General features: G+C 71.8%; 57 protein-coding genes (1 of these 57 running past the window's edge). 30 read left to right on the top strand and 27 right to left on the bottom strand.

The annotated features are described in order from the left end of the window. The 4 genes from ACFFIC_RS00285 to ACFFIC_RS00270 all read right to left on the bottom strand — a co-directional run. A protein-coding gene (locus ACFFIC_RS00285) for a RibD family protein (protein ID WP_377047996.1) crosses the window boundary here: on the bottom strand, positions 1–394 show its start. It extends 416 nt beyond the left edge of the window; only the first 394 of its 810 coding nucleotides appear in the window; its start codon is at positions 392–394; the stop codon falls past the left edge of the window. Between the two features lie 70 nt (positions 395–464). After that, on the bottom strand, positions 465–911 hold the full coding sequence (locus ACFFIC_RS00280) for a hypothetical protein (RefSeq protein WP_377047995.1): 447 nt from the start codon (positions 909–911) through the stop codon (positions 465–467). Continuing rightward, positions 908–1234, bottom strand: a complete 327-nt coding sequence (locus ACFFIC_RS00275; RefSeq protein ID WP_377047994.1) for a rod-binding protein — start codon at positions 1232–1234, stop codon at positions 908–910. The genes ACFFIC_RS00280 and ACFFIC_RS00275 overlap by 4 nt, the downstream gene beginning before the upstream one ends. Then, entirely contained in the window at positions 1234–2346 is a 1113-nt protein-coding gene (locus tag ACFFIC_RS00270; protein ID WP_377047993.1) for a flagellar basal body P-ring protein FlgI, read from the bottom strand. Before ACFFIC_RS00270 ends, ACFFIC_RS00275 begins: the two co-directional genes overlap by 1 nt. Positions 2347–2580: 234 nt before the next feature. Between ACFFIC_RS00270 and ACFFIC_RS00265 the strand changes: the two genes are divergently transcribed. Continuing rightward, a complete protein-coding gene (locus ACFFIC_RS00265) occupies positions 2581–2976 on the top strand; it encodes a flagellar assembly protein FliX (RefSeq protein ID WP_377047991.1) in 396 nt (131 codons plus the stop codon). Between the two features lie 208 nt (positions 2977–3184). Then, entirely contained in the window at positions 3185–3601 is a 417-nt protein-coding gene (gene dksA, locus ACFFIC_RS00260) for an RNA polymerase-binding protein DksA (protein WP_377047990.1), read from the top strand. Positions 3602–3630: 29 nt separating this feature from the next. Here the strand turns inward: dksA and ACFFIC_RS00255 are convergent, their stop codons facing one another. Both ACFFIC_RS00255 and ACFFIC_RS00250 read right to left on the bottom strand, forming a co-directional pair. Then, positions 3631–4821, bottom strand: coding sequence for a DUF1501 domain-containing protein (locus ACFFIC_RS00255; protein WP_377047989.1), 1191 nt, complete (start codon positions 4819–4821; stop codon positions 3631–3633). After that, on the bottom strand, positions 4818–6128 hold the full coding sequence (locus tag ACFFIC_RS00250) for a DUF1800 domain-containing protein (RefSeq protein ID WP_377047988.1): 1311 nt from the start codon (positions 6126–6128) through the stop codon (positions 4818–4820). The genes ACFFIC_RS00255 and ACFFIC_RS00250 overlap by 4 nt, the downstream gene beginning before the upstream one ends. Positions 6129–6640: 512 nt before the next feature. On the opposite strand from ACFFIC_RS00250, the gene fusA reads away from it, so the two are divergent. After that, complete coding sequence (gene fusA / locus ACFFIC_RS00245; RefSeq protein ID WP_377047987.1) at positions 6641–8728, top strand: elongation factor G; 2088 nt, start codon at positions 6641–6643, stop codon at positions 8726–8728. A 111-nt stretch (positions 8729–8839) separates the two neighbouring features. Here the strand turns inward: fusA and ACFFIC_RS00240 are convergent, their stop codons facing one another. After that, entirely contained in the window at positions 8840–9289 is a 450-nt protein-coding gene (locus ACFFIC_RS00240; protein WP_377047986.1) for a MaoC/PaaZ C-terminal domain-containing protein, read from the bottom strand. Positions 9290–9353: 64 nt separating this feature from the next. On the opposite strand from ACFFIC_RS00240, the gene ACFFIC_RS00235 reads away from it, so the two are divergent. The 3 genes from ACFFIC_RS00235 (at position 9354) to ACFFIC_RS00225 (ending at position 11438) form a co-directional block, all read left to right on the top strand. After that, positions 9354–9659: a hypothetical protein gene (locus tag ACFFIC_RS00235; RefSeq protein WP_377047985.1), complete on the top strand. Its 306-nt coding sequence runs from the start codon at positions 9354–9356 to the stop codon at positions 9657–9659. Between the two features lie 13 nt (positions 9660–9672). Further along, complete coding sequence (locus tag ACFFIC_RS00230) at positions 9673–10014, top strand: hypothetical protein (RefSeq protein ID WP_377047984.1); 342 nt, start codon at positions 9673–9675, stop codon at positions 10012–10014. A 74-nt stretch (positions 10015–10088) separates the two neighbouring features. After that, entirely contained in the window at positions 10089–11438 is a 1350-nt protein-coding gene (locus ACFFIC_RS00225) for a GDSL-type esterase/lipase family protein (RefSeq protein ID WP_377047983.1), read from the top strand. A gap of 14 nt (positions 11439–11452) precedes the next feature. Here ACFFIC_RS00225 and ACFFIC_RS00220 read toward each other — a convergent pair whose 3' ends face one another. After that, positions 11453–12397, bottom strand: a complete 945-nt coding sequence (locus ACFFIC_RS00220) for a dihydrodipicolinate synthase family protein (RefSeq protein WP_377047982.1) — start codon at positions 12395–12397, stop codon at positions 11453–11455. Positions 12398–12402: 5 nt separating this feature from the next. After that, entirely contained in the window at positions 12403–13107 is a 705-nt protein-coding gene (locus ACFFIC_RS00215; protein WP_377047981.1) for a ribonuclease activity regulator RraA, read from the bottom strand. A 144-nt stretch (positions 13108–13251) separates the two neighbouring features. Between ACFFIC_RS00215 and ACFFIC_RS00210 the strand changes: the two genes are divergently transcribed. Beyond that, complete coding sequence (locus tag ACFFIC_RS00210) at positions 13252–13653, top strand: hypothetical protein (RefSeq protein ID WP_377047980.1); 402 nt, start codon at positions 13252–13254, stop codon at positions 13651–13653. 63 nt (positions 13654–13716) lie between these two features. On the opposite strand, the gene ACFFIC_RS00205 is transcribed toward ACFFIC_RS00210, so the two are convergent. The 6 genes from ACFFIC_RS00205 to ACFFIC_RS00180 all read right to left on the bottom strand — a co-directional run bounded on the left by ACFFIC_RS00205 (position 13717) and on the right by ACFFIC_RS00180 (position 18709). Continuing rightward, on the bottom strand, positions 13717–14655 hold the full coding sequence (locus tag ACFFIC_RS00205) for a protein-methionine-sulfoxide reductase heme-binding subunit MsrQ (protein WP_377047979.1): 939 nt from the start codon (positions 14653–14655) through the stop codon (positions 13717–13719). A 51-nt stretch (positions 14656–14706) separates the two neighbouring features. Further along, the gene (locus tag ACFFIC_RS00200) at positions 14707–15315 is read right to left on the bottom strand and encodes a hypothetical protein (RefSeq protein WP_377047978.1); all 609 of its coding nucleotides are present in this window, start codon (positions 15313–15315) and stop codon (positions 14707–14709) included. A 350-nt stretch (positions 15316–15665) separates the two neighbouring features. Continuing rightward, positions 15666–16652: a Bug family tripartite tricarboxylate transporter substrate binding protein gene (locus ACFFIC_RS00195; protein ID WP_377047977.1), complete on the bottom strand. Its 987-nt coding sequence runs from the start codon at positions 16650–16652 to the stop codon at positions 15666–15668. A gap of 8 nt (positions 16653–16660) precedes the next feature. Beyond that, positions 16661–17536: an HpcH/HpaI aldolase/citrate lyase family protein gene (locus ACFFIC_RS00190; RefSeq protein WP_377048269.1), complete on the bottom strand. Its 876-nt coding sequence runs from the start codon at positions 17534–17536 to the stop codon at positions 16661–16663. Between the two features lie 210 nt (positions 17537–17746). Beyond that, positions 17747–18196: a DUF421 domain-containing protein gene (locus ACFFIC_RS00185; protein ID WP_377047976.1), complete on the bottom strand. Its 450-nt coding sequence runs from the start codon at positions 18194–18196 to the stop codon at positions 17747–17749. A gap of 6 nt (positions 18197–18202) precedes the next feature. Next, positions 18203–18709 (bottom strand): hypothetical protein, encoded by a 507-nt coding sequence (locus ACFFIC_RS00180; protein ID WP_377047974.1) that lies wholly within the window; start codon positions 18707–18709, stop codon positions 18203–18205. A 77-nt stretch (positions 18710–18786) separates the two neighbouring features. Here ACFFIC_RS00180 and ACFFIC_RS00175 point away from each other — a divergent pair, with 77 nt between their 5' ends. Together ACFFIC_RS00175 and ACFFIC_RS00170 are read left to right on the top strand one after the other, a co-directional pair. Beyond that, the gene (locus ACFFIC_RS00175) at positions 18787–19779 is read left to right on the top strand and encodes a D-2-hydroxyacid dehydrogenase (protein WP_377047973.1); all 993 of its coding nucleotides are present in this window, start codon (positions 18787–18789) and stop codon (positions 19777–19779) included. A 364-nt stretch (positions 19780–20143) separates the two neighbouring features. Next, complete coding sequence (locus ACFFIC_RS00170) at positions 20144–20941, top strand: MBL fold metallo-hydrolase (protein ID WP_377047972.1); 798 nt, start codon at positions 20144–20146, stop codon at positions 20939–20941. A 1-nt stretch (position 20942) separates the two neighbouring features. Here the strand turns inward: ACFFIC_RS00170 and ACFFIC_RS00165 are convergent, their stop codons facing one another. The 3 genes from ACFFIC_RS00165 to tkt are packed head-to-tail and all read right to left on the bottom strand — an operon-like array spanning position 20943 to position 25240. Then, positions 20943–22145, bottom strand: a complete 1203-nt coding sequence (locus ACFFIC_RS00165) for a phosphoglycerate kinase (protein ID WP_377047970.1) — start codon at positions 22143–22145, stop codon at positions 20943–20945. A 52-nt stretch (positions 22146–22197) separates the two neighbouring features. Next, positions 22198–23244, bottom strand: coding sequence for a type I glyceraldehyde-3-phosphate dehydrogenase (gap, locus tag ACFFIC_RS00160; protein ID WP_377047969.1), 1047 nt, complete (start codon positions 23242–23244; stop codon positions 22198–22200). Between the two features lie 40 nt (positions 23245–23284). After that, positions 23285–25240 (bottom strand): transketolase, encoded by a 1956-nt coding sequence (gene tkt, locus ACFFIC_RS00155; RefSeq protein ID WP_377048268.1) that lies wholly within the window; start codon positions 25238–25240, stop codon positions 23285–23287. A gap of 355 nt (positions 25241–25595) precedes the next feature. Here tkt and ACFFIC_RS00150 point away from each other — a divergent pair, with 355 nt between their 5' ends. Continuing rightward, a complete protein-coding gene (locus tag ACFFIC_RS00150) occupies positions 25596–27779 on the top strand; it encodes a putative bifunctional diguanylate cyclase/phosphodiesterase (protein WP_377047967.1) in 2184 nt (727 codons plus the stop codon). Positions 27780–27838: 59 nt separating this feature from the next. Here the strand turns inward: ACFFIC_RS00150 and ACFFIC_RS00145 are convergent, their stop codons facing one another. Further along, on the bottom strand, positions 27839–29083 hold the full coding sequence (locus tag ACFFIC_RS00145; RefSeq protein ID WP_377047966.1) for a Zn-dependent hydrolase: 1245 nt from the start codon (positions 29081–29083) through the stop codon (positions 27839–27841). Between the two features lie 72 nt (positions 29084–29155). Beyond that, the gene (locus ACFFIC_RS00140) at positions 29156–29734 is read right to left on the bottom strand and encodes a TetR family transcriptional regulator (protein WP_377047965.1); all 579 of its coding nucleotides are present in this window, start codon (positions 29732–29734) and stop codon (positions 29156–29158) included. A 137-nt stretch (positions 29735–29871) separates the two neighbouring features. On the opposite strand from ACFFIC_RS00140, the gene ACFFIC_RS00135 reads away from it, so the two are divergent. The 6 genes from ACFFIC_RS00135 to ACFFIC_RS00110 all read left to right on the top strand — a co-directional run bounded on the left by ACFFIC_RS00135 (position 29872) and on the right by ACFFIC_RS00110 (position 36291). After that, positions 29872–31161 carry an MFS transporter gene (locus tag ACFFIC_RS00135; RefSeq protein WP_377047964.1) on the top strand — a complete coding sequence of 430 codons (1290 nt, stop codon included), beginning with the start codon at positions 29872–29874 and terminating at the stop codon, positions 31159–31161. Positions 31162–31341: 180 nt separating this feature from the next. After that, a complete protein-coding gene (locus ACFFIC_RS00130; RefSeq protein WP_377047963.1) occupies positions 31342–32124 on the top strand; it encodes an aldolase in 783 nt (260 codons plus the stop codon). Positions 32125–32161: 37 nt separating this feature from the next. Next, positions 32162–33043, top strand: coding sequence for a DMT family transporter (locus tag ACFFIC_RS00125; RefSeq protein ID WP_377047962.1), 882 nt, complete (start codon positions 32162–32164; stop codon positions 33041–33043). Between the two features lie 57 nt (positions 33044–33100). Beyond that, the gene (locus tag ACFFIC_RS00120) at positions 33101–33577 is read left to right on the top strand and encodes a MarR family winged helix-turn-helix transcriptional regulator (protein ID WP_377047961.1); all 477 of its coding nucleotides are present in this window, start codon (positions 33101–33103) and stop codon (positions 33575–33577) included. Next, positions 33574–35187, top strand: a complete 1614-nt coding sequence (locus ACFFIC_RS00115) for an MFS transporter (protein ID WP_377047959.1) — start codon at positions 33574–33576, stop codon at positions 35185–35187. Before ACFFIC_RS00120 ends, ACFFIC_RS00115 begins: the two co-directional genes overlap by 4 nt. A gap of 18 nt (positions 35188–35205) precedes the next feature. Further along, positions 35206–36291: an HlyD family secretion protein gene (locus ACFFIC_RS00110; protein ID WP_377047957.1), complete on the top strand. Its 1086-nt coding sequence runs from the start codon at positions 35206–35208 to the stop codon at positions 36289–36291. A 12-nt stretch (positions 36292–36303) separates the two neighbouring features. Here the strand turns inward: ACFFIC_RS00110 and ACFFIC_RS00105 are convergent, their stop codons facing one another. From ACFFIC_RS00105 to ACFFIC_RS00090, 4 genes are all read right to left on the bottom strand, one after another. Beyond that, a complete protein-coding gene (locus ACFFIC_RS00105; protein WP_377047956.1) occupies positions 36304–37392 on the bottom strand; it encodes a sensor histidine kinase in 1089 nt (362 codons plus the stop codon). 150 nt (positions 37393–37542) lie between these two features. Continuing rightward, entirely contained in the window at positions 37543–38538 is a 996-nt protein-coding gene (locus ACFFIC_RS00100) for a patatin-like phospholipase family protein (RefSeq protein ID WP_377047955.1), read from the bottom strand. Positions 38539–38681: 143 nt separating this feature from the next. Next, entirely contained in the window at positions 38682–39473 is a 792-nt protein-coding gene (locus ACFFIC_RS00095; protein ID WP_377047954.1) for a 3-hydroxybutyrate dehydrogenase, read from the bottom strand. A gap of 36 nt (positions 39474–39509) precedes the next feature. Further along, positions 39510–40832 (bottom strand): FAD-dependent oxidoreductase, encoded by a 1323-nt coding sequence (locus ACFFIC_RS00090; protein ID WP_377047953.1) that lies wholly within the window; start codon positions 40830–40832, stop codon positions 39510–39512. 302 nt (positions 40833–41134) lie between these two features. On the opposite strand from ACFFIC_RS00090, the gene rpmH reads away from it, so the two are divergent. From rpmH to argB, 6 genes are all read left to right on the top strand, one after another. After that, complete coding sequence (gene rpmH / locus ACFFIC_RS00085) at positions 41135–41269, top strand: 50S ribosomal protein L34 (RefSeq protein ID WP_377047952.1); 135 nt, start codon at positions 41135–41137, stop codon at positions 41267–41269. 53 nt (positions 41270–41322) lie between these two features. Continuing rightward, positions 41323–41658 carry a ribonuclease P protein component gene (gene rnpA, locus ACFFIC_RS00080; RefSeq protein WP_377047951.1) on the top strand — a complete coding sequence of 112 codons (336 nt, stop codon included), beginning with the start codon at positions 41323–41325 and terminating at the stop codon, positions 41656–41658. 20 nt (positions 41659–41678) lie between these two features. Next, positions 41679–41903, top strand: coding sequence for a membrane protein insertion efficiency factor YidD (yidD, locus tag ACFFIC_RS00075; RefSeq protein ID WP_377048267.1), 225 nt, complete (start codon positions 41679–41681; stop codon positions 41901–41903). A gap of 13 nt (positions 41904–41916) precedes the next feature. Further along, the gene (gene yidC, locus ACFFIC_RS00070) at positions 41917–43677 is read left to right on the top strand and encodes a membrane protein insertase YidC (protein ID WP_377047950.1); all 1761 of its coding nucleotides are present in this window, start codon (positions 41917–41919) and stop codon (positions 43675–43677) included. 50 nt (positions 43678–43727) lie between these two features. Then, positions 43728–44384 (top strand): ribosome biogenesis GTP-binding protein YihA/YsxC, encoded by a 657-nt coding sequence (gene yihA / locus ACFFIC_RS00065; RefSeq protein WP_377048266.1) that lies wholly within the window; start codon positions 43728–43730, stop codon positions 44382–44384. 117 nt (positions 44385–44501) lie between these two features. After that, entirely contained in the window at positions 44502–45386 is an 885-nt protein-coding gene (gene argB / locus ACFFIC_RS00060; protein ID WP_377047949.1) for an acetylglutamate kinase, read from the top strand. Between the two features lie 8 nt (positions 45387–45394). Here argB and ACFFIC_RS00055 read toward each other — a convergent pair whose 3' ends face one another. Continuing rightward, positions 45395–46555: a DUF2336 domain-containing protein gene (locus tag ACFFIC_RS00055; RefSeq protein WP_377047948.1), complete on the bottom strand. Its 1161-nt coding sequence runs from the start codon at positions 46553–46555 to the stop codon at positions 45395–45397. 175 nt (positions 46556–46730) lie between these two features. On the opposite strand from ACFFIC_RS00055, the gene dapD reads away from it, so the two are divergent. Genes dapD through ACFFIC_RS00040 form a run of 3 tightly spaced genes read left to right on the top strand, consistent with a single transcriptional unit; the run spans position 46731 to position 49254 of the window. Further along, complete coding sequence (gene dapD / locus ACFFIC_RS00050; protein WP_377047947.1) at positions 46731–47567, top strand: 2,3,4,5-tetrahydropyridine-2,6-dicarboxylate N-succinyltransferase; 837 nt, start codon at positions 46731–46733, stop codon at positions 47565–47567. Continuing rightward, positions 47567–48694, top strand: coding sequence for a succinyl-diaminopimelate desuccinylase (gene dapE / locus ACFFIC_RS00045; protein WP_377047945.1), 1128 nt, complete (start codon positions 47567–47569; stop codon positions 48692–48694). The genes dapD and dapE overlap by 1 nt, the downstream gene beginning before the upstream one ends. A gap of 29 nt (positions 48695–48723) precedes the next feature. Further along, entirely contained in the window at positions 48724–49254 is a 531-nt protein-coding gene (locus tag ACFFIC_RS00040; RefSeq protein ID WP_377047944.1) for a hypothetical protein, read from the top strand. A gap of 4 nt (positions 49255–49258) precedes the next feature. Here ACFFIC_RS00040 and ACFFIC_RS00035 read toward each other — a convergent pair whose 3' ends face one another. Then, positions 49259–50551 (bottom strand): DNA polymerase IV, encoded by a 1293-nt coding sequence (locus ACFFIC_RS00035; RefSeq protein ID WP_377047943.1) that lies wholly within the window; start codon positions 50549–50551, stop codon positions 49259–49261. A gap of 43 nt (positions 50552–50594) precedes the next feature. Next, positions 50595–51491 carry an ROK family protein gene (locus ACFFIC_RS00030; protein ID WP_377047942.1) on the bottom strand — a complete coding sequence of 299 codons (897 nt, stop codon included), beginning with the start codon at positions 51489–51491 and terminating at the stop codon, positions 50595–50597. Between the two features lie 134 nt (positions 51492–51625). On the opposite strand from ACFFIC_RS00030, the gene ACFFIC_RS00025 reads away from it, so the two are divergent. The 5 genes from ACFFIC_RS00025 to ACFFIC_RS00005 form a co-directional block, all read left to right on the top strand. Next, positions 51626–51937: a sulfurtransferase TusA family protein gene (locus tag ACFFIC_RS00025; protein ID WP_377047941.1), complete on the top strand. Its 312-nt coding sequence runs from the start codon at positions 51626–51628 to the stop codon at positions 51935–51937. Next, on the top strand, positions 51937–52860 hold the full coding sequence (locus tag ACFFIC_RS00020; RefSeq protein WP_377047940.1) for a histone deacetylase family protein: 924 nt from the start codon (positions 51937–51939) through the stop codon (positions 52858–52860). The genes ACFFIC_RS00025 and ACFFIC_RS00020 overlap by 1 nt, the downstream gene beginning before the upstream one ends. A gap of 15 nt (positions 52861–52875) precedes the next feature. After that, a complete protein-coding gene (xseB, locus tag ACFFIC_RS00015; protein WP_377047939.1) occupies positions 52876–53115 on the top strand; it encodes an exodeoxyribonuclease VII small subunit in 240 nt (79 codons plus the stop codon). Continuing rightward, the gene (locus ACFFIC_RS00010; protein ID WP_377047938.1) at positions 53112–54041 is read left to right on the top strand and encodes a polyprenyl synthetase family protein; all 930 of its coding nucleotides are present in this window, start codon (positions 53112–53114) and stop codon (positions 54039–54041) included. The genes xseB and ACFFIC_RS00010 overlap by 4 nt, the downstream gene beginning before the upstream one ends. A 21-nt stretch (positions 54042–54062) precedes the next feature. Continuing rightward, a partial coding sequence (locus ACFFIC_RS00005; RefSeq protein WP_377047937.1) for a 1-deoxy-D-xylulose-5-phosphate synthase N-terminal domain-containing protein occupies positions 54063–54755 on the top strand: 693 nt, incomplete at its 3' end.

Genomic DNA, 54755 nt, shown 5'->3' with positions numbered 1-54755 from the left:
CGGCCGGCAAGCGGCGCGCGGGGTCGAGCACCACGCGCAAGGGGCTCGCGCCGGGCACCTCGCGGGTCGTGAGGCGCGGATCGTCGTGCTCCACCGTGCCCGCGCCGACCACCACCGCGTCGCACAGCGCGCGCAGGCGGTGGGTGTGCAGGATGTCGCCGCGCCCGCCGATCCACTGGCTGGAACCGCCCAGCGTGGCGATGCGCCCGTCCAGCGTCTGCGCCAGCCGTCCGATGACCAGGCAGCCATCCGCCGCCGCGCCGCGGGCGAGCACGGGGTCGAAGAGGCGCGACAGCGGGCCGTAGGCGGTGCCGGTCGGTGCCGCGCGCCGCGCGAGGAGTTCGGCCCAGGTCTCGTCCGTCGTGCGGCTTTCGGCGGCAAGCGCTGCGGTCATGAAACGGAGCTATGCCCCAGCGCGCCCGTCCGCGCCAGGGCGCGTGTCACGCGGGGCGAAGGATGCCCGTTCACGCCCGGGCGCTGACCGCCAGCGCGGGCGCCTGCCGGGCCATCGCGCGCTCGCCGACGCCGCCATACGTGGTGGGGCGGCTGGCCGGGATGGCGGCGCCGGCGATGGTCTCGATGACGCGGGACTGCAGCCCGATCGCGCGCTCCAGCAACCGCCGGTTTTCCTCCGACAGGTCACGCAGGCGCGTGGCCAGCTTCTCGGCGGCACCGCGCAACTCGCCTTGCGCGCTGCCACCGGTCTTCATGGCGGTGCCGAAGGCGGCGGAGAAGCAGTCCGAGGCCTGCAGCTTGGCCGTCGCCAGCCTCGACGCGCTCGAAAGGTCCAGGCGCGCCAGCGCCTCGTTCTCCTCGCGCAGTGCCTCGGCCAGGCGGAGGCCGGCGTTCAGCAGGGCCTCGATCATCGGCGCATGGCTGGTGGCGAAGGGCTTTGCAGGGGTCTGGCTCATGGGCGTGTTCCTTGTGGAGGGAGGTGCTGGCTCGTGGTGGGACGGGCAGGGAAGGAGGGGGCGGCGCCCTGCTGCGCGGCCTGCGCGCGCAGCAGTTCGGAATAAACGGCCGGGGCGATGCCGATGCCGCCGCGGCCGGCCCAGGCGCGGGCGTGCTGCTCCACCAGCATGGGCCGCCATTGCTGCTCCGCCGTGCCGCCGGAAAGCAGCCCCTTGGGAGCCTCTCCGAAGACGGGCTTGAGCAGGGCGCCGAGCGCCTGCGCCTCGAATCGGCGCGCCACCTGGGCGAGGGCCGCGTTGCCGCCGGCGGGCGCAAGGTCCATCACCGCACCTCCAGTTCGGCCTGGAGTGCGCCGGCGGCCTTGATGGTCTGCAGGATGGTGATCATGTCGCGCGGCCCGACGCCCAACGAGTTGAGCCCGCGCACGAGGTCCTCCAGCGTGACGGATCGCGGGAGGATGCCGAGCCGCCGCTCGCGCTGGTCGTCCACGTCGATGGCCGTGCGCGGAACCACCACCGTCTCCCCGCCGGAGCGCGGCGAGGGCTGGCTGACCTGGGGCGTTTCGGTCACGCGGATGGTCAGGTTGCCCTGGGCGATCGCCACGGTGGAGACGCGCACGTTGGCGCCCATCACGATGGTGCCCGAGGCTTCCTCGATGATCACGCGAGCGGCCTGATCGGGCTCCACGCGAAGCTGCTCGATATCGGTCAGCAGGCGCGCGATGTCGCGCCCGCCGGTCAGCAGCACCACCGTGCGCGGGTCCGTGGCGGTGGCGCTGCCGGTGCCGGCGGCGCGGTTGATGGCGGCGGCCATGCGCTGGGCCGTGGTCAGGTCGGGGTTGCGGAGCGAAAGGCGGATGCGGTCGCGGCCGGCCAGCTCGAAGGGAACCTCGCGCTCGACCACCGCGCCGCTGCTGATGCGCGCCGAGGTCGGCACGCCCCGCTGCACGGATGCGCCGGCCCCGCGCGCGGCGATGGCGCCCGTCGCCACCGCCCCCTGCGCCACCGCATAAACCTCTCCGTCGGCACCGAGCAGCGGCGTGACCAGCAGGGTGCCGCCCGTGAGATTGGTGGCGTCGCCGAGGGAGGAGACGGCGATGTCCAGCCGGCTGCCCGGGCGCGCGAAGGCGGGAAGGTTCGCCGTCACCATCACCGCGGCCACGTTGCGCGTGTCCAGCCGCGCTTCCTGGTCACGCGTGTTCACGCCGAGGCGTTCCAGCATGCCCACCAGGGACTGGCGGGTGAAGATCGCTGTTCTGAGCCGGTCACCCGTGCCGGGCAGGCCGACAACCAGGCCGTAGCCGACGATCTGGTTGTCGCGCACGCCTTCGATGTCCGCGATGTCCTTGATGCGCACCTGCGCGAAGGCCGGCGCCGTCGGCCCGGCAGCGAGGAGGAGAGCCGCGACCAGGGCAAGGGTTACCCTGCCCCCCATCCTTCTCACCCGCGCCGCGCCGGGCATGCCCTTCGGGGTTCGGAAACCGGTCCCGTGCAATGTGACCTCCAGCCAGGCGCCTTTCCTGGCGCGAAGCGGCCGGCGCAACGGTTGTGCCAGCACCTTGGCGGTGAAAGGCGGCAGGGCTTGCCGGGAGGCGGCTCTTCCGGGCCGGGCGACCGGCAGGATTGATCAAGGCAGGAGAGTGCGGTGGCAGGGATGTCTGGTTCGGGAATGGCGGGGATCGGATTGTCCGGAACCGGCGCGGCCGCGCGGTCGATGGCAGGCGGGCGCCCGGCCCGGGCCGGAGCCTTCCGCCTGCCTGGACACGCAGCGGAGGCCACGGCGGCGGAACTGGCCCGGTCCGTTTCTCCGCTCGGGCTCATGGCCCTTCAGGAAGCGGAGGACGCCGCCTCGCGCAACCGGCGCGGCGCCGCCCGTGCGCGCGACCTCCTTCGGGAACTGTCCGCGCTCCAGGCCGGACTGCTCGGAGGCGGCAGCGACTCGGCCGGGCTCCAGCGAATCGCGTCGCTGGCGGAGGGGGAGGCGCCCCCTGACCCGGCACTGGCAGATACCCTGGCCGGGATCGCCCTCAGGGCGAGAGTCGAGCTGGCCAAGCGGGGCATGTGACACATCCCCGGCCGCCATCCGCCGCTTGCGTCCGATCCGTCAGTGGCACTTCCGTTGCATGTGATGTTTCATGGTTATGAAAGCCTATCGGTTTCAGGCCAATACCGAGGCTGGCCCCTTGTTCTGCGCGGCGCGCGGTCGCTATACGCGGCTACCTGACCGACCGGTCGACCGGACGCCTCAGACCCAGGCCATCAGGATGCCAGCCATGCTCATCACCCTGCCGCCGGATTATAAGCCCTCGGACGACGAGGCCTTCATGAACCCCCGGCAGCTGGCCTATTTCCGCCAGAAGCTGCTCCGCTGGCGGCAGGATCTTCTGCGCGAGGCCGGTGAGACCCTGTCCTCCATGGGCCAGGGGGGCATCGTGGAGGCCGACCTGACCGACCGAGCCAGCGTCGAGACCGACCGCGCGCTGGAGCTTCGCACCCGCGACCGCGCCCGCAAGCTGGTCAGCAAGATCGACCAGGCGCTGGAGCGCGTGGACAACGGCACTTACGGCTACTGCGAGGAAACGGGCGAGCCGATCGGCCTGCGCCGCCTGGAGGCCCGCCCGATCGCCACGCTTTCGATCGAGGCGCAGGAGCGCCACGAGCGCATGGAGCGCGTGCACCGCGACGACTGAGCCGCGGGCCCGCCGCCGCCCAGGCTGGCTCAGGTCCGGAGTAACCCCCCTTTGGCCTCGATCCCCTCGCTGCCGGGAAAGGCCGCGGCGACCGCCGCCGGGGACAGGCCGAGATGGTCCCGCAACAGCCCCTTCGCGACGGCACGCAGGTCCAGCGTGGGCGCGAGGTCCCGGTTCTCGTAGAGGCGCCCTTCGCCGAGCCCGGGCCAGTCCGCCAGCACCATTCCGCCGGCCACCGCACCGCCCAGCAGGAAGGCGGCACTGCCCGTGCCGTGGTCTGTCCCCAGGTTCCCGTTGATCCCGGCGGTCCGGCCGAACTCCGTCATGACCAGCACCGCCGTCCGGCTCCAGGCCGGCCCCAACCGTTCGCGCAGTGCGTCCAGTCCTTCGTCGAGCTGGCCGAGCATGCCGCGCAGCCGGTTGGCCTGCCCGGCATGCGTGTCCCATCCCCCGATCTCGAGCGCTGCCACCCGCGGCCCGCCTGGCGCGGCCAGGAACCGGCCGGCGGCGGCCGCCAGTTCCACGAAGCCGCTCCGCTGCTCGGGCGGGGGAAGGATCCCGGCGGTGAAGCCGCGCGCGCGCAGTCCCTCCGCGATGGCCGGGCCTGTCATCGGGTCCGCGTGGTTGATGTCCAGCAGCCGCGCGTAAAGCTCGTCCGAGGGGCGCTCCGGGCGGGAAGGGGCGTACATCCCCACCGGTTCGGCCCCGCGCATGATCAGCGGCAGATCCGTGCCGATCGCGAAGGCAGGGCGGGTGGTGCCGCTCCCATGGCCCGGCAGCCCCGCCAGGGCGCGGTTCAGCCAGCCCGAGGCCAGCCGCTCCTCCGCGCCGGTCTCCATCATGTCCTGGGCCACGAAATGGCTGCGCGAGCGTGTCGGGCCGCAGACCGCCTGCAGCGGCATCGCCTCACCCGCGCGGAACATCGTGTGGAGCCGGGTGAGGCTGGGATGCAGCCCGAAGAAGCCCCCGAGGTCCAGCAATCCCCCATCCTGCCCGGGATCGGGCAGGGCGAGCGGGCCCCGCAGCCCGGACAGGGCCGGGTCGCCATAGGGCTGCACCGCCGAAAGCCCGTCCAGCGCTCCGCGCAGCAGAACCACCACAAGCCGCGAATCGCCGGACGGACCGGCCCCGAGCGCCAGGCGCGAACGGCCCAGCACGGCGCCGGCGGCCAGGCCGAGCAGCAGGCCGCGGCGGCCGAGGAAAGGAAGATGGCGCGTCATCGACGCTGGAACTCCGGGCTTCCGAGCAGGAGGGTGAGGGCATCGCGGTTCGAGCCGGCCCGCAGCACGGCCTCGCGCGTTTGGTCGGAGGCCAGGGGTCCGAGGGCGACCTCCAGCGCCTCGCGCGCCGGGTTGCGGGAGAAACGGCCGGTGAAGGCGTGAAGCCGGTCCAAGCGGAGGAGCATGCCCTCCGGGTGGATCCAGGCGGCGCCGACGTCGGGCCAGCCATTCGGCGCGCCGGGGGACCAGATGGGGTGCCCCAGCGCCGCGCCGCCGTTCACGGCCAACTCCGCACGGTCCGCCCCCGCGCCCATGGCGCGAAGGGCCGCGACAAACAGTTCCGTGGGATTCCGCAGCTTCGACAGGGGCGGGGACCAGGCCTCCGGCAGGGCCACCAGCTCGCGGGAGACCGCGCCAAGGTCGCCGCGCGTGTCGCGCAGCACGCCGGCCAGCCGGTTTACCACGGCCGGGGGCGGCTCGTCGGCCACGAAGTGCCGGGCAAGCTTGAACGCCAGGTGCCGGTGGGTGGCGGGATGAACGGCCAGCCAGTCCAGCGCCGCCTCCACCGAGGCCTCGCCGGGCGGAAAGACCTGGCCCATCACGGTCTTGTCCCCGGGCTGGTGGGCGCTGAGCCGAAAGACGCCGCCGGGATTCCTTGGGTCGCGGTCCACCTGCAGGCCGGTGAGCAGCCTGGCGAACTCGGTCACGTCGGCCTGGGTGTATCCCGCGGCCGGGGAGAGGGTGTGCAGTTCCAGCACCTCCCGCGCCAGGTTCTCGTTCAGCCCGCGCCCGCTGCGGCGTCCGGCGGGGCTGTCCGGCCCAACGGAGGAGCCCTGGTTCAGATAGGCCAGCATGGCCGGATGATGGATCGCGGCCTTCAGCAGCGCGGCGAAGGGGCCGGTGACATGCGGGCGAATGGCGTGGCGGATGTAGTCGCCCAAAAAGGGCGCGGTGTTGCCGTCGCGCCCGCTGACGGCGAAATGGTTCGCCCAGAAGGCGACCAGCCGCTCGCGGAAGGGCGTCGGCGTTTCCACCAGCCGCCCGACATAGGCGCGCTGCTCCAGCGCGAAGAGCGTCCTGCCGCGGTTGCCCTGCCCACCCGGCAAGGGTGAGCGCTGGTCCAGCTGCCGCAGGGCCATGGCATCGGCCAGGGTTGGTTCCTGTTCCCAGCCCTGCGGCGGCGTCGCCGGGTCGGGTGGCGCGACCAGCTGGGCCAGCAGCCAACCCCCGGGATCCCCGGGCGGAGGCGAATCGGGGCGTGGGCCCAGGCCGAAGCGCAGGGCGGCCACAGCGGCGGAAGGATCCATCGCGAAACAGCTAGCACCGCCGAATGCCTCTCGTTCAAGTGAGGATACGAGGCGAAAGGTGGCGCCGGGAGCGGCCACCCGCGCACCGGACCCACGGCGTCAGGCCGGCTGATTCCGCGCATGGCGGGCGGGAATGCTTGCAAAATGCCTCCTGGGAGAGCATGTGTCCGCCCGCAGCAAGGTCGCGGCAGCGGCGCCCTGCGGCATCAGGCAGACCGGATGGGACACGGGCGGAGCGACTTGGTCGCGAAGGCCCGCGCAGCCGCATCCGGGAAGCTGGGCCAACCCGGCGGAAAGGGCGGTTCATCCCGACCGGTCGCACGGGGCGACGCAGCTGCAGCACCCAGGCGCGCGCGGAGGACCCGCAGCGCGCCGCACGATCGCGCGGCCTGGCCGTGCACGCTTCGCGCGGCATTGCCGCGCAACCACGGCGCGGCTCCGGCCGCACAACCAAGGCGCGGCCCCGGCCGCGACATCACTGCGCGGCCTGGCCGCGACTGACGGAGGCCCCAGTGGCGCGCACCCCCCTAGACCGTATCCGCAACATCGGCATCACCGCGCATATCGACGCCGGCAAGACGACGACCACCGAGCGGATCCTCTACTACACCGGCAAGAACCACCGCATCGGCGAGGTCCACGAGGGCAACACCACGACGGACTACATGGAGCAGGAGCGTGAGCGTGGCATCACGATCACCTCCGCCGCCGTGACCGCCGAGTGGAAGGACCACCGGATCAACGTCATCGACACCCCCGGCCACATCGACTTCAACATCGAGGTGAACCGCAGTCTTCGCGTGCTCGACGGCGCCGTCTTCATCATCGAGGGCGTGGCCGGCGTTCAGCCCCAGTCCGAGACCAACTGGCGCCTGGCCGACCGCTACAACGTTCCGCGCATCATCTTCATCAACAAGCTCGACCGCACCGGCGCCGACTTCTACCGCGCGGCCGCCACGCTGACCGAGAAGCTGGGCATCAACTGGGTCACCCTCCAGCTGCCGATCGGCATCGAGGACACGCTGAAGGGCGTGGTGGACCTGGTCGAGATGAAGGCGCTGATCTGGGAAGGCGACGAGCTGGGCGCCAAGTACCACGACGCCCCGATCCCCGACGACCTGAAGGAGAAGGCGGCCGAGTACCGCCAGATCCTGCTCGACACCGCGCTGAGCGTCGACGACGCTGGCATGGAAGAATACTTCGAGAAGGGCGACGTTTCCGTGGAGACGCTGAAGCGCGCCATCAAGCGTGGCACGATCGACGGCACCTTCCGCCCGGTCTTCTGCGGTTCCGCCTTCAAGAACAAGGGTGTGCAGCCTCTTCTTGACGCGGTGATCGACTACCTGCCGGCGCCGACGGACATCGCGGGCATCAAGGTCGCCTATGACGAGGGCATGGACGAGGTCACGCAGCCCGACCGCCGCATCATCCCGGCCAACGTGGAAGCGCCCTTCTCCGGGCTCGCCTTCAAGATCGTCAACGACAAGTACGGCAACCTGACCTTCGTGCGCGTCTACTCGGGCGTGCTGAAGTCCGGCGACACCGTGATGAACACGACGAAGGGGAACAAGGAGCGCATCGGCCGCATGTTCCAGATGCACGCCGACAAGCGCGAGGAGATCAAGGAGGTCACGGCCGGCGACATCGCCGCTTTCGTGGGCCTGAAGGACACCGGCACGGGCGACACCCTGGCGGACTCCTCCGACCCCGTCGTGCTCGAGCGCATGGCCTTCCCTGTCCCCGTGATCGACATCTCCGTCGAGCCGAAGACCAAGGAGGGCGTCGAGAAGATGACGCTCGGCCTGCAGAAGCTGGCCGGGGAGGACCCCTCGCTGCGCCTCCGCACCGACCAGGAGACCGGCCAGACCATCCTGTCCGGCATGGGCGAGCTGCACCTCGAGATCATCATCGATCGCCTGCGGCGCGAATATGGCGTGGACGCCAACATCGGTGCCCCGCAGGTCGCCTATCGCGAGACGATCACCAAGCCGCACATTGAGACCTACACCCACAAGAAGCAGTCGGGCGGCTCGGGCCAGTACGCCGAGGTGAAGATCGCCTTCGAGCCGAAGGAGCGCACGACGGGCATCGAGTTCGTCAACGCCACCACGGGCGGCTCGGTGCCGAAGGAATACATCCCGGCGGTCGAGAAGGGCATCAAGGTCCAGGCCGACACGGGCGTGCTCGCCGGCTTCCCGACCGTGGACTTCAAGTTCTCCCTGGTGGACGGCAAGTACCACGACGTCGACTCCTCGGCGCTCGCCTTCGAGATCGCCGCCAAGGCCTGCTTCCGTGAGGGCATGAAGAAGGCCAGCCCGGTGATCCTGGAGCCGATCATGGACGTGGAGGTCACCACCCCCTCCGACCATGTCGGCGACGTCGTCGGCGACCTGAACCGCCGTCGCGGCGTCATCCAGTCGCAGGACATGGCGTCCACCTCGGTGATCATCCGGGCGCATGTGCCGCTGAAGGAGATGTTCGGCTACATCTCCAACCTTCGCGGCATGACGAAGGGGCGTGCCTCCTTCTCCATGCAGTTCCACCACTACGATCCGGTCCCCCGGAACGTGGCGGAGGAGATCATGAAGGCTTCGGCCTGACCGGAAACCGGCCGCGCCCCGCGCGCGGCCGATCCAGCGGGGAAGGGGGCGGCACCGGCATGGTGCCGCCCCTTTTCGCTTGCGGGGCCGGGCTGTCCGGGTGGGCAGCCCTTACCGCCGGAGGTGGTGCAGCCCCGTCGCATCCAGCACCACCACCCCGTCCGCCACCCGCGTCGCGACGTAGCGCAGCCGTGCGGAACCGCGATCCCGCCGGGCGCGGGAGGGCTTCACCTCCACCACCTCCATCGTCACCATGACCTCCTCCCCGGGGTGCAGCGCGGCGGGCCAGCGCACGTCCATGGCCGAGCCCGCCAGGCTGATGTCCCGCAGCAGGGGGCTGGCCATCAGCAGGCCGAAACAGGCCGAAAGCGTGTGCAGCCCGGCCGCCACCACGGTTCCGAAAATGGAAGACCGGGCCGCCTCCTCGTCGAGGTGGAAGGGCTGGGGATCGAAGCGGCCGGCGAAATCCCGGATCTCCTCCAGGGAGAGGGAAAGCCGCCCCAACTCGTAGCGGTCGCCCGGGTGCAGGTCGTCCAGGGAGCGGAGGCGGGGCAGCGTCATGCTCCCTCCTACCCTTGGTGGGTCGCCTCTTGAAGCCGGGTGGGGGAGGGGCGACATCACGGCCATGCTCCAGGAAGATCGCCGCCCGCCGGTTCTCGACATGACGCCCGAAGGCGCCTTCCGGGATGCGCCGCGCGAGGCTGCGCGGGCATCCTGGCTCGATCGCGCCTTGCTGCGGCTGGGCGGGGTGGCCGTCCTCGCGACGGTGATCGCGGGCGGCCTAGTGCTCGCGGCCTCCGCCGCGCTGATCCTGGGCCTGCTGATCCCCGTGGTGCTTGTCATGGCCGCGGTGGGCTTCGGCTCGCTGTGGTGGCGGATGCGGCGAGCCCGGCGGACCGGCGCCGCGATCTTCGTCGTGTCCCGCCGCTGACCCTTCCGCCTCCTTGTCCGGGGCCTTCAACCCGGATCCGGAGCGTCTCTACGAGGTAGGGCGCGACGGCCTTCCCTATACGCTGGACCCCGAGCCGGCCGGCGCCACGGAGGCGTTGGAGCAGCATGCGCGGCGCTGGTGGGTGGGCGCCATCCTGATGAACGCGGCCACGATGGGCCTGGCGGCCGGGGCGGCGCTCCTCGGCACGCGGGTGATCGCGGCTTGGTTCGGCATCCTCCCCATCCTGACGGCGCCGCTTCTGCTGGTCGCGCCTGCCCTGCGGCGCCGGGGATCGCGAAGGCTCCGCCGCGTTCACCGCAGCCGCCCGCGCGACTTCCCGCCGCCTCAGATCTGAACCGGTTGCGCTGGCTGGCACGCCATGGAAGCCTCCCGCCGGAGGCCGAATGGCCCTTACAGGAGGAAGCCGCCATGAAGCGCCGCCATTTCGCGGAGGGAGCGGTCGTCGCCGCCCTGGCCCAGGCCGTCGCAGTCCCTGCACACGCACAAACCCGCCCGGGTGGGGCGGGATGGGTCACGAGTTGGGCCGCCTCGGTGCACGGTCCCTATCCCGTCGGCAACCCGTCCGCCCAGCCCGAGCAGCGCTTCCTCTTTCCGAGCCCGCCCGATGGCGCGCGCGACCAGACCCTGCGCCTGGTGCTGCGTCCCTCGGTCTGGGGCAGGCGTGCGCGGCTCCGCTTCTCCAATGCTTTCGGAACCGCGCCACTGGTGCTGGACGGCGTCCATGCCGGGCTCCAGCTCGGCAGTGCCACGCTGGTTGCCGGCACCAACCGCCCCGTCTCCTTCGCCGGCACGGGCTCGGTCACCATCCCTCCCGGCGGCCAGGCCTGGTCCGATCCGGTGGAACTGCCTTTCGCCGCCGAGCCCGCCTCCCCTCTGCTCGCGGGGCGCAAGCTCGCCGTCTCCTTCCACGTCGCCGGGACGAGCGGACCCATGACCTGGCACGCGAAGGCGCTCCAGACCTCCTACGGCACCGCCCCCGGCGCGGGCGCCAGGGGCGCCGAGGAGGGTGAGGACGCCTTTCCCTTCTCCACGGCGTCCTGGTTCTTCCTGGACGCGCTGGACATGGAGGCGCCGGCGGGGACGCCGGTGGTCCTGTGCCTCGGCGACTCCATCACGGACGGCACCGCCTCCACCATGAACGGCGACGACCGCTGGCCCGATGTTCTGGCGCGGCGGCTGAACGCGGCGGTCCCGAACCGCGTGGCGGTGGTGAACGCGGGCATCGGGGGAAACCAGGTCGTCGGCCCTGCCGAGTACGGCCCCGGGAAGCCCTTCCCCGGCGGCCCCTCGGCCCTGGCCCGGCTGGAGCGGGACGTGATCTCCCTGTCCGGCGTCACCACCGTGGTCTGGCTGGAGGGCACCAACGACTTCAGCCGGAACGGCAATGCGAGCCTGGAGGCCGTGCGCGACGGCATGGTGGAAGGCGTGAAGCGCATCCGCGCGGGCGTCCCGGGCGTGCGGGTGGTGGGCGCCACCGTGACCTCCGCGCTGGGCAGCAGCAGCGCCGCCCATGGTCACCAGGGCCAGGACGAGAACCGCAAGGCGCTGAACACCTTTATCCGGGATGGCGGGCTGTTCGATGCCGTGGTGGACTTCGACCGGGCCACGCTGGATCCGGGAAGCGGCGGGTTGCGGCCGGAGATGATCCCGGAATCCACCACCGGCGGCCCGGGCGACAAGCTGCACCCGAACCGCGCCGGTTACCTGGCGATGGGATCGTCGATCGACCCCGCCGCCGTGCTGCCCGTCCGGCGCTGAGCGAAGGCGGCGCGTCAGGCCGCCCTGGCGCCGCCCAGCCCGGCCCGGCGGTCGAAGCGCGCGACGCGGGAAAGGAGGTAGTCCACCTCCGCCCGCGCCGTCGCGGTCAGCCCGGCGCCCGGGCGGCGCTGCGCCTCGCTGGCCAGGATGCCGCGACGCTTGAGCACATACTTGCGCACGGCCAAGCCCACTCCCTGCTGCTGCTCGTAGCGGATCAGCGGCAGGTGGGCGTCGAACAGGTCATGGGCGGCGTCGCGCTCGCCGGCCTGCTGCATCCGCACCACGTCCACCAGCATGTCCGGGAAGGCGTAGCCGGTCATGGCGCCATCCGCCCCGCGCTCGCACTCGAAGTCGAGGAACAGGCCGCCATTGCCGCAGAGGATGGAGATCGGCTTCATCGAGCCGTCCTTCTGGAAGCCGCGCAGCGCGCTGATCTTCTCCAGCCCTGGCCAGTCCTCATGCTTGAGCATCACGCAGGACGGGTTGCCCTGCACGATCCGCCGGATCACCCCGGGCGTCATGAGCACGCTGAAGGAGAGCGGGTAGTCCTGGATCACGAAAGGCACGTCCGTGCCGATCGCCTCGGCGGCCTGCGCGTAATAGGTGACGATCTGGTCGTCGGTCCGCAGGGTGTTGGGGGGCGCGATCATCACGCCCGCCGCGCCCGCGTCCATCACGGCCGCCGTCAGGGACTTCATCGCCGCGAAGCCGGGCGCCGAAACCCCGACGATGATGGGGATGCCGGCCCGCTTGATCATGCGGGATGCGATGGAGACGCTCTCCGCCATGTCGAGCTTCGGGGCCTCGCCCATCTGGCCTAGAACGGTGATGCCGGTCGCGCCGCTTTCGACGAAGAAGTCGGTCAGCCCGTCGTTTGAGGCCTCGTCCACGCGGCCGTCGTCGTGAAAGGCGGTGGGCGCGATGACATAGACGCCGCGCGCGGTGCTCAGGTCGCTCATGGAAGTCAGCCCTCCTTCTTCCAGGCCTCGTAGCGGGCCTTGTTCTCGGCATTGGGCGGGTAAAGGCCCGGCAGGGACGCGCCCTTCTCCACCTCGCCCATGATCCAGGTCTCCTGGCGCTCCTGCTCGACCGCGGCCTCCACCACGGCCTCCAGAATGGCCTGCGGGATCAGCACGGCGCCGTCCTGGTCCACCACCACCACATCATCGGGGAAAACGGCGACCCCGCCGCAGCCAATGGGCTGCTGCCAGGCGACAAAGGTCAGCCCGGCGACGGATGGGGGCGCCGCCGCACCGTTGCACCAGACCGGCAGGCCGGTGCCCAGCACCCCCTGGATATCGCGCACCACGCCGTCGGTGATCAGCGCGGCCACGCCCCTCTTTCCCATGCGGGCGCAAAGGATGTCGCCGAAGATCCCGGCATCCTGCACGCCCATGGAATCGACGACGGCGATGCAGCCCTCCGGCATCGCCTCGATGGCGGCGCGGGTGGAGATGGGGGAAGACCAGCTTTCCGGCGTCGCCAGATCCTCCCGCGCCGGAACGAAGCGCAGGGTGAAGGCGCGGCCGACCAGGCGGGGCTGGCCCTCGCGGATCGGCTTTGTGCCGCGCATCCACACGTTGCGCAGGCCCTTCTTGAGCAGCACGGTCGTCAGCGTGGCGGTGGAGACGCCTTCGAGCGCCGTCCTGATCTTCGGGTCGAGGTCCAAGGTGTCATTCCTCCGGCAAGGGCCGCCGGCGGGCTTCGCGCGCCCGGCGGGGCGCGTCAAGCGCGCAGGCCAGGACGGCGCCGGAACGTTGCACCGCGTCAAATTCATTTGCCGACAGCGCCGGTCGTCCTATGTAGCGGCGGCATGATCCGTTCATTCTGCATCGGCGGCCTCCAGGTCGCGGCATTGCTCGCCGGCTTGGCGGTGCAGCCCGTCCAGGCGGATGCCGGGGGGCGGCGTTTCTTTTCCGTCGCGCCCGGGCCCCGGATCGTCACGCAGGAACTGCCGGCGCTGAATGATTCGGCCGCGATCCGGCGCTGGCTCTGCCCCAACGGCGGCACGCCGATGCGCGGCCGTCCCGGCCGGTGCGATGGACGGGGCATCGCCCGCGGAGGCGGCGCGGGCCGCGGCGATCCGGAGGTCGCGGGCTGGTATGCCGACCTGCCACCCGCTTCCCGCCGTCAGGTGGCCTGCCCCGCCGGCACGGTGCCCACCGAGGCGCGGGCCAATCCCGGCACCGTCCGCTGCCTGCCGGGCCCGGGCTGAAGGAGGCCGCCGCGCCGGGCGCGACGCCACCGGCGCGCGCGTTCCCTCCCGTGCTCGGCGCGACTACTCCCTGACTCCGCGCGGCCGGGGCAGTTGCGTCTGGCGGCGGAAGACCTGCCGCGCCGCCCACCAGACCCCGGCCAAGGCGAACAGGGCTAGCCCGCCGACGAGAACCCAGACCGCCGGGCGGATCTCGAACTCCAGGTCGAAGTTCGCCGCGAAGATCATGTCGGCCGGCAGCTTGGTCGCCAGGGCGTACCAGGCGTATTCCAGGCCGGCGGCCCCGGCAGCCGCGAGCACCGAGATGGGCGCGAGCGGCAGCGGATTGGCCCGCCAGCGTGCGGGCACAAAGCGCCACAGCATCAGCCACAGGAAGAGACCGGTCATCAGCACCGGCTCCGACACGTTGATCTTGGACTGCATGAAGAAGTGCAGGATGCCGAGCGCGGTGAGCGGATAGGCCAGCTTGTGCAGCGGCTTCCACTCGCGCCCGAGGCGCCGCAGCGACCCGTCGGTCGAGGTCCAGCCGAGAATCGCGAGTCCGATCAGGGCGGTGAACCCGGTCGAGAGATAGGGCCGCTTCACGATCTCTAGTAGCACATGCCAGAGGCGGAGGTGCTCGTTGCCCACGTACAGGGCGAGGTGGACCAAGCCATAGCCCAGCGCCGCGAGCCCCAGCATGCGCCGGACCTGCAGGACCTTGGGCTGGTCGAAGACCCAGCGCGCCGGGGTGGCCGCGAGGCTGATCAGAAGGAAGCGCACGCACCAGTCGCCCGTGTCGTGCGTCGCCCGTGTCAGCGGCTCCGGGCCAAGGTTCCGCGTGGCCCAGTCCCAGCCGAGCAGCGCCAGCGGGACGAAGCAGCCCAGCAGCACCGCCGCCTTGAACCACGAGAAGCGTCCGCCGCGGTCGAGCCAGGGCCAGGGCCCCGGTGCCGGCGCGGGCGGCCCCTCGCCCCGCGGGCGGCGGGGGCGGGTGGCGGAGGGAAGGGCCGCGTCGCTCACGTCGGTGCTCCTGCGTAATCCCTGAAGGATGATGGCCTCATGCGGGCCCCGTCACATCGGGGGAACCACGCCATCCTTCGCCACGGTCACGCGCGCGGCGGTGAAGGTGCCGTCGGTGGCCGGGGTGGCGGAAAGGAAGACCTGGGCGCCCGGTTTCAGATCATCCATCGTTCCGGGGATCAGCGTCACCACCGGCACGTCGGGCGGCACCATGACCCGCACCTGCTGGCCACGGGCCGTCAGGGTGAGGCTGCGCCCGTCATTGGCCTGCACGGCGGAGTCGACGGTGGCATTGGTCATGGAGGAGGTGGGGGTGAGGTCCCAGGCGAAATGGCCCTCGCCCGTGCCGCGCATCGCCTCCGGGAAGACCAGCACCTCGAGCGCGCGCCAGACGCCGTCCGGGCCGGGCTCCGCGGCGGTGCCGATGAAGGAGCCCGGCGCGATGTCGGCCAGGGCAAGCTTGCGCATGCCGGACACGCCCACGTTCTCGGCCAGCCGCACCGTGACCTTCTGCCCTTCCCGCGTGGTCACGACCATGTCACGGCCGGACACGCCATCGATGGTACCGCGGATGCGCCGCTGGGCACCCTGGGCATAGGTGGGCAGCGACCCCGCGAAGGCGAGGGCGCTCGCGGCAAGAAGCAGGTGTCGGCGGGTCATGGGTACACTCCTATCCGGCCCGCGACGCGGCGCCGTCCGATGCATGAACGCGTTACGCTCGCATAATGCTCGCCGGCTTCGCCCGGAGGAGTGCGGGTGTTCCGGGCACCGCCCCAGCGCTCACGCGGTTGTGTCCGCGTGCCGTGCGAACGGACAGGCGGCCGCGGCGCGCCGAGCCGTTCCGGAACCGCGCCGCCCGCGAGCCGGCTGCGGCGATCGTGCGGATCGGAGGTGCCGCTGGGCCGCCGGAGTTTCCACCGCTGCGGAGATCGGGTGGAATGGCGGATCGTCCAGCTTCCGCCATCCCCGGGGCGGACAGGGGCGAACGGGGCAGGCCACCGGTCCGGCGTTCAGTCGACGCGGATACCCGCGGCCTCCGCCACGCCGCGCCAGCGGGCGAGGTCGGCGCGAAGGAAGGCGTCGCCCTCAGCGGCCGGACGAGGCGTCGGGGTGGCGCCCTCGCTTTCCAGGTAGGCCGCGAGGCGGCCGCCCGAGAGGGCCTCGTTGGCGGCGGCGTTCAGGCGGTCCCGGATGGCGGACGGCGTGCCGCGGCGGGCCAGCAGGCCCCACCAGATCCCCGCCTCGAAGTCGGGGAGGCCGCTCTCACGCGGGGTGGGCGCGCGCGGGCCGGTGGCGGGGCGGTTCTCCGAGGTCCAGCCCAGCACCTTCACGCGCCCGCCGTCGATGATGCCGCGCGCGGAAGGCAAGGTGGTGAACAGCAGCTGGATGGTCCCGGCCGCGAGATCCGTGGTGGCCGGGCCCATGCCGCGATAGGGCACGTGCTGCAGCGAAAGCCCGCCGCCCTTCTGCGCGAACAGTTCCGCCGAAAGCTGGTTGATGCTGCCGGGCCCGGCCGAGCCGTAATCGACCTTGCCCGGATTGGCGCGCAGATGCGCCAGAAGCTCCGTCAGGTTGTTCGGGGGAAAGGAAGGCGCGGCCAGCACCACCAGCGGCGCGACGGCCAGCATGGCCACAGCCTCGAAATCGGCCGCCGCGTCATAGGGGGTGCGCTGCACGGCGGCGCTCGTCGAGAAGGTGGATGAGGTGACCATCAGCGTCAGCCCGTCCGCGGGCGCGCGGGCCACCTCGGCGGAACCGATGGTGCTGCCGGCGCCCGGGCGGTTCTCCACCACGAAAGGCTGGCCGAAGCGGGACTGGAGGTGCTCGGCCAGCGGGCGGGCCACGGCGTCGTTGCTGCCTCCGGGCGGAAACGGCACGACGATGCGCACGGGCCTGGATGGCCAGGCGGCCTGTGGCGGGGTTTGCGCCCGCGCGATCGCCGGGGCCGCGAGGGCCGAGACCACGAGGGCACGGCGGGTGATCCGCATGGACAGCATGCTCCCGTTCACTCCTTTTCGCCGGAAAGGCCCAGGCGGCGCGCGAGTTCGAGCACCATTTCCGCCCCCGCCACGAAAGGTCCATCCACCATGGCGCCATCCACCATGAAGGCGCCGGTTCCCTCTGCCAGCCGCTGCCGGGCGACCTCCACCACGCGGCGGGCCCTGGCGATCTCGGCGGCGGAAGGCTGGAACGCCGCGTTTGCAAGCGCGATCTGCGTCGGATGGATGCAGCTCTTTCCGGCGAAGCCGAGGCGGCGCGCGGCCTCGGCCTCGGCGCGATAGGCCTCCGGCTGGTCCACCCGGGCGAAGGCGCCGTCATAGGCGGCGACTCCCGCCTCGGCGGCGGCGAGGCGGACGGCCATGCGTACGTGGGCGAGCATCGCGGGCTCCGCCCGGTCGATGCCGGCGGGCTCCAGAAGGTCGGCGTAGCCGATTTGCAGGCCGGTGACGCGCGGATGGGCGGCGGCGATGCCATGCGCCAGGCGGAGGGCGCGGGGCGTCTCGATGTTGCAGAGGATGCCGATGGGCGCGGTGACGCCGTTGCGCCGCTCGGCCTCGTCCAGCGCCCCGGCGGCGCGCACGACATCCTCCGGATCGCGGATCATGGGCAGGTTGATCATGCGCGTGGCGGGCAGGGCCACCGCCGCCAGGTCCTCGGCGAATTCGGGCGTCTCCAGCCCGTTCACGCGGACCACGACGACCTTGCCCTCCGATGCCTGGGGGCCGCGGCGGAGAAAAGCGGCCAGTGCCGCCCGCGCCGCCTCCTTGCGGTTCGGCGCGACGGCGTCCTCAAGGTCGAAGGACAAGGCATCGGCGGCAGAGGCCGCGGCCTTGGCGAAAAGCTCCTCGCGCGACGCTGGCACGAAAAGCTTGCTCCGCATCGGCGGAATGGGGGGGCGTTCCATCGCGCCGGAGGCTAATGGCCGCCGCACCCGCATGGAACCGCCGCGCCGATCACGAAAAAGGACGCGCCAGGGGCATCCTCAGCCCGCCCAATGCCGGCGCCTCTGCTGCGCGGCCCTGCGGCCACACGCCCGTCGCGCGGACCTCCCTCGCTCCGGAAGGCATGCGGCACAGCAACCACCCCGCGCTCAGTCCTCCTTGCGCGGGATGATGGAGATGCTGCCGCTCACCTCCAGCACCGCGAGGTGAATATCCTCCAGCCGCGACAGCCCGTATCCCTCCCGTGCGCTCTGGAGAACTTCTCCCACGCCGATGCGGGCCTCGCGCATCCGGTCCTCCAGCGGCGCCCCGTCCACCACCAGGATGGTCGGCAGCCCCTCGAGCGCGCGGCCGGTCCGGCGGTTGTTCACCTTGAGCCAGCGGACCGTCACGTCGAGCAGCAACAGGGTGGCGATCACCAGCAGGCCGTTCGTCATGGAGACGTCCTCGCCCAGCAGCGCCTGCTGCGTCGCCTCGCCCACCACGAGCAGGAGCACGAAGTCGAAGGTGGTGATGTGGCTCATGCTGCGCCGCCCGGTGATGCGGAACATCACGAACAGCGCGACATAGATCGCCAGCGCGCGGAGGACGCTTTCCATCGGGCGCTACGGCAGCACGAAGAGGCGGAGCGGGACGGAGGACCCGTCGAGCGCGATCTCGCCGCGCAGGATGCCCGGCCGGTCGGACCGGAGCTTCAGCACGATCTCCGCCCGTCCCCCATCCTCCGGCGGCTCGAAGCGGAGCCAGTGGCGCCGGGGCCCGCGGGACTCGGATGTCGGAACCGGCGTCACCGATCGCGCCTCCGCGCCTTCCGCCAGCCCATCCGCCAGCAGCAGGACGATCGGGCCCTCGCGCGGGGCCAGGGTGCGGACCCGCAGGACGCTGTCGCGGCCGACGCGCTCGATCCGCTCCCACTGCACCTCGATCGCGCCGTCCGCGCTGCGCGAGGTGGCCACCGCCAGGACGCCGTTGCCGAAGGCTCCGGCAAGCCCCAGCTGGACCAGCACGGCCATGCCCGCCCAGCCCAGCCGCTGGGCGCGCCACACCCGGCGCTGAAAGCCGAGGTCCTCCCCGACGGCGCGGGAGGCTTCCTGCAGTGCGGGGTGGGTCATCCCGGGGCAACGCCGGCTGGTTTGCGCCGTTGCCTGCGGCCTTCACGGGCCTGTCCCTCCATGCGAAAGCCTGGGGCATGCGCATCCACATCCAGAACCCGCCCGACGATCCGCATTTCGAGATCACGGAGGCCCAGTGGCGGGCCGCCCTGTCCCGCAGCCCCGGCCTGCCGGAAATGGACGTCTCCTTCGCGCGCGACGACGCCGGCTTCGCGGCCGCGATCGGGGAGGCCGAGGTGCTGCTGACCTGGACCCGCCAGCTCCGCGCACGCTTCCCCAAGGGCGCGCTGCCCGGCATCGCGCCGCGCCTGCGGGTGATCGCGACCACGTCCGCCGGCCTCGACCCGGCCGCGCCCTTCGACTGGCTGCCGGATTCCATCGCGCTGCTGAACAACCGCGGTACCCATGCCGACAAGGCCGGGGAGTTCGGGATCATGGCGCTGCTGATGCTGCACACCCACATGCCCGCCTTCGCGGACCAGCAACGGCGCGGCGAGTGGACGCCGCACTTCGCCTCCACGATCGAGGGGCGGCGCGTGGTGATCGTCGGGGTCGGATCGCTGGGTGGCGGCATCGCGCGGCGGGCGCGGCAGTTCGGCATGCATGTGATCGGCGTGCGCCACGGACGGGACCCGCATCCGGACTGCGACGAAACCCACCCCAACGAGGCGCTGGACCAGATCCTGCCCGGCGCCGAGTTCCTGGTGCTCACCTGCCCGCTGACGGAGCGCACCCGCAACCTTCTGTCCCGCGAGCGGATCGCGCGCCTTCCCCCCGGCGCGCGGCTGGTCAACATGGCGCGCGGCCCCGTCTGGGACCAGGAGGCGGTGCTGGACGCCCTCGAGTCAGGCCATCTCGGGGGAGCGGTGACGGATGTGACCGTGCCGGAGCCGCCGCCCGCCGAGCACCGGATCTGGCACACCCCGGGCATGGTGGTGACGCCGCATGTCTCCTCGGACGACCGCGCGCGCTACAACGACCGGACGCTGGACATCCTGATGGAGAACCTCCGCGCCTTGCGGGACAACCGCCCGCTGCCCAACCGCGTGGACCCTGCCAAGGGCTACTGAGGCCTGTCAGGACGTCGGCGAGGGCGGCGTCCGCTCGCAGTCTCGCCGGGGCGGCGGCAAGGGGCTGGATTGCGGCCCCACGGGCGGCTGGCTCGTGGCAGGCGGGCCGCCCGGCACCGGCGCGGGCGGGACGGCCTGAGCCAGCACCTGGGCGCTCGGACCGGCCGCCAAAATGAGCGAAGCGGCCAGCAGGGCCTTGCTCGGGCGGGGCAGGGGGCACTTTGGCATGGGCCTCTCCGGATCTGGCGCGCGAAGACTGCCGCAGGGCCATGGCGGAGCGCCAGGATTTCCGTGCGCGGCAAACCCGGCGGTGCGGCCGGGCGTTCCGATCCTCATGCGAGTCCATGCCATCGAATGCGGTTCCATGCGGCCCTTTGGCGGCGGCCTCTGGGATGGCGCCACCCGGGGGATCGGCCCGGCGCACCTGTCCTGCCGTTGCCTGGTGGTGGAGACCGGAGCGGGCCCGGTGCTGGTGGACACCGGCTTCGGCCTGGACGACGCCGCCCGCCCGGTGCCGCGCCTGAGTCGCGCCTTCTACGCCGCCGACCGCCCGCACCTTGAGGCGGACGAGACCGCCGTGACCCGGCTGCGCCGCATGGGGATCAACCCCGGTGATGTCCGGCACATCGTCATGACCCACCTGGACTTCGACCACGCGGGCGGGTTGACGGACTTTCCCATGGCCACCGTGCACGTCGATGCCCGTGAGGCCGCCGCCTCACGCCGGCGCGGCAACCCCAAGGAGCGCGCGCGCTACCGACCGGCACAGCTTGCCCATCCCATGCGCGAATACGCCGGACCCGGCGAGCCCTGGTTCGGCCTTCCCACGCTGCGCGGGCTTGAGGGGCTCCCGCCCTCCATCTTCCTGGTGCGGCTGCCCGGCCATACGGAGGGACATTGCGGGGTGGCCATAGACACCGGCGACGGCTGGGTGCTGCATGCCGGCGACGCCGTGTTCATGCATTCGGAGCTCCGCGAGCCGCCGGCCATGCCGCCGCTCGCCGCGGCCTATGCGAACTTCATGCAGGTGGACCGCGGCGCACGCCTGGAAAGCCGGCAGCGGCTGATCGACCTCGCCCGCGAGCACGGCGACGAGGTGACCATCCTCTGCACCCACGACCCCGTCCTGCCCGAAGGGGCGGGACGGCGCGTTTCAGCCTAGCTCAGGCCTGCTCGAGGGCCGCCACGCCCGGAAGGGTCTTGCCCTCCAGCCATTCCAGGAAGGCGCCACCGGCCGAGGAGACATAGGTCATCCGCTCCGCCACCCCGGCGTGGCGCAGGGCCGAAACCGTGTCGCCGCCGCCGCCGATCGACTTGAGCCCGGCGGACTGCGTCAGTCCCGCCACGCTCTCGGCCACGGCCACCGTCGCCGCATCGAAGGGCGGCGTCTCGAAGGCGCCGAGAGGGCCGTTCCAGACCAGGGTGGAGGCCTTGCGGAGCCGCTCCTCGATCGCGTCCACCGTGTCGGGTCCCACGTCGAGCGCCATCATGTCGGCGGGAACGGAATCCACCGAAACGGTCCGGGTCTGCGGGTTCGGCTTGAACTCGGCGGACACCACGAGGTCGCGGGGCAGAAGGATCTCGCAGTTGGCGGCCTTGGCTTCATCAAGGATGCGCAGCGCCGTGCCGTGCATCTCCGCCTCCTGCAGCGACTTGCCCATGTTGTAGCCCTGGGCCGCGAGAAAGGTATTGGCCATGGCGCCGCCGATCACCAGCACGTCCACCTTGCGGGACAGGTTGCCCAGCAGGTCGAGCTTGGTGGACACCTTGGCACCGCCGACGATGGCGACCACCGGGCGTGAGGGCGTGCCGAGCGCGGCCTCCAGCGCCTTCAACTCCGCCTCCATCAGTCGCCCGGCAAAGGCGGGCAGCAGCCGCGCGACGCCCTCGGTGGTGGCATGGGCGCGGTGGGCAGCCGAGAAGGCGTCGTTGACATAGGCGTCGCCGAGCTTCGCGAACTCCGCCGAAAGGGCCGGGTCGTTCTTTTCCTCCCCGGCGTGGAACCGCGTGTTCTCCAGCAGCAGCACTTCGCCCTCAGCCATCTTCGCGACGGCGGCCTCGGCCTCGGGCCCGATGCAGTCATCGGCGAAGCCGACGGGGCGGCCGAGGACGGAGGAAAGCGCCTCCACCAGCGGGCGGAGCGACATCTCGGGCACGCGCTTGCCCTTGGGCCGGTCGAAATGGGAGAGCACGATGACCTTCGCGCCCTTCTCCGACAGCTCCTTGATCGTGGGGCAGAGCCGCTCGATCCGCGTGCGGTCGGTGATGGCCCCGTCGCGCACGGGCACGTTCAGGTCGGCGCGCAGCAGCACGCGCTTTCCCTTGGCGTCCAACTGGTCGAGCGTGCGGAACGAGGCCATCGGCATTTCCTTCATGAATGAAACGGGGGAGGGGGGTGCGGGCACCCCCCTCCGGGTATCAGAGCGTGCCGAGAAGGGCGGCGGTGTCGCTCATGCGGTTCGAGAAGCCCCACTCGTTGTCGTACCAGGACATCACCCGCACCAGCCCGCCATCGACCACCTGCGTCTGCGTGGCGTCGAAGGTCGAGGAATGCGCGTCGTGGTTGAAGTCGATGGAAACCAGCGGTGCCGTGTTGTAGCCGAGGATGCCCTTCAGCGGCCCGCTCTCGGAAGCCGCCTTCATCACCGCGTTGATCGCGTCCTTGGTCAGCCCCTCGGTCTTGGCCGGCACGAAGTCGAGGCTGACGAGGGAGACGTTCGGGGTGGGGATGCGGATGGCGGTGCCGTCCAGCTTGCCCTTCAGCTCCGGCATCACGAGGCCGACGGCCTTGGCGGCACCGGTGGAGGTCGGGATGGCCGAGACGGCGGCGGCGCGGGCGCGGTGCAGGTCCTTGTGCAGCGTGTCCACCGTGTTCTGGTCACCCGTGTAGGCGTGGATGGTGACCATGTAGCCGCGCAGGATGCCGAAGTTGTCGTGCAGCACCTTGGCGATGGGCGCCAGGCAGTTGGTGGTGCAGGAGGCGTTGGAGACGATCTTGTGCTCGGGCTTCAGCACCTGGTGGTTCACGCCATAGACGATCGTCGCCTGCGCGCTCTCGTCGGCCAGCTCCTCGCCCCAGGTGACGGGGGCGGAGACCAGCACCTTGCGCACCCCGGCCTGCAGCAGCTTGGCCGCGTCCGGCGACTTGGTGAAGATGCCCGTGCACTCGGCGCCGACATCCACGCCCTGCCAGGGCAGCTTGGTCGGGTCGCGCTCGGCCGTCACCTTGATCGGCTTGTGCGTGCGGCCGGCGGCGGTGATGACGAGGCTGTCGCCCTCCACCCGGACCTCGCCGGGGAAGCGGCCATGGACGCTGTCGTAGCGGAACAGGTGCGCGTTGGCCTCGATGGAGCCGAGGTCGTTGATGTGGGTGAACTCGACGTCGTCGCGCCCGCTTTCCATCGCCGCGCGCAGGACCAGCCGCCCGATACGCCCGAAGCCGTTGATCGCAACCTTGACCGCCATGTGCTTTCCTTTCCCGGAATTGATCTTGAAGGCGCCTTGATCAGGCAGCCTGGTTCACGCGGCGCTTCACCGCCGCCACCACGGCCTCGGCCGTGATGCCGAAGTGCCGGTAGAGTTCCTCGGCCGGCGCGCTGGCGCCGAAGCCGGCCATGCCGACGAACACCCCGTCCGGCCCGAGCCAGCGGGACCAGCCGAATTCCAGCGCCGCCTCGATGCCCACCCGCAGCGCGGAGCCGAGCACCTGTTCATGCCAGGACGGGTCCTGCAGCTCGAAAAGCTTCCAGCAGGGCAGGGACACCACCGCAGTCGGGATGCCCGCCTCCTCCAGCGTTTCCCGCGCGGCAAGGGCCAGCATGACCTCGGACCCCGTGGCGATCAGCGTCGCGCGGCGCTCGCCGCTGGCCTCGGCCAGCACGTATCCGCCGCGGGCGCTGCGGTTCTCGCCGACATCCGTGCGGAGGGTGGGAAGGTTCTGGCGCGACAGCGCGAGCACGCTCGGGCCGTCGGTGCGCTTGACAGCCAGTTCCCAGGCCTCCGCCGTCTCGATCACGTCGGCGGGCCGGAACACGTAGAGGTTGGGGATGGCACGCAGCGCCGCCAGGTGCTCGACGGGCTGGTGGGTCGGGCCGTCCTCGCCCAGGCCGATGCTGTCATGGGTCAGAACATGCACCGCGCGCTGGCGCATCAGCGCCGCCAGGCGGATCGCCGGGCGCATGTAGTCGCTGAACACCAGGAAGGTGCCGGAGTAAGGAATGATGCCGCCGTGCAGCGCCATGCCGTTCATCGCGGCGGCCATGCCGTGCTCCCGGATGCCCCAGTGCACGAAGCGCCCGCCGAAGTTCTCCGGCGTGAGCGCCGGGATGCCCTTGACGTTGGTGTTGTTGGAGCCGGTGAGGTCGGCCGAGCCGCCGATCATCTCGGGCACCGCCGGCACCAGGGCCTCCAGCGCCTTCTGGGATGCGACCCGGGTGGCGATCTTCGGCTTCTCGGCGGCTGCCTTCGCCTTCCACTCGGCGAGCGGCGCGTCCCAGCGCTCGGGCAGGCGCCCGGCCATGGCGCGCTCGAACTCGGCGCGGCTGGGGTGCTTGGCAAGGCGCTTCAGCCAGGAGCGGCGGGCGCCGCCGCAGCGCTTGCCGGCGGCCTCCCAATCCTGGCGGATCTCGCCAGGCACCTCGAACGGGGCGCCTTCCCAGCCCAGCGCCGCCTTCGCGGCGGCGGCTTCCTCCGCCCCCAGCGGCGCGCCGTGGCTGCCGGCCGTGCCGGCCTTCTTCGGCGCGGAGAAGCCGATGATGGTGCGGCAGGCGATCAGCGTCGGCTTGCGGGACTTGGTGGCGGCGGCGAGCGCGGCCGAGACCGCCTCGTGGTCATGCCCGTCCACCCGCCGGACGGACCATCCATAGGCGCGGAAGCGGGCCAGCGTGTCCTCGGAGACGGAAAGCGCCGTGTCCCCGTCGATCGAGATGTGGTTGTCGTCCCAGAGCACGGTGAGCTTGCCCAGGCCGAAATGCCCGGCCAGCGACGCCGCCTCGTGGGAGATGCCCTCCTGCAGGTCGCCATCCGAGGCGATCACCCAGGTGCGGTGGTCCACCAGGCTCTTGCCGAAGCGCGCCGCCAGATGGCGCTCCGCCATCGCCATGCCCACGGCGGTGGAGATGCCCTGGCCCAGCGGCCCCGTCGTTGTCTCGATCGCCGGGTGCTCGCCGACCTCCGGGTGCCCGGCCGCCGGGGAGTGAAGCTGGCGGAAGCGGCGGAGCTCCTCCGTCCCCATGCCGGCATGGCCGCTGAGGTGCAGCCAGGCATAGAGCAGCATGGAGCCATGGCCGGCGCTGAGCACGAACCGGTCGCGGTCCGGCCAGCGGGGATCGGACACGTCGTGCTTGAGGAAGCGCGTGAACAGGACGGTTGCGGCATCGGCCATGCCCATGGGCATGCCGGGATGGCCGGATTTCGCCGCCTCCACCCCGTCGATTGCAAGCGCCCGGATCGCATCGGCCATCCGGCGCACGGGCGTGGCGGGGCGCGAAAGGATCGCGTCCTGCGCAACCAGCGCCGGGCTTTGCTGAGGTGTTGCGGGCTGACGGTCGGGTTCGGAGGTGGCCAAGAGAAAGGTGTCTCCAGCGGCAGCGCGGGCGCGGCCCCTCGCCGGTTCCGCGCAATCCCGGCGCGCGGAGGTCGCTATAAAGGCGGGCCGCACCGATGCCAACCCTGCCGGCTGTCCCAGCACGGGAGACGAACAAACAAAAAAGGTGCATAGGGTCGGCGAAACTCTTAGAAGAAGATCAAGCCCATGGTCGGCACATGCGCCATGGTCCGATTATAATAAAACGATTCCGAAACGAAAAGGTGAACCGTTGAGGCCCTGGGGAGAAGCCCCGATCCGCAGGTTGAAGCCGCTGGCGAGGGCCGGTGCGGCACTGCTGGCCCTCTGCGGGGCCGCCGCGCCGGGCTGCGCCCTGCTGCTGCCGGCGGCGCTGGCCGTCCCCGCGCTGGCCGGCCTGGTCTTCGCCCTGGCATGCGGCGCGCTGCTTGCCGGCCGCGTCGCATGGCCGCACCTGCGCCGCGCCGCCCTTCTGCGCGAAGCGGTCAACAACACGGCGGTCCGCTACGCCGTCTTCGCCCCCGACCGCACCCTGCTGGACCGCAGCCCGTCCTGCGACATGCCCGGCTTCGACGTTCCTGGCCTCGGCCCACGCCCTTTGCCGCCCGGGCTGAAGCTGGACCATCTGGCCGCGGCGGCCGCCGGGCCGGGCCAGGACCGGTGCCGGTCCGTCACGGAGGTGATCGCCGCGCACGAGGACGACTCGATGGCGGAATACGACTGGGCCCTGCCGGACGGCCGCATCCTCCAGGTCAGCAAGCGGCGACTCTCGGGTGGGGAAGTGGCCCGATTCGCCCTCGACGTCACGGCCTACCGGACGCGGGAGATGCGCGCGCGCGCCATCCACGAGAGTGTCCCGGCCGCGATCTGGCACCTCGACCCGGAGGGCCGGACGCTGGCCGCGAACCGGCGGCTGCTGGACCTTTTCGGCGGCACCCTGCCCGACAACCTCGCGGCCGCCGGCCTGCAGCAGCTCGGCCGTCCCGGCGGCGGCCCCTTCGGGCTGCAGCCCGGGCAGGAGGTGGAGGGCATTCTGCCGGCCACCCGCGCGATGGCCGAGCGGCGGGTCATCGTCGTCGCCTCGCCCTGGCTGCCCGGCGAGGAAGGACAGCTCCAGGCCGTGCTCATGCTGTTGGACGTGACGCGGCTGCACGCCGCCCAGGCCCAGGCCGCCCATTTCGCCTGGCACGACCCGCTGACCGGCCTGCCCAACCGCTTCCGCTTTCAGCAGGCCCTGACCGATCTCGAGGCCGGGCCGGAGGGGGGAGCACTCGTCCTGGTGGAGCTGGCGGGGCTGGGCATGGTGAACGACGCGCTCGGCCTAGCGGCCGGCGATGCCTTGCTGAAGGAAGCCGCGCGGCGGTTGCGCGAGCAGGTGCGCCCGCTGGACCAAGTCTTCCGGATTGGCGGCAGCGAGTTCGCCGTGGTGGCCGCAGGCCTGCGCAGCCAAGGAGGCGGAGCCGCGATGGCCGCGCGGATCCGCCAGGGACTCGCGGCGCCGGTGGATCTCGGCCGGGGCGGCTCGCCCATCCGCGCCTGCATCGGCCACGCCATGCTGCCCGAGGATGCGGCCGATGCCGACACCCTGCACCGGGCCGCCGGCCTCGCCCTGGCCCTGGCCAAGCGCGAGGGCGAGGGCACGATCCGCGCCTATGAAGCGGCGCTCGGTGAGCAGGTGACCCGCCGCCTGGTGCTGCGGGAAAGGCTGAGCGCCGCGGTGGCCACGGGCGGCCTGCAGCTGGCCTGGCAGGCACAGGTGGATGCGCGCACCGGCGCGATGCGCGGCGCGGAGGCGCTGCTGCGCTGGCCCGATGGCCCGTTCGGCCCCGTCGCGCCCGGCGACTTCCTGCCCGAGGCCGAGGCCGCCGGGCTGATGCCGGCTATCGACGCCTGGGTGCTGGAGGAAGCCTTGCGGCAGAAGGCCGCCTGGATGGCCGCGGGCACCGGGCCGGAGGTGGTCGGCGTCAACATCTCGCCCATCACGCTGCGCGACCCGGCCTTCCCGCGCCGGGTTTCCGCGGCGCTGGCCCGCTATTGCGTGCCGGCCGAGTCGCTGGAGGTGGAAATCCCGGAGGTGGTGGCCGCCCGCGACCTCGATGCCATCGCACCGGTGCTCTACGAGCTGATCGCGGAGGGGGTGCGGCTCTCGCTGGACGATTTCGGCGGCGGCAGCTCGGCGCTCGCCCACCTGCTGCGCCTGCCCGTGGACCAGGTGAAGCTGGACCGCTCCATCGTCGCGGGACTGCCGGGCGGGGCGCGGGAGCGAGCGATCCTGCGCGCCGTCTCGACGCTCGCGCGCGGCATGGAAATACCCCTCCTCGCCGAGGGCGTGGAAACGGAGGAGCAGCGCCAAGCCCTTCTGGAGGAAGGCTGCTTGGTGATGCAGGGCTGGCTCTTCGGACGAGCCGTGCCGGCGGGGCGGCTGGCGGCGCGCTGAGCGCGCCCCCCGCCGCGGGCAGGCCTGCACAACGGCAAGCCCGCGGCGCGGCCGTGGCTTCAGAGCGCCCGGTTGGCGCGGGCCAGGATGGCCTCGAACAACACCTGGCACCCGTCGGCCGCTTCCTCCGGCAGGATGCTCTCGGCCTCGTTGTGGGACAGCCCGTCCTTGCACGGGGTGAAGATCATGGCGGCGGGAATGCGGCGCGCGACATAGATCGCGTCATGCCCGGCGCCCGAGATGATCTCGCGCGCGGGCAGGCCGAGCCGGGCCGCGGCATCGCGCACCAGCGCGACGCATTCGGGATCAAAGGGCTGGGCAGGGATGCGGAACAGCTCCCGCAACTCCAGCGCGAGGCCCAGCTCGGCCGCGATGGCGGCGGCGCGCGCCGGGAAATCGGTGGCCAGCGTCTCGATCTCCGCGCCGGACGGGTGCCGGAACTCGACGGAGAAGCGGACCTCGCCGGGGATGACGTTGCAGGAATTCGGCATGACCTGCAGCCGCCCGACCGTGCCGCGCCCCTCCTCGCCCCGCTCGCGCATCAGCGCGTCCACCAGCGAGACGATGCGCGCCGCGCCCAGCAGCGCGTCGCGCCGGGCCGAGGGCGGCGTGGTGCCGGCATGCGAATCCTGCCCGGTGATCACCGCGTCGTACCAGACCTGTGCCTGCCCGCCGGTGACGATGCCGATGCGCTTTCCCTCGCGCTCCAGGATCGGCCCCTGCTCGATGTGCAGCTCGAAGTAGGAATCGGCGGGGAAGGGGGCGGCGGGCGCCTCGCCGCGGAAGCCGATCCCGTCCAGCGCCTCGATCACCGAGACACCCTCCGTGTCGCGCAGCGCGTAGGTCGCGGCCTGGTCGTACACGCCGGACCAGACCCCGCTGCCCATCAGGGAATGGCCGAAGCGGCTTCCTTCCTCGTCGGTCCAGTTCACCAGTTCCAGCGGGGCCTCGGTCTCGATGTTCAGGTCCTGCAGCGTGCGCATCACCTCCAGCCCCGCGATGACGCCGAGCGCACCGTCGAACTTGCCGCCCGTCGGCTGGCTGTCCAGGTGGCTGCCGAAAAGAACGGGCGCGCGCTTCGGGTCGCGCCCGGGGCGGCGGGCGAACATGTTGCCCATGCTGTCCACCCGCAGCGTCAGCCCGGCCGCCTCGCACCATCCGGCGAAGCGCTCGCGCCCTGCGCGGTCCACCTCGGTCAGCGTCAGGCGCTTCACGCCGCCCTTGGGGGTGGCACCCACCTCGGCCATGGCCATGAGGCTGTCCCAGAGGCGGGTGGGATCGATGCGCTGGTTGGTGCCGGACATGGGCCGATGGGTCTTCCCGTTGATCGTCGCGCCGTGATGCGGCGGCGCGGCGTGGCGGGCAAGGGGCTGGCTTCAGCCCGCCAGTTCCGTCCGCACCGCCGCCAGCACCTCCTCCGACAGCGGGTCCTTCTCGCCCACCGCGCGGGCCAGGGAAACGGCGCCGATCATGGCGGCGAGCGCCAGCAGCGCCCGTTCCCGCCGCCGGCGCTTCACGGCCGCGGGCAAGAGGCGCTCCATCACTCCGGCCAGGCCGCGGATGCCGGCCGCATAGGCACCGCGCACGGCGCCGCCCGGCGTGTCCCGCGCGGCTTCCGCCAGAAAGGTCGGGGCCGCGCAGCCCCTGCCGGGCGCGTCACGGTGGGCGGCGCAGAGGTACTGCTCCAGAAGGCGCGCGAAGCCCTCGCCGCCCGGATCCGCCGCGAGCGCTTCCCAGCGCGTGCAGGCGCGGCCGAAGGCATGGCCGCAGGCCTCCGCCGCCAGGGCCTCCTTGGAGGGGAAGTGGCCGTAGAAGCCGCCATGGGTCAGCCCGGCGGCGGCCATCACCTCGGCCACGCTGACCGCCTCCACCCCGCGCTCCCGGAACAGGCGGGCGGCCACGTCCAGCACCGCCTGGCGCTTCTCCGCCACTTCCGCCCGCGAGGATCGCGCCATGCCGTACACTCCCTTTCGCCCGAAGCGGTCCCCCGAGATTACCTGATTGACTTTATCATGACGAGCGTCATGGTTATACATGACAGACATCATGATAATGCGATGACCCGACCCTCCAACGCCACCCGGGCGGCCGCGTGAGGCTGGCCGGCACCCTGAACGCCCGGCTGGCCCGGCGCGGCATCCATTACGGCTGGGTGATGGTGGCGCTCACCTTCCTGGTCTCCCTTTCCTCCGCCGGGGCCATGGGCATCCTCGGGGCGCTTCTGCTGCCCCTGCAGCGGGAAACCGGCTGGGACACCTCTGCGATCTCCGGGGCGCTCACGCTGCGGCTTCTCCTGTTCGGGCTGATGGCGCCCTTCGCCGCGGCGATCCTGGCGCGCTACGGCCTGGCAAGGACCATCGCCCTGGCCATGGGCCTCGTGGTCACGGGATGCGTCCTGTCCCTCCGGATGACGGCGGTCTGGCAGCTCTGGCTGTGCTGGGGTGTCATGACAGGCATCGGCACGGGAATGACGGCCCTGGTGCTCGGCGCCACCGTGGCCAACCGCTGGTTCGTCCAGCGGCGCGGCCTGGTGCTGGGCCTGCTGACGGCGGCCAACGCCACGGGGCAGCTCGCCTTCCTGCCGCTGGCGGCCTGGCTGGCTCAGAACCAGGGCTGGCGGATCGCGATGGCGCCGGGAATGGCCGCTTGCGTGGCGACCGGCGGGCTGGCGCTCCTGCTGATGCGGGACCGCCCCTCCGACCTCGGCCTCGCCGCCTATGGCGAGGTGCCCGGTGCCGCCACGCCGCCAGCCGCGCCCTCGGCCAACCCCGTGCGCAGCGCCTTCGCCGCGCTCGGCGAAGCCTCCCACAGCCCCGTTTTCTGGATCCTCTTCGCCACCTTCGCGATCTGCGGGCTTTCCACGGCCGGGCTGATCCAGACCCACTTCATCCCGCTCTGCGTGGATTTCGGCATGGCGGAGGTGCAGGCGGCCTCAGTGCTGGCGATGATGGGGATCTTCGACTTCGTGGGCACCATCGCCTCCGGCTGGCTGTCCGACCGCTACGACAACCGGCGGCTGCTGTTCTGGTACTACGGGCTGCGCGGCCTCTCGCTCCTCTTCCTGCCCATGAGCACCTTCTCCCTCTACGGCCTGTCAGTCTTCGCCATCTTCTACGGGCTGGACTGGATCGCGACGGTGCCGCCGACGGTGAAACTGGCCGGACAAGCCTTCGGACGGGAGAAGGCGCCCCTGGTCTTCGGATGGATCTTCACCGCGCACCAGCTCGGGGCCGCCGCCGCGGCTCTGGGCGCTGGCATCAGCCGGGACGTCTTCGCGAGCTATCTTCCCGCCTTCTACCTCGCCGGCGGCGCGTGCCTCGTCGCGGCCGCGCTGGTGCTCGGCGCGCGGCCGAAGGCGACGCTCCGGCGGGCAACGGCGTAGCGCCGGCAGCGGCCAGCCTCGCGGGCCGCGTCCGGGGACAGCGGCCTTGCAGGCCGCGTCTGGGGACAGCGGCCTTGCAGGCCGCGTCTGGGGACAGCGGCCTTGCAGGCCGCGTCTGGGGGAGCGACCTTGCGGGCCTCCTGGCGCGGACCCGCGCGCCGGTCATCGCCGGAACCAAGCATGGCGCAGCCACATCCATCCGCCCCAACCCTTCTCCGCAACAGCGGGCTCGATACGCCGGAGGTGCGCCAGGCGCGGGTAGACCTGGCCGCGTGCTTCCGCATGGCCGCGCGGCTCGGCCTGCAGGAAGGCATCTGCAACCACCTCTCGGTGGTGGTGCCCGGGCGGCCGGACCTGATGCTCGTGAACCCCTACGGCCTGTCCTTCGCCGAGGTCACCGCCTCGCGCCTGCTGATCTGCGACTTCGAGGGCAACGTGCTGGCGGGGGAGGGGGTGCCGGAGGCGACGGCCTTCTTCATCCATGCCCGGCTGCACCTGCGCCACCCGCGGGCGGTCGCGGCCTTCCACACGCATATGCCGAACGCCACGGCCCTCTCGATGCTGGAAGGGCCGCCGCTGGTCTGGGCGGGGCAGACGGCGCTGAAGTTCTACGGCCGCACGGCGGTGGACGAGGAGTACAACGGGCTCGCCCTCGACACCGCGGAAGGCGACCGCATCGCCGCGGTGATGGAAGGCGCGGATATCGGCTTCCTCAAGAACCACGGGGTGATGGTGGTCGGCCCTTCCATCGCCGAGGCATGGGACGACCTTTACTACCTGGAACGGGCCGCGGAGGTGCAGCGCCTGGCCTTCTCCACCGGCCGCCCCCTTAAGCCCGTGCCGCGCGAGGTGGCCGAGCGCACCTATGCCCAGATGCGGGAGGGTGGCGACGAGAGCGCGCGCCTCCACCTCGAGAGCGTCAAGCGAATCCTGGCGCGCGCGGAGCCCGACTATCTCGACTGAGCGCGCCGCGCCCCAAGGGCGGGCGCGGCTGATCGGCTTGCTCTGCCTTTCCTTCACAGCCCTGGGCTGGGGGCTGAACTGGCCGGTGGTGAAGTCGCTGCTGGGCGAGATGCCGCCCCTGGCGGCGCGCGGCTTCGCGGGGGTTCTCGCGGGGCTGGGGCTTGCCCTGGTCGCGGCGATGCGGGGCCGGTCGCTTTCGGTGCCGAAGGGGCGGCGCGCTCCCCTGGCGGCGGCGGCGCTGCTGAACGTCACGGCCTGGATGGGCCTGCCCACCCTCGGGCTGCTGTTCCTCCCCGCGGGCGAGGCCGCGATGATCTGCTACACCATGCCCGCATGGACCGCGCTGGCTGCCTGGCCGGTGCTGGGCGAGCGGCCTTCCGCCACGCGCGTGCTGGCGCTGCTGCTGGGGATGGCGGGGGTGGCCGTGCTGGTGGCGGGAACGGGCGTTTCGCTGGACCACGGCAAGCTTCCCGGCGTGGCCCTGCTGCTGGCGGCGGCGCTGCTCTTCTCCCTGGGCACGGTCTGGTTCAAGCGCCACCCGCTCGGGCTGGACCCCATGATCGCGGTGGCCTGGCAGGTGGGGCTGGGCTGCCTGCCCCTCGCGGCCGGATCCCTGGTGCTGGAACACTTCGATCCCGCCGCGCTTTCCGCCCGGGCCTGGGCGGAGTTCCTCTACATGGCCACGCTGCCGCTCTGCCTCTGCTATCTCACCTGGTTCGCGGCCCTGGCGGCGCTTCCGGCGGGGGTGGCGGCCATCGGCACGCTCGCGACGCCCCTGATCGGGGTGCTCTCCGCCGCGCTCCTGCTGGGGGAACCTTTCGGCTTGCGCCAGGGGGTGGCGCTGCTGATGACCATGGCTGGCATCCTGCTGGCCATCCGGTCTCCCTCGAGGCGCGGGAGAGCAGGGGAAGGGGCTTGAACGGTCAGGCGCCCTGCCCATTTTGCTCACTATGTTAGCTTGCTACGACACACTGCCATGGCGCTGAAGGCCGAGTTCGTGATGGCGCTCCGCCGCGTCACCCAACGGTGGCGCACGCGCTGGGACGCGGAGCTTCGCGACAGCGGGCAGACGCTCGGCCGTGCCCGCGCCCTCATGCTTCTCTGGGAAGCCGGCGGCGGGGAGATGCAGCGCGACCTGGCCGGCCAGCTATCCGTGGAGCACCCGACCCTCGTGCGCCTGCTTGACGGGCTGGAGCGGCAGGGGCTGATCCGGCGCGATCCCGTGCCCGGCCATGGCCGGGCCAACCGCATTGTGCTGACCGAGGCGGCCGCGCCGGTCGTCGAGGCCGTGAACACGGCTTCCGAGGCGTTGCGCGAGCGGGTGTTGCACTCGATCCCGTCCGGCGACCTCGAGACGGCGCTGCGCGTCCTGCAGCGGATCGCCGCCAACCTGGACGCCATGGACGCCGTTCAGGCAGCAGGCGCCACCCGGCCGCCGGAGGCAGAGTCGTGAGCGAGAGCAGGGCGGCGGCGCCCGAACCGGCAGCGGACCCCGCCGCGGAGACGATCTCCGTTCCGAGGCTTGCCCTCTACACCCTGGCCTCGCTGACCTTCGGCCTGGCGCAGGGCCTGGGGAACAACCTGGTCGCGGCCAACCTCCAGGCGGTGCAGGGGACCTTCGGCGCCACCACGAACGAGGCTGCCTGGCTGATGGCCGCCTACAGCTCCACCAGCATCACGGCCTCTCTGCTGCTCTGGAAGCTGCGGACGCAGTTCGGGCTCCGGCTGGTCGCCAAGATCAGCCTGGTTTTCCTGGTGCTGCTCTCGCTGGCGCATGTGGTCGTGCACGACCTTCCGGCCGCCGTGGTGCTGCGGGCCGTCGCCGGCTTCGTCGGCGCCATGCTGAACACCCTCGCCTTCCTCTACGTGCTGGAGGCGCTGCCGGTCCGGCACAAGCTGACCACCGGGATCGCGGTCGGGCTCACGGGCTCGCAGATCGCGGTGCCGCTGGCCCGGCTGGTTTCGCCGGGGCTGCTCGACATCGGGCTCTGGCCGCAGCTCAACCTGCTGGAACTGGCGCTGTCGCTGATGGCGCTGGCCTGGGTCTTCGTGCTGCCCATCACCCCGCCGCCCCGTGCGAAGGTCTTCGACCGGGTGGATGCGGTGAGCCTGCCGCTGCTGATCCTCGGCCTCGGGCTGTTGGCCGTGGTGCTCAGCCTCGGTCGCTACTACTGGTGGGCCGAAGCGCCCTGGCTGGGCGTCTGCCTCGCGGGCGGGATCGGCGCGCTGACCCTGCTGGTGGCGGTGGAGCTGAACCGCGAGCGGCCGCTGGTGAACCTGCGCTGGCTTTCCTCCACCGACATGATCCTGTTCGGCGGGTCCATGTTCTTCGCCCGCTTCGTGCTGTCGGAGCAGACCACCGGCACCGTCGGGTTCTTCCAGAACCTCGGGCTGCTGAACGAGCACATGGCCGGCATGTTCTGGGTGATCTTCGCGGCCACCCTGGCCGGCTTCGTGGGCGTCGCCTTCATCAACCGGCCGGAGAACCGCCCCGCGATCCACATGGTGGCGCTGGCCATGATCACCCTGGGCGCCTGGCTGGAAAGCCATGGCACCAGCCTGACGCGCCCGCAGGACGTGTATCTGGCGCAGGGGCTGGTGGCCTTCGGCGGCGCCATCTTCCTGCCGCCCGCCGTCGGCTGGAGCTTCGCGCACACGCTGCGCTGGGGCATCCAGCACCTGACCAGCTTCTTCGCGGTCTTCCTCGCCTCCCAGAACCTGGGGGGGCTGCTCGGCGCGGCGGCACTCGGCACGCTCGTGACCGTGCGGGAGAAGTTCCATTCGAGCCAGATCGTCGAGAACCTGACCCTGGCGGACCCGATCGTGGCCCAGCGCATCCAGCAATACGGCGGGTCCTATGCCCGCGTGCTCGGCGACCCCGCGCTGCGCGGCGCGGAAGGCTCCGCGCTGCTGGGCCAGGTGGCGACGCGCGAGGCCTATGTGCTCGCCTACAACGATCTGTTCCTGGTCGTCGCGATCGTGTCCGCCCTCTGCCTGCTCGGCCTCGTGATCCATCAACTCATCGCCCGCCTCGGCGCCGCCCGCCGCGCGCAGGCGGCCTGAACCCCATCCCGGAACCCCATGTCCTTCCCCAAGCTTCCCGGCTCCCGCGCCACCATCCCGGCCATCCTGGCGGGCATCGCGGGCATCCTGCTCGTGCTCTACGCATGGCGGCTGCCGCCCTTCACCTCCTCGGTCCAGACGACCGACGACGCCTATGTGCGCGGGCTCGTGACCGTGGTCAGCCCGCAGGTGGCGGGATACCTGGTGGAGATCCCCGTGCAGGACTACGCCGCCGTGAAGGAGGGCGACCTGCTCGCGCGGATCGACGACCGCATCTTCCAGCAGCGCCTCGCCCAGGCACGGGCGCAGCTCTCGACGGCGCTGGCGACCCTGTCCAACCTCGAGCTGCAGCGGCGGACCAAGGAAGCGGGCGTGGACGTGGCCCGCGCGCAGGTGGAGAACGCCGAGGCGCAACTGGTGAAGGCCCAGGCCGACCAGCGCCGCATGGCGCCCCTGATCGAGGCGAACATCCAGTCCCGCGCGCAAGGCGACACGCTGCGCGCGGCCTTGCGCCAGGCGGAGGCCGGGGTGGCGCAGAACCGCGCATCGGAAACCGTGGCGGAGCAGTCCCTGGCGGAGACCCTGGCCACGCGCCCGGGCCTGGAGGCCGCCGTCCAGAATGCAGAGGCCGCCGTCCGCCTCGCGGAGATCGACGTCCAGAACACCCGCATCCTCGCCCCGCGGGATGGGCGGCTGGGCGAGGTGGGCGCCCGGCTCGGCCAGTACGTGACGGCGGGGACGCAGATCACCTCGGTGGTGCCCTCGCTCCGCTGGGTGGTGGCCAACTACAAGGAAACGCAGCTCGCGGGCATGCAGGCCGGGCAGCCCGTCAGCGTCCGGGTGGATGCGCTGCAAGGCGCCCGCCTGAGCGGGCGGGTGGAGCGCTTCTCCCCGGCCACCGGATCGGAGTTCAGCGTGATCCGGGCGGACAATGCGACGGGCAACTTCACCAAGGTGGCGCAGCGCCTGCCCGTGCGGATCGTGATCGACCCCGGCCAGCCGCTGGCCGACCGCCTGTCGCCGGGCATGTCGGTGGTGGTCAGCATCGACACGGCGGCGGCCGTGCCGGCAGGGGAGGAGCGGCGGGCGGTCGCGCAGGACTGAGCCGGCCGCCCATCAGGCGGCCGGGCTGGCGCCGGGCAAGGTGAGGCGGGCCGTCGTGCCCCGTCCCGGGGCGCTCTCCAGCGCGAAGCGGCCTCCTTGCAGCTCCACCAGCGCATGGGCGATCGGCAGCCCGAGGCCCGTCCCGCGCTCGCCCGTGTTGCCCAGGCGCCCGAAGGGTTCCATGGCGACGCGAAGCTGCGCCGCGTCCATGCCCGGGCCGTCATCGGACACGCGGATCGTCACCTCGCCTCCCTCACGCTCCGCGACGATGGCGGCGCAGGCTCCGCGCCCCGCGTACTTCATGGCGTTTCCGAGGAGATTGAGTAGCACTTGCAGCAGCGAGCGGGCGTCGGCCGTCGCCGTCAGTCCCGGCGGGATGCGGACGGATACGTCCACCCCGCGCGCGGCGGCTTCCGTTCGCAGCAGCCGCGCGGCGCGCTCGGTGAGGGTGGCCAGCTCGACCGGGAGCAGGTCCAGGGTCTGCTTGCCCTCGCGCAGCGCGGTGAAGCGCTGCACGTCCTCGATCAGGGCCAGCATGTGCTGGCCGCCCTGCGCGATGTCCTCGACGAACTCCGCATAAAGCCGGTGGCCCAGAGGACCATGTGGCTGCATCTGCAGGAGCTCCGCGAAGCCAAGGACGGCGTTCAGCGGCGTTCGCAGCTCGTGCGTCACCTCCGCCATGGCGCGTTCCCGCCGGCGTACGGACTCCACGGCGTCCCTTTGCGCGCCACGGGCGGCTGTCAGGGCGGTGGCAAGGTCGGTGAGGGTCTCCTGGGTCGCCGTCATCAGCCGGCCCGCGAGGTCGGGCATCCCGATCGGCAGGGCGGGCAGCGCCTCGGTGGCCGCGAAGGCGGTGAGGGCCTCGGTGCTCTGCCGCACCGGCACGAGGAGGGCGCGGATGCCCGCCAGAGCCGCGGCGAAGCCGAGCAGGGTGGCACCCAGCAGGACGCCAACCAGCTTCCAGTCCGCCTCCCCGTCCCGCAGCATCACGCCCAGCGCGGCCAGGAGGGGCAGATGGGTCGCGAGAAAGGAAAGCAGAAAGAACTTGCCGGCGTAACCGAAGGGCAGGCGCATCCGGGAAAGGAGATTGTAGAAGTTCATGCGGAACGCTGCCTAACCTGTCGCTCCGCGTGATCCCAGGGAAAGCCTTCCGGCGTTGCGTAAGGAAAGGTCGGCGGACGTTCCGGCGGCTCGCTGAGACCTATCCTGGTCTGACGCCCGTTGGGTGGGAAGGGTCGGGATCGGGCGCGTTCAGAGGAAACGGGCGCGAAGGTCGATGCTGTCGCGCTGGCCCAGCGCACCCCTGTTTTCCTGGAGCCAAGCATCGGCGGCCGCCCGACCATCTTCCCTCAGGCTGGTCAGAAAACCCCAGTCGCCGTTGTATTTGCTGGACATGCCAAGCCGGCGCATGCGCTCCTCATCCTCAATCAGATGCATGAAGAGGCGCTGGTACCGGGGTGGCTTGAGAACGCCCTCGTCCACCAGTCGCTGGACGAACTCGATGGCGCGCATTTCATAGATCAAGGACGCATTGAAGCTGATCTCGTTCACCCGGGTGTTGATGTCCTGCACCGTCTGCGGGATGTCGGGACGGGAGAGCGGGTTGATGCCGACCAGCACGATGTCGGGCGGCCCGCCGCCGTCGTAGAGGGGCCAGAGGGCCGGGTTGCCGAGGAAGCCGCCATCCCAGAACGCCTCGCCCTCGATCTCCACGGCGCGGAACAGGGCAGGAAGGCAGGCAGAGGCGAGCAGCGCCTCCTGCGTCACCTCATGCCGCGAGAAGACCCTGGGCTTTCCGGTGCGGACGTTGGTGGCCGTGACGAAAAGCCGGGGCGCCTCGGGGTGGCTGCACAGGAGTCCCAGGTCGAGCACTTCGTCAAGAACCTGCCTTAAGGGGTTCATATCGAAGGAAAATGGGTTCAGCTGATACGGCGAGAAAACCCGCGTCATGGCGTCAAAGGCCTGCCAGGCGATGCCGTTGCTCAGATCGGGGCCCCAGAGCAGTCGTTCGAGCGGATTGTTGCGCAACGGGCTGAGGGCCGCCCGCGCGCCGATTGAACCCCAGAGGCGGTCCAGGGCCGCCGCCGCGCCGGCACGCCCGCCCGCCGCGATGCCCTGTGCGAAGGCCGCGCCGTTGATCGCACCGGCGGAGGTGCCGGAAAGGGCGGCGACCTCGATCTCCTCCTCCTCGAGCAGGCGAAGCAGCACGCCCCAGGTGAAGGCGCCGTGCGTGCCGCCACCCTGCAACGCCAGGTTGATCCGCAGCGGCCCCGCGGGGCGGGCAATGGACGGGGAGGCGGGGGTGCCGTCCAGGGGCGGCATTCCCTCCGCGCCGCCTCCCGAACCGCTCCCCGCGCTGGCCTCCGGAGCGCCGTCCTTTGACGCCGCGCTCAAGAGGCGGTCCAGGCGCCATCGATGGAGAGGGCGGCGCCGTTCACCGCGCCGCTGTTCGGCCCGCAGAGATACACGGCCATGGCCGCGACCTCCTCCACCTCCACCCAACGCTTGCTCGGCTGCTTCTCCAGCAGAAAGTCGGTCAGGGCGGTTTCCTCGGAAACGTTGTGCTTCTGCGCGAGCGGAGGGATCTGCGCCTCGGCGAGAGGGGTGCGGACGAAGCCCGGGCAGATGGCGTTGCAGGTGACGGCGCTTCGGGCGACCTCGATGCCAACCGTCTTGGTCAACCCGACCACGCCGTGCTTGGCGGTCACGTAGGCCGACTTGAAGGGCGAGGCGACGAGGCCGTGGGCGGAGGCGACGTTGACGATCCGTCCCCAGTTCCGCGCCTTCATGCCGGGCAGCAAGGCCTTGATCGCGTGGAAGTTCGAGGAAAGGTTGATCGCGATGATCGCGTCCCACTTCGCCTCGGGAAACTCGTCCACGGGGCTGGTGAACTGGATCCCGGCGTTGTTGACCAGGATGTCCACCTGGCCGAGCGCGGCGGTCGCCTCGGCGCACATGGCGCGGATCGCGGCCGGGTCCGACAGGTCGGCGGCGGAATAGGGCGTCGCCCCGCCCTGGACGGCCGCCACCTCGTCGCGCGCGGCCTGGATGGCTTCGGGCGTGCCGAAGCCGTTCAGCATCACCCGCGCCCCTTCGCGGGCGAAGGCCAGCGCGATCGCGAGGCCGATGCCGCTGGTGGAGCCGGTGACAAGGGCCGTGCGGCCTTCGAGGAGCTTGGTCATGCGGGATTCCCGGGGATGGTGCGGCGCAGAAAAGGCCTAAGGCAGGCGCTTCGCAATCCCCGCCAGCCAGCGGAGGGTGGCGCTTCCCAGGGCCGGGGCGCGATGTTCCAGCGCGGCACGGGCGATGGCAGCCGAGAGGGTGGGGTGCGGCAGGGTGGCGCCAGCCAACTCCGAAACGGGCCGTCGGAGTGCGAGGGAGAGCATGCCCGCCATCTCCAGCCCTCCGGGTGCGAGGAGGCCCGCGCCGGAAAGGCGGCCGCGCCGGTCGACGTGCAGCTTCACCAGTCCTTCCGAGATGCCGTCCGCCGCCGCGCGGGTGGTATCGGCCAGCGGCCAGCGGAGGGTTTCATCGGCGTCGCCGGGCGCGCCGATCTCCACCAGTGCGGGCTCGGTCCGGATGCTGCGAAGCGGCGCCGCCTCGGCCGGGGTGCCAGGAATGCGAAAAAGCATGGTGCGCGCCAGGATGCCGAGGTCGGCGGCTCCCTCCCGCCCGACCGCCCCGCCCGCTGCCCAGACCCGCCGGTTGCCCTGGACGCGGAGCGCGCGGTCCACCACCGGCACGGCGGACAGTCCGGCGGCGGCGAGGTCGAGGCCCGCAAGCTGCGGTTGCCGGCCGGGCGCCAGCAGAAGATGCGAGCCCTCCACCTGCTGGCCGTCCGAGAGAAAGAGCGCGAGGCCACCGGGGCGGCGCTGCACCCGCAGGGCAGCCTGCCCCTCCAGAAGCCCGACGCCGTCCCGGCGGAGAACACGGGCCAGCCCATGCGCCAGGTCGGGGTCGGCGCCGGGGGCGATGCGGGCGGCCTCCACCACCGTCACGCGGGCGCCGAGGCGGGCGAAGGCCTGCGCCATTTCCAGGCCGAAGGCCGTGCCGCCCAGCACCAGGAGGTGGGAGGGAAGAGCATCGAGGGCGGCCAGGCCGGCCTCGTCGAGGTAGGGGATGGTTTCCAGCCCCTCCAGCGCGGGCACCGCGGGAACGGCACCGGTGGCGATAAGCGCCCGACGGAACCGCCACTCCCGCCCGCCCGCGGCCACCGCGTCGGGCGCGGCGAAGCGGGCGGCGGCGCGGACCACCTCCACGCCCATGCCCTGGAAGCGCGCCTCCGTGGCATCCGGCGCGGCCTCCGCATCGGCCTCGGCGAGTCGCGTCCGCACATCGGCCCAGCCGGGCGGGCCGCCGGCGCAGGCCGCGCGGTTCGCCATGGCGCGCAAGGCCGCCTGGGTGGTCTCGGGGTCCGGCGCCTCGCCGCCCATCGGGCCGCGCTCGAAAAGGGTCACCTTCAGGCCGAGCGCGGCGGCGAGCCCGGCCAGGCCCCGCCCCGTAAGTCCCGCGCCGATCACGGCGATGTCGGTTTCGGCCATGCTGTTCCCATCCCGTCGCGGCGCTCTGGATAACGCGGCTGCCGCGGAAGGGTAGGGGGCTAACCCTTTGGCGTCGCGCCCGGCATGCTTTGGTTGACGGGGGTGCGGCGCTCTACCTATACACCGCCACCCGCGCCGGGCGTCCCGCCGCGGCCGCCTGCGTCCGCGTGCCCGTTTCGTTCGGGACCGGCGAAGGTGGCCGGGCCCGCCAGGCGAAGCCGGACCGGCCCCGCCGGTCCGAGACGACCAAACCACGCCGTGCCCCACCGAGGCCGGCCAGCACCCAGACGGAGCGCCCTGCCGTGAAGCGTACTTACCAGCCCTCGAAGCTCGTCCGGAAGCGCCGCCACGGCTTCCGTGCCCGCATGGAGACGGTGGGCGGCCGCAAGGTCATCGCCAACCGCCGCACCAAGGGCCGCGCGAAGCTTTCGGCCTGAGGCAAGCCCGGGGTGGCACCGAAGCCGGTGCGCCCCGAACCTTGGTTCAAACCATGAAGCTGCCCCGGATGAAGAAGCGGCGCGATTTTCTGCGCGCCGCCCAGCGCGGCAAGCGCGCCGCCCGGCCGGGCATGGTGATCCAAGCCCTGCCGGGTACGGGCGGGCCCCTGCGCCTTGGCTTCACCGTCACGAAGAAGGTGGGCAACGCCGTCGTGCGGAACCGCACCAAGCGCCGCTTGCGTGAAGCCGCCCGGCTGCTTCTGGGCACCTCCCCTCCCGCCGGGTGGGACGTGGTGCTGATCGGGCGTGACGAGACACGGGCCCGCCCGTTCCTTCAGTTGCAGGGCGATCTGCGTGGCGCGCTCCGCCAGGTGGGCGTCGACCTGTGAGTGCCGCATCGTTCGATCCGGTGGCCGAGACCTTGAAGCTCGGCATACGCGCCTACCAATTCACGCTGCGCCCCTTCATCGGCGCCCATTGCCGCTTCCACCCGCATTGCAGCGCCTTCGGCATCGAGGCCCTGTCGACGCACGGCGCATTGCGCGGAAGCGCCCTGACGGCGAAGCGCATCCTGCGCTGCAACCCCTGGAACCCCGGCGGATACGACCCCGTGCCCCCCGCAAAGAAGACCTGAACGCCGGTATCCCATGGACAACAAGCGACTCCTCGCCGCGATCGCCATCTCGATCGGCATCCTGCTGCTGTTCGACGTCTACAACCGCCCCGCGCGCGAGGCGCAGCGGCAGGCCGCGCAGAACGTGCAGCAGTCCCAGTCGTCCAGCACCCCGCTGCCGCAGGCGAACACGGCGCTGAACCCGGCGGGCGTCGCGAGCACCAGCCAGAACGACGGCGCGCCCACCACCCCGGCACCACGGCTCCGCATCGAGAGCGCCCGGGTGGAGGGCAGCGTGAACCTGCGGGGCGCCCGCATCGACGACCTCGTTCTGCGCGACTACCGCGAGACCATCCAGCCCGGCAGCCCCAACGTGCGCGTGCTCGCCCCGCGGGAAGACAATGCCGCCTACTTCGCCCAGTGGGGCTGGACCGCGGCCGATGGGCGCACGCCCGTGCCCGGCCCCAACACCGACTGGACGGCCGAGGGTGGCCCGCTGACCCCGGCCAACCCGGTGACGCTGCGCTGGGACAACGGCGCCGGGCAGCGCTTCGAGATCGCGCTCTCGCTTGACGCCAATTTCATGGTGACGGCGGACCAGCGCGTGGTGAACACGGGCGCCGAGGCCGTGCAGGTGCTGCCCTGGGCGCGCGTGCGCCGCGAGCACACGCCGCAGGTGGCGGGGTACTACATCCTGCACGAAGGGTTCGTGGGCGTGCTGGACGGCCGCCTCCGGGAAACCAAGTACGCCGATGCCAAGACCGAGGCGGCGCGCCGCAACGGCGGCCCCGCGCTGGAGCAGGACGGCCCCGGCGGCTGGGCCGGCTTCACCGACAAGTACTGGCTGGCGGCGATCGCACCCGTGGAGCAGTCCTCCCAGAACCGGGCGGCCTTCCGGGCGGTGCAGGAAGGGGGCCAGGACCGCTGGCAGGTGGACTTCGCGCCCACCGCCGCCCTGGCCGCCGCGCCCGGCGCCACCGCGGGCTTCGCCACGCGGCTTTTCGCCGGCGCGAAGGAAGTGCACCTGCTGGACGCCTATACCTCGAACCTCGGCATCACGGACTTCGACAAGGCGATCGACTTCGGCTGGTTCTACTACATCACCAAGCCGTTCTTCTACGGGCTGGACTGGCTGTTCAAGCTGACCGGCAACTTCGGCGTGGCGATCCTGATCTTCACCGTCGCGCTCAAGATCCTGTTCTTCCCGCTGGCCAACAAGTCCTACAAGTCCATGGCCCGCATGAAGACGCTGGGCCCGAAGATGCAGGAGCTGAAGGAGCGCAACAAGGACGATCCTGCCAAGATGCAGCAGGAGATGATGGCGCTCTACAAGTCGGAGAAGATCAACCCGGCCGCGGGCTGCCTGCCGATCCTGCTGCAGATCCCGGTCTTCTTCTCCCTCTACAAGGTGCTGTTCGTCACCATCGAGATGCGGCACGCGCCGTTCTTCGGCTGGATCCGCGACCTTTCGGCGCCCGACCCCACGAACCTGTTCAACCTGTTCGGGCTGATCCCCTGGGATCCGCCGCTGTTCCTGCACATGCCGGCCTGGGCGATCATCATGGGCATCACGATGTTCATCCAGTTCAAGCTGAACCCGACGCCGCCCGACCCGATCCAGGCGAAGCTGTTCTCCTTCATGCCAATCATCTTCACCTTCATGCTGGCCAGCTTCCCGGCCGGGCTGGTGATCTACTGGTCGTGGAACAACCTGCTTTCGGTCGCGCAGCAGTACTACATCGGCCGCGAGGACCGGATCGCGCGGGCCAACGAGAAGGCCCTGGCCCGAACGTGAGCGACGCACCCGGCCAGAGCACGGCGAAGCGGAGTCCCGAGGAAGAGGCGATGATGGAGGCGGGGCGGCTGCTCTTCGCCCGCCCCGTCCGCTTCTTCTTCGCGGCCCAGAAGCTGGAGGGCCTGCCGCCCCCGGATGCGCCGGAGGTGGCCTTCTGCGGGCGCTCCAACGTCGGCAAGTCTTCGCTCATCAACGCGCTGGCGGGGCATCACGGCCTGGCCCGGGTGTCGCACACGCCCGGGCGCACCCGGCAGCTCAACTTCTTCATGGCCGGAGAGGCCGCACCGGGCGACGATCCCGCGCGCAAGCCGGCGCGCCTCACCCTGGTGGACATGCCTGGCTACGGCTTCGCCGCCGCCAGCAAGGCGGTGAAGGCGGACTGGCAGGGCATGATGTTCGACTACCTGCGGGGCCGCCCCACGCTGCGCCGGGTGATCCTGCTCATGGACGCCCGCATCGAGACAAAGGACGGCGACCGCGCCGCCATGGACCTGCTGGGCGAGGCCGCCGTGCCCTTCCAGATCGTGCTGACCAAGTCCGACGACGCGAAGCCTGCCTCGCGACTGGCGAAGCGGCAGGCCGAAATGGCGGAGATCGTGCGCAAGCGGGTCGCTGCCCATCCGGTGGTCATGACCACCTCGGCGAACAAGGGCACGGGCATCGCGGAGCTCCGCGCGGCGCTGGCCGAGATCGCGCAGTCGGGCTGACACCCCGCCCGCAGGGGACGCCCATGCGGGCGCACCGGGTTGACCGGCCGGGCCGCTGCCCCTTACCACCGCCGCCCAGCTGCGGCCTTGGCCGCGCGCGCCCCGCCTGGAATCGCCATGAACACCGACGCGCAAGACCAGATGGCGATCCTCGCCGGTTCGCTGCCCTACCTGAAGCGCTACGACGACCAGGTCGTGGTGGTGAAGTACGGCGGCCACGCCATGGGCGAGGAGGAAAGCGCGCTGCGCTTCGGGCGCGACATTGCCCTGCTCGAGCAGGTGGGCGTGAGCCCCGTGGTGGTTCACGGCGGCGGGCCGCAGATCAACGCCATGCTCAAGCGGCTCAACATCCAGTCCACCTTCGTCAACGGCCTTCGCGTGACCGACGAGGCCATGGTGGACGTGGTGGAGATGGTTCTGGCCGGAAGCGTCAACAAGCAGGTGGCCGAGGCGATCACCCGTGCGGGCGTGATCGCGGTCGGCATCTCCGGCAAGGACGGCAACCTGATCCGTGCCCGGAAGGCCTTGCGCACGGTGCGCGACCCCGGGAGCAACGAGGAGCGCGTGCTCGACCTCGGCTTCGTGGGTGAGCCGGAGCACGTGGACACCAAGGTGCTCTCGCTTCTCATGGGCGCGGACATCGTGCCGGTGGTGGCGCCGGTGGGCGTGGGAGCGGACGGGCAGACCTACAACATCAACGCGGACACGGCCGCGGGCGCCATCGCGGGGGCGTTGCGCGCGGTGCGGTTGCTGATGCTGACGGATGTTCCGGGCGTGCGCGGGCCGGACGGCCTCCACATTCCGGAGATGACGGTGGCCGAGGTGCGGGCGGGCATCGAGGCCGGCTGGATCTCGGCTGGCATGATCCCGAAGGTGGAGACCTGCATCTATGCCATCGAGCAGGGCGTGCAGGGTGCGGTGATCCTGGACGGGCGCGTGCCGCACGCGGTGCTGGCCGAGCTGTTCACGGCCGGTGGGCCTGGAACTTTGATCAAGCCCTGAGGGACGGTTCAGGCCGGGGATTGGGCTGAGGGCGCGAAAAGGCCTTCGATCAGGGCCTGCATCCGCTCGGGCGGCATCTCCCAGGCGCCGCCAGGCAGGACCAGCAGTTCGTCGGCCGTGCTGGAGGTCAGCCTGAGCTGGGCGAAGGCGGCCGTGCTGGGCGAAAGGCGCGCCTTCCAGCAGAGCGCGACGAGAAGCGACGCCTCCCGCCTTTGCAGGGCGCGGATCACCACCCCGGCCGGCAAGCCGCAGAGCGCCGCGAGGATGCGGCCGCAATCGGTGAGCTGCCCCCGCCGCGCCGCGCTGACGAAGCCCGTCTCGTCCATGCCGCAGGCATCGGCAGCCGCGGCCTGCGACGGCCCGGGCATGTCCGTGCGGCCTGCCTTGAGCTCCGGGCGCGCGAGCAGCACGTTGAGGGCTTCCTCCGCCAGCACGCCCTGCAGGCTGCGGATCACGGCCTCGCTCAGCGCCGGGCGGCGGACCAGCGCCGCCTGCCAGGCCGCCTGGTCCCCGCACCGGTGCGCGATGGCGAGCAGCGTGGCTTCCCGCAGGCGGGCGGTCGCGTTCGCCAGCAGGGCGGCGACGGATGGCGGGTCCGCGCGGGCGGCGATGGCGTCGGAGGGCGCCTCGGGCAGGTTCGGCCGGCGGGCGATGGCGCACAGGGTTCCCGGTGCCGGTGGGGCCGCGATGAGGGAGAGAAGGTCGCTCTCCCCCAGCAGGGGAGAGCCGCGGAGCACGGGCTCCGCCACGGCCATGGCGATGTCGCGCGCGAGGCGCAGGATCAGGGCGCGCGGCACGTCCGGCTGCTCGGCCACCAGTTCCGCCACCGCGAGGCGGACGGGCACGGCATCGTCCTCCACCAGGCGGCACAGGGTGTCCCAGGTGACGCGGCGGTGCCGCTCCGTGGCGGCGGGGTCCAGCGTTGGGGCGAGCGAGGCGAGCTTGCGGGCCAGCACGCGGCGCACTCCCTGCTCGGTGTCGCGCGAGAGCACCTGGTCGGCCAGTGGCGGGGTCGCGGCGTTCGCGGCAATGGCGGCGCGGACGGTGGTGGTGGGATCATTGGCGAGGAAAAAGAGAACCTCCGGCGGCGTATCGGCCCGTTCCGCCAGCCGGGCCCTTTTGGCTTCATCCATACGCCGGGGGGAGAGCGCGATCGCGGGATCCATCATCGCGTCCTTTCCATCCGGCGGGAGCCCCGCGAAAGGCTCCGGTCCGGCTGGCATGGTGCGCGACCATGATGAAGACCGGGTGAACGCGGCCGCCGCAGGCCTTCGCGCCAGGGATCGTTGACAGCGTGGCTTGGCCGGGCGAAGGGGGCCGCGCCCGGGAATCAGGACTTCGCACATGGACCTCGCCGCCCTCCAGCCCCGCATCGAGGCGCTCTGGGAGCGCCGCGCCGATCTTTCGCCCGCGACCATGGGCGAGGACCGTGACGCGGTGGAGGCGGCGCTGGAGGCGCTCGACTCCGGCAGGGCGCGCGTGGCCGAGCCGGACGGGCAGGGTGGCTGGCGCGTGAACCAGTGGCTCAAGCAGGCGGTGCTGCTGTCCTTCCGGCTGGAGGAGAGCATGGTGAGCGACACCGCCGCGGGGGCCTATGACAAGGTGCCGCTGAAGTTCTCCGACTGGGGCGAGAACCGCTTCCGCGAGGCGGGCTTCCGGGCCGTGCCGGGCGCCGTCGTGCGCCGCTCGGCCTTCATCGCGCCGGGCGTGGTGCTGATGCCCAGCTTCGTGAACCTGGGCGCCTATGTGGACCGCAACACCATGGTGGACACCTGGACCACCGTGGGTTCCTGCGCGCAGATCGGCCGGAACTGCCACCTTTCGGGCGGAGTGGGCATCGGCGGCGTGCTGGAGCCGCTGCAGGCGAACCCGGTGGTGATCGAGGACGACTGCTTCATCGGCGCGCGCTCCGAGGTGGCGGAGGGGGTGATCGTGGAGCGCGGCGCGGTGCTCTCCATGGGCGTGTTCCTCGGCGCCTCGACCAAGATCATCGACCGGGCCACCGGCGAGGTCTTCGTCGGCCGGGTGCCCGCCTATTCCGTGGTGGTGCCGGGGACGCTCCCGGGTCGCCCGCTGCCGGATGGTTCGCCGGGACCGAGCCTCTATTGTGCGGTGATCGTCAAGCGCGTGGACGCGCGCACCCGCGAGAAGACCTCCATCAACGAGCTGCTGCGCGACTGATGGCCGGCGATCCCCTTCCGGTCGCGCAGGCGCTGATCCGCTGCGCCTCCGTCACCCCGGCCGATGCCGGGGCGATGGCGGTGCTGGAAGGGGCGCTGGCGCCGCTGGGCTTCGATTGCACGCGGCTGCGCTTCGGGGAGACGGAGAACCTGTTCGCCATCCGCCGCTCGGGCGGCAACGGGCCACATCTCTGCTTCGCCGGGCACACGGACGTGGTGCCGCCGGGCGAGGGATGGCGGCATGGCCCCTTCGAGGCCGCGCTGGAGGACGGCATCCTCTACGGCCGGGGCGCGGTGGACATGAAGGGGGGCGTTGCCGCCTTCGTGGCCGCCGCCGCCGATGCGGTGGCGGACGGCACGGCGGACCGCGGCACGCTCTCCTTCCTGATCACCGGGGACGAGGAGGGCGAGGCCACCGACGGCACCACCCGCGTGCTGGACTGGATGGCGGAGAACCACCTGGTGCCCGACATGTGCCTGGTGGGCGAGCCCACCAGCAAGGCGCGGCTGGGCGACACCATCAAGGTCGGCCGGCGCGGCAGCGTCTCGGCCGCCATCACGGTGCTGGGCACCCAGGGGCACGTCGCCTATCCCGAGCGGGCGGACAACCCGGTCCACCGGCTCGTGCGGGTGCTGCACCGCCTGGCCGCTGAGCCGCTCGACGCCGGCACGGACTGGTTCCAGCCGAGCACCCTGCAGGTCACCACCGTGGATGTCGGCAACGCGGCCGGGAACATCGTGCCGGCCCAGGCCGCCGCGCGTCTGAACATCCGCTTCAACGACACCCACACGGCGGCGAGCCTGGAGGCCTGGATCCGCGGCATCCTGGCGGAGGAGGCACCGCGCCATGAGGCACGCTTCTCCTGCTCCGGCGAGGCCTTCCTGACGAAGCCCGGCCCCTTCGTGGAGGCGCTGCGGCGCGCGGTGCGCGACGCGACGGGCGAGGAGGGTGCGCTGGACACGGGCGGCGGCACCTCGGATGCCCGCTTCATCACCCGCCTCTGCCCGGTGGCGGAACTCGGCGCGGTCGGCACCACCATGCACAAGGTGGATGAGTGCACGCCGGTGGAGGAGCTGCGGCGCCTGTCCCTGCTCTATGGCGCGGTGATCCGGGAGTGCCTGGGCTGAGCGCCCCCGGGGTCAGCACGGAAGTGCAGGTGGTCTCGGGAATCCGGGCCGCCACCCTGCTTGCCCGCGGGCGGGAGGAGGGCCTGCGCCTCGCCCTCCTTTCCATGGAGGGCACGGCGCGCTCCTTCTGGGCGGGCGCCATCTGCCTGATGCCGTTCCTGATCATCCGGGCTATGGGCAACGACGCCCTGCTGAGCGCCGGGCTCGGGGTGGAGCTGATCGGCTACGTGCTGGGCTGGGTGGCCTTTCCGCTGGTCTCCCTCACGCTTGCGGAGGCTTGGGGGCGCGGTCCGCTCTGGCCGCTCTTCATCGCGGCCTGGAACTGGGCCAACCTCGCGACCTACACGGTTCTTCTGGGCTCGACGGTGCTGGGATCGATCCTGCCGCCGGGAATGGGCGGGATGCTGACCCTGATGGCCTTCGCCTACGCCCTTTGGCTGGAATGGTTCGTCGCCCAGCGGGCGCTCCGGATCAGCGGCTTCCGGGCCGGGCTGTTCGTGCTGATGGACACGGCGATCGGGTTGCTGATCGCCTCCACCGTGGCGCGCATCGGAGGCTGACGGCTCAGCGCGGCACGGGGAGCCCGCGTCCGGCGCGGACCGCCCCCTCGCCGAATCGGGCGCGCAGCGCTTCCATGGCGGCCCAGCGCGCGGCGCGGCGGGGTGCCTCGGGGTCGGCCAGGTCGCCCCGGTCCGCGCCGGCCGCTTCCACCAGGGGCTGGGCCCCGATGCCGATCAGGCGGAAGGGCGTGCCGTCGGCCTCGCGCGCCAGAAGGGCGCGGGCGGCGGCGTAGATCGTTTCCGGCACCGCGCTGGCGCCGGGCAGCCGCACGTTGCGGGTGCGCTGGGCGAAGCGGGCGGTCTTGAGCTTGAGCACCACGCCACCCGCCGCGAAGCCCTTCTCGCCGAGGCGGCGCGCGAGCTTCTCGCAGAGGCGCCAGAGGATCGGCTCCATCTCCGCGGCAAGCGACAGGTCACGGTCGAAGGTGGTCTCGGCGGAGATGGACTTGGTTTCGCGATCGGGCGTCACCGCCCGGCCGTCCTCGCCGCGGGCGCGGGCGACGAGGGTCGCGCCTTCCTCGCCGAAGCGGCGCATCGCCTCGCGCGCATCGAGCGTCTGGAGCTGGCCGAGCGTGGCATAGCCGAGGGCCGCCAGCTTCGCCGCGAAGGCCGGGCCGACGCCGGGCAGGATCGTGACCGGTTCCGGCGCCAGCAGGGCGGCTGCTTCGGCGGCGCCGATGCAGGCCATGCCGCGCGGCTTGTCCCGCTCCACCGCGATCTTGGCCAGCAGCCGGTTGGGGGCCAGGCCGACGGAGACGGTGACGCCCACCTCCCGCTCCACGCGCCGTGCGAAGCGGGCCAGGGTGGCGGCGGGAGGCGTGCCGTGCAGGGCCTCCGTGCCCGAAAGGTCCAGCACGGCCTCGTCGATGGACATGGGCTGCACCAGCGGCGTCAGCTCCTCCATCAGGGCGCGGATCTGGCGGGAGGCGGCGACGTATTTCGCGAAGTCCGGCTTGATCACCACCGCGTCCGGGCAGGCTTGCAGCGCCTTGAACATGGGCATGGCCGAGCGCACGCCCCGCGTGCGGGCGACGTAGCAGGCCGCCGACACCACGCCGCGCTGCCCGCCGCCGATGACCACCGGCCGCGCGGCCAGTTCCGGCCTGTCGCGCTTCTCCACGCTCGCGAAGAAGGCGTCGCAATCCACATGCGCGATGGCGAGGGAGAACAGTTCCGGGTGGCGGGCGAGGCGCGAGGAGCCGCAGGCTGGGCAGCGGCGGTGCTGTTCGCTGGGCCGCGCCAAGCAATCCCGGCAGAGCACGGGCACGCTTTGGGCTTCCCGGAAGGCCGTGGGCATGGCCCGCTCTAGCACGGGCCCGGCAGGGGATGCCCGAGTCGGGTCAGCCCTTGTCCCAGAGGCGGGCGGCGCCGAACACGCCGGAGCTATCGCCGTGCCTGGCGCGCACCAGGTTGACCGCCTTGGCGTCTCCGAAGATCCAGGGTGCCATGAGGCGGGGGACCTCGCTGTAAAGGTGGGCGTGGTTGGACACGCCGCCGCCCAGCACGATCACGTCGGGGTCCATGATGTTCACGATGGCGGCGAGCGCCCGGGCCAGGCGGTCGGCATGGCGGGCCAGCGCGGCGCGGGCCGCCTCGTCCCCTGCGGCGGCGCGCTCCACCACGCGGCCGGCGTCGCGGTGGCCCTCGCCGTCGCAATCCCGCGCGATCGCAGGGCCGCAGAGGAAGGTCTCGAGGCAGCCCTGGCGGCCGCACCAGCAGGCCGGACCCGGGAATTCCTCCGCGCGCATCCAGGGCAGGGGCGTGTGGCCCCATTCACCGGCCACGCGGTTCAGCCCGTCCAGCGGGCGGCCATCCACGACCCAGCCGCCGCCGCAGCCGGTGCCGAGAATGGCGGCGAAGACAACGGAGTGACCGGCGCCAGCGCCGTCGGCGGCCTCGCTCATGGCCAGGCAGTTGGCGTCGTTCATCACCCGCACCTCCCGGTTGAGGAGGGCGCCGAGGTCGCGGTCCAGGGGATTGCCGTTCAGCGCCTGGGTGTTGCCGTTGCGGACCAGGCCGGTCTGCGGGTTGATGCTGCCGGGGATGCCGACCCCCACCGTGCCGCGCTCACCAAGCTCCGCCTCGGCGGAGGTCACCAGGCCGGCGATGGTTTCGACGATGGCGCGGTAGCCCTGCCCGGTGGGCACGCGGTGGCGCAGCAGCACCTCCCCGCCGGGATCGAGTGCTACGATCTCCGTCTTGGTTCCGCCGAGGTCCACGCCGAGCTTGATCGCCATGGAGCGATGAATGCCGGGGTGCGGGCGGCCCGTCCAGCGGGGGCGCGTTCACGGGCGCGTCGGCCCGCCGACTTGCGTGGCCCGGCGCGTGACCCTGGACTTGCAGCGCCCGTGGTGGTGGATTGCCCGGCCCCATGGCACCGCCCCCCGCCCCCCCCAAGCCGCCGAAGAACGAGACCCTGCTGGACGTGCAGGGCCTTACCTGCCCCTTGCCCGTGCTGAAGGCGAACAAGGCGCTGCGCGCGCTGCCCGCGGGCGCCCGGCTGACGGTGCTGGCGACCGATGCGGCCAGCGTGGCCGACTTCCAGGCCTTCTGCCGGGAAACGGGCCATGCGCTGGTCTCCTTCAGCGAGAGCGCGGGGGTTTATCGCTACACGCTCCGCAAGCGGGAGGAGGACAAGGGCGCGAGCCCCGGGCCGCCCGCCGCGGCGGGGGAGGCCGGGTGATGCTTCTTCTCACCCACCCCGCCTGCCTTCGCCATGACAACGGCGAGGGCCACCCGGAATGCCCGGACCGGCTCCGCGCCGTGCTGCGGGCGCTGGAGACACAGGAATTCTCGACCCTTGTGCGGGCCTCCGCGCCGGAGGCCACGCGCGAGCAGCTCCTGCGGGTGCACCCCGAGGCGCATGTGGAGCGCATCCTTTCCACGCGCCCGGCGGAGGGGCGGCGTATCCACCTGGATGCCGACACCTCCATGAACGCCCATTCGGCCGAGGCCGCGCTGCGCGCCGCCGGCGCCGGGGTGGAGGCGGTGGACAGCGTCATGCGCGGCGAGTTCCTGCGTGCCTTCTGCGCCGTGCGCCCGCCCGGGCACCATGCCGAACCGGCCGAGCCCATGGGGTTCTGCCTTTTCGCCAACGCCGCCGTGGCTGCCCGCCATGCCCAGGCAGCCCACGGGGTGGAGCGCGTGGCGGTGCTGGATTTCGATGTGCACCACGGCAACGGCACCCAGGCCTGCTTCGAGCATGACCCGAGCCTGATGCTGGTCTCCTCCCACCAGACGCCGCTTTATCCCGGCACGGGGGCGGCCTCCGAGACGGGGGCCGGCAACATCCTCAACCTGCCCCTCGCGCCCGGCACCGACGGCCCTGCCTTCCGCCGTGTCTGGGAGGCACAGGGGCTGCCGGCGGTGGAGGCCTTCGCGCCGGGCCTGATCATCGTCTCCGCCGGCTTCGATGCCCACCGGCTCGATCCCCTCGCCGCGCTGCGCCTGGCCGAGGACGACTTCGCCTGGGTGACCGAGGCCATCGCCGCGGTGGCGAACCGCGTTTGCGGCGGCCGGGTGGTCTCCATGCTCGAAGGCGGCTACGACCTGCACGCCCTTGCGCGTTCCACCGCGGCGCATGTCCGCGCCTTGATGCACGCCTGACCACCGGAAGCCCCGATGCCTGAATCCGATCCGCCCGCGGTGGAGAGCCTTTCCTTCGAGGAGGCCATGAACGAGCTGGAAGCCATTGTCCGCCGCCTTGAGGGCGGCCAGGCGAAGCTGGAGGAGGCGATGGATTCCTATGCACGCGGCACCGAGCTTCGCGCGCATTGCGACCGCAAGCTGGCCGAGGCCGAGGCCCGGGTCCAGGCGCTGGTGCCCGGCACCGGCGGCCCGACGCTGAGGGACGTGGAATGAGCGACGCTGCGGAAGCCCCGGGCATGGCCGGGGACGAGGCGCTGAAGGCGGCGCTCGCGGCGGCGGCCTCGGAGGTGGACGAGGCGCTGGACGCCCTGCTTCCCGCCGAGGAAGGGGACGAACGCTCCCTTTTCGCGGCCATGCGCTACGCCTGCATGGGCGGCGGCAAGAAGATGCGCGCCTTCCTGGTGCTGGAATCCGCCCGCCAGTTCGGTGTCGCCCCGCAATCGGCCCTGCGGGTCGCGGCGGCGGTGGAGATGCTGCACGCCTATTCGCTGGTGCATGACGACCTGCCCGCCATGGACAACGACGACCTGCGCCGGGGCAAGCCGACCGTGCACCGCGCCTGGGACGAGGCGACGGCGATCCTGGTGGGGGATGCGCTCCAGACCCAGGCCTTCGTGGTGCTGGCCTCCCCCGAGACCCATTCCGATCCGGCGGTGCGGGCGGAGCTTTGCCTGCACCTGGCCCTGGCCGCAGGCGCGCGCGGCATGGTCGGCGGGCAGATGCTGGACATGATGGCCGAGAAGGCCACCGAGCCGCTGGACGAGGCCGCGGTGGGGCGCCTGCAGCTTCTCAAGACCGGGCGGCTGATCGAGTTCTCGGCCGAGGCGGGGGCCATCCTGGGCAAGGCCGGAACCCACCAGCGCCAGTGCCTGGGGGCCTATGGGCGCGAGGTCGGTGCCGCCTTCCAGATCGCCGACGACCTGCTGGACCTCACCGCGACGCCGGAGGAGGCCGGCAAGGCGACCGGAAAGGATGCCGGCGCGGGGAAAGCGACCCTGCTGGGGCTTCTCGGCCCGGAGCGCGCCCGGGCCCAGGCCGCGCGGCTGGTGGACCAGGCCGTGACGCACCTGGACAACTTCGACAAGCGGGCCGACCTGCTGCGGGCCTTGGCGTCCCACGTGATCCGGCGCAAGAACTAAAGCCGCCCGAGGAAGCTTCTGATGACTGTTCCCCCTGTTGTGTCGCCTGGCGTGTCGCGCGCGCGGACGCCGTTGCTGGACCGGGTTCGTGTTCCGGCGGACCTGCGGAACTTCTCGGCCGAGCAGTTGCGGCAGCTGGCGGACGAGTTGCGCGCCGAGACGGTGGATGCGGTGAGCACCACGGGCGGGCACCTGGGGGCGAGCCTGGGGGTGGTGGAGCTGACGGTGGCCTTGCACGCCATCTTCGACACGCCCGGCGACCGGCTGATCTGGGATGTCGGGCACCAGGCCTATCCGCACAAGATCCTGACCGGGCGGCGCGACCGCATCCGGACGCTGCGCCAGGGGGGCGGGCTGTCCGGCTTCACGCGCCGCGCCGAGAGCGAGTACGACCCCTTCGGCGCCGCGCATTCCTCCACCTCCATCTCGGCCGGGCTGGGCATGGCGGTGGCGCGCGACCTTCTGGCGCCCCAGGGGCTGGGCCAGGGCGCGGGGCAGGCGGTGATCGCGGTGATCGGCGACGGCGCCATGTCGGCCGGCATGGCCTATGAGGCGATGAACAACGCGGGCGTGCTCAAGTCGCGGCTCATCGTGGTGCTCAACGACAACGACATGTCCATCGCCCGCCCCGTGGGCGCCATGTCGGCCTATCTGTCGCGGCTGATCTCGTCGCGCCCGTTCCTCTCCATCCGCGAGGTCATGGCCCGCCTGGCG

Source organism: Muricoccus vinaceus (genome assembly GCF_042433125.1).
Taxonomy (GTDB): Bacteria; Pseudomonadota; Alphaproteobacteria; order Acetobacterales; family Acetobacteraceae; genus Roseomonas; species Roseomonas vinacea.
This window is presented reverse-complemented; position numbering and strand designations above follow the sequence as displayed.

Bases quoted from the DNA above. Each gene is read 5' to 3' on its own strand.
- argB (WP_377047949.1), top strand. From the start codon at position 44,502: ATGAACACCGACGCGCAAGACCAGATGGCGATCCTCGCCGGTTCGCTG.
- ACFFIC_RS00190 (WP_377048269.1), bottom strand. From the start codon at position 17,536: ATGCGGAGCAAGCTTTTCGTGCCAGCGTCGCGCGAGGAGCTTTTCGCC.
- ACFFIC_RS00140 (WP_377047965.1), bottom strand. From the start codon at position 29,734: ATGGCGCGATCCTCGCGGGCGGAAGTGGCGGAGAAGCGCCAGGCGGTG.
- ACFFIC_RS00120 (WP_377047961.1), top strand. From the start codon at position 33,101: ATGGCGCTGAAGGCCGAGTTCGTGATGGCGCTCCGCCGCGTCACCCAA.
- ACFFIC_RS00035 (WP_377047943.1), bottom strand. From the start codon at position 50,551: ATGCCCACGGCCTTCCGGGAAGCCCAAAGCGTGCCCGTGCTCTGCCGG.
- ACFFIC_RS00255 (WP_377047989.1), bottom strand. From the start codon at position 4,821: ATGACGCGCCATCTTCCTTTCCTCGGCCGCCGCGGCCTGCTGCTCGGC.
- ACFFIC_RS00225 (WP_377047983.1), top strand. From the start codon at position 10,089: ATGAAGCGCCGCCATTTCGCGGAGGGAGCGGTCGTCGCCGCCCTGGCC.
- dapE (WP_377047945.1), top strand. From the start codon at position 47,567: ATGGCCGGCGATCCCCTTCCGGTCGCGCAGGCGCTGATCCGCTGCGCC.
- ACFFIC_RS00175 (WP_377047973.1), top strand. From the start codon at position 18,787: ATGCGCATCCACATCCAGAACCCGCCCGACGATCCGCATTTCGAGATC.
- xseB (WP_377047939.1), top strand. From the start codon at position 52,876: ATGCCTGAATCCGATCCGCCCGCGGTGGAGAGCCTTTCCTTCGAGGAG.
- ACFFIC_RS00280 (WP_377047995.1), bottom strand. From the start codon at position 911: ATGAGCCAGACCCCTGCAAAGCCCTTCGCCACCAGCCATGCGCCGATG.
- dksA (WP_377047990.1), top strand. From the start codon at position 3,185: ATGCTCATCACCCTGCCGCCGGATTATAAGCCCTCGGACGACGAGGCC.
- ACFFIC_RS00195 (WP_377047977.1), bottom strand. From the start codon at position 16,652: ATGCTGTCCATGCGGATCACCCGCCGTGCCCTCGTGGTCTCGGCCCTC.
- ACFFIC_RS00165 (WP_377047970.1), bottom strand. From the start codon at position 22,145: ATGCCGATGGCCTCGTTCCGCACGCTCGACCAGTTGGACGCCAAGGGA.
- ACFFIC_RS00095 (WP_377047954.1), bottom strand. From the start codon at position 39,473: ATGACCAAGCTCCTCGAAGGCCGCACGGCCCTTGTCACCGGCTCCACC.
- ACFFIC_RS00200 (WP_377047978.1), bottom strand. From the start codon at position 15,315: ATGACCCGCCGACACCTGCTTCTTGCCGCGAGCGCCCTCGCCTTCGCG.
- ACFFIC_RS00265 (WP_377047991.1), top strand. From the start codon at position 2,581: ATGGCGGGGATCGGATTGTCCGGAACCGGCGCGGCCGCGCGGTCGATG.
- ACFFIC_RS00110 (WP_377047957.1), top strand. From the start codon at position 35,206: ATGTCCTTCCCCAAGCTTCCCGGCTCCCGCGCCACCATCCCGGCCATC.
- ACFFIC_RS00090 (WP_377047953.1), bottom strand. From the start codon at position 40,832: ATGGCCGAAACCGACATCGCCGTGATCGGCGCGGGACTTACGGGGCGG.
- tkt (WP_377048268.1), bottom strand. From the start codon at position 25,240: ATGGCCGATGCGATCCGGGCGCTTGCAATCGACGGGGTGGAGGCGGCG.
- rnpA (WP_377047951.1), top strand. From the start codon at position 41,323: ATGAAGCTGCCCCGGATGAAGAAGCGGCGCGATTTTCTGCGCGCCGCC.
- ACFFIC_RS00170 (WP_377047972.1), top strand. From the start codon at position 20,144: ATGCGGCCCTTTGGCGGCGGCCTCTGGGATGGCGCCACCCGGGGGATC.
- ACFFIC_RS00020 (WP_377047940.1), top strand. From the start codon at position 51,937: ATGCTTCTTCTCACCCACCCCGCCTGCCTTCGCCATGACAACGGCGAG.
- ACFFIC_RS00145 (WP_377047966.1), bottom strand. From the start codon at position 29,083: ATGTCCGGCACCAACCAGCGCATCGATCCCACCCGCCTCTGGGACAGC.
- gap (WP_377047969.1), bottom strand. From the start codon at position 23,244: ATGGCGGTCAAGGTTGCGATCAACGGCTTCGGGCGTATCGGGCGGCTG.
- ACFFIC_RS00055 (WP_377047948.1), bottom strand. From the start codon at position 46,555: ATGATGGATCCCGCGATCGCGCTCTCCCCCCGGCGTATGGATGAAGCC.
- ACFFIC_RS00030 (WP_377047942.1), bottom strand. From the start codon at position 51,491: ATGGCGATCAAGCTCGGCGTGGACCTCGGCGGAACCAAGACGGAGATC.
- ACFFIC_RS00220 (WP_377047982.1), bottom strand. From the start codon at position 12,397: ATGAGCGACCTGAGCACCGCGCGCGGCGTCTATGTCATCGCGCCCACC.
- dapD (WP_377047947.1), top strand. From the start codon at position 46,731: ATGGACCTCGCCGCCCTCCAGCCCCGCATCGAGGCGCTCTGGGAGCGC.
- ACFFIC_RS00275 (WP_377047994.1), bottom strand. From the start codon at position 1,234: ATGGACCTTGCGCCCGCCGGCGGCAACGCGGCCCTCGCCCAGGTGGCG.
- ACFFIC_RS00180 (WP_377047974.1), bottom strand. From the start codon at position 18,709: ATGACCCACCCCGCACTGCAGGAAGCCTCCCGCGCCGTCGGGGAGGAC.
- ACFFIC_RS00130 (WP_377047963.1), top strand. From the start codon at position 31,342: ATGGCGCAGCCACATCCATCCGCCCCAACCCTTCTCCGCAACAGCGGG.
- yihA (WP_377048266.1), top strand. From the start codon at position 43,728: ATGATGGAGGCGGGGCGGCTGCTCTTCGCCCGCCCCGTCCGCTTCTTC.
- ACFFIC_RS00010 (WP_377047938.1), top strand. From the start codon at position 53,112: ATGAGCGACGCTGCGGAAGCCCCGGGCATGGCCGGGGACGAGGCGCTG.
- ACFFIC_RS00185 (WP_377047976.1), bottom strand. From the start codon at position 18,196: ATGGAAAGCGTCCTCCGCGCGCTGGCGATCTATGTCGCGCTGTTCGTG.
- ACFFIC_RS00210 (WP_377047980.1), top strand. From the start codon at position 13,252: ATGATCCGTTCATTCTGCATCGGCGGCCTCCAGGTCGCGGCATTGCTC.
- ACFFIC_RS00025 (WP_377047941.1), top strand. From the start codon at position 51,626: ATGGCACCGCCCCCCGCCCCCCCCAAGCCGCCGAAGAACGAGACCCTG.
- ACFFIC_RS00270 (WP_377047993.1), bottom strand. From the start codon at position 2,346: ATGGGGGGCAGGGTAACCCTTGCCCTGGTCGCGGCTCTCCTCCTCGCT.
- yidC (WP_377047950.1), top strand. From the start codon at position 41,917: ATGGACAACAAGCGACTCCTCGCCGCGATCGCCATCTCGATCGGCATC.
- ACFFIC_RS00235 (WP_377047985.1), top strand. From the start codon at position 9,354: ATGCTCCAGGAAGATCGCCGCCCGCCGGTTCTCGACATGACGCCCGAA.
- ACFFIC_RS00240 (WP_377047986.1), bottom strand. From the start codon at position 9,289: ATGACGCTGCCCCGCCTCCGCTCCCTGGACGACCTGCACCCGGGCGAC.
- ACFFIC_RS00105 (WP_377047956.1), bottom strand. From the start codon at position 37,392: ATGAACTTCTACAATCTCCTTTCCCGGATGCGCCTGCCCTTCGGTTAC.
- ACFFIC_RS00250 (WP_377047988.1), bottom strand. From the start codon at position 6,128: ATGGATCCTTCCGCCGCTGTGGCCGCCCTGCGCTTCGGCCTGGGCCCA.